Genomic DNA, 54858 nt, shown 5'->3' on the forward strand with positions numbered 1-54858 from the left:
GACGCTGAAGTATCCCTTGGCATCGGATGCGTAAGCCGGCCTTAGTTCGTCCGGCAACTGTGCCAAGGTGCGGTTGATTGCCTGTATGCGGTGCATCTGCTCGCCCTGAGGGCGGCTGAAGAACTGCGCCAGCACTGGCTCGCAAGCCGGGGCCTGCAAGCGATGCCATTCGTGGTCGCAGTAAATGCTCCATTCGCTAATGCAGCCAAACAGCGCTTTCAATTGCGGCGGGCTGTAGATGCGTAGTATCTGCGTCATGACGCGCGGTGCATAGCTGCGCAGGTGGAACTTGCCGCCGCCAGGCAGTCGCGCTATCAGCTGCTTTTTCCAGTGTGCCTGCAGGTGCTTTGCGTCGGCGCTGGTCTTGAACAGTGACAGGATGGGCGGCGTTACCTTGTGCGCGCGGGCGTGCTCCAGCTGTTCGCACAGTGCGAAGAATTCTTCATCCGGTAGCGATGCCAATGGCAGCAAGGCAGGAAATTTGGCGGCATCGGCTTCCAGGCCGTCGGGCACTAGCGGCAGCAGCTTCCACGTCGGCGGCAGTTCGTCGCCCAGCATATAGCAGTCGACCATTGCGTAGCCGTGTGCTTCAAGTAATTCTTGTGCAAACATGCGCTTCGATATCAGTTGATTGGAACTAGAGCGCCATCGTTGGCGACAGCGCTCGCCGACTGCATAGCGCACATCTTTTCGTTGCCTTTCGGTGGCTCTGCTATGTCTGCCGACTTGCTGGCTGCGCCGGTCATAGCGTACTTCGCGGCCTTGAGCAGCATGTTTTGCGGGCTTCCTGCCTCGAGATCCTTGCCGATCCGGATATAAGATCCCCCCGCCATCAGCAGGATTTCCTCCGGCGCCTGGATCACCACGCGGCCATCGACGCTGGTGATGGTGAGGTCCTTTTGCGCCGTAGCATTGATTTCTCCGTCCTGGGCCTGCAACTTCACGTTCCCTTTGGCGGCGATGATCTTGAAGGTATCCTTCAGCTTCGCCTTTGTGCCGGATACGAACAGGCTGATCGACTCTGCAGCGTTATGAATCCAGCGCCGGCCGGTCGTCTGGTTCATATCGCGTTGCGCGACCTGGTCAAGGTTGGTGTTGGCGGCCACGGTGATGCTTTGCTGGCTGGTCAATGCGGTACCGGCAGTTGAGCCAAGCATGAGGATGCCTTGCTTGCCGTGTTGGTCCCCTTCACCGCTTTTGCCGTCGGGGTCGGTGTTGAAGCCGCGCTCCAGGTTGTCGACTGCCTCTTTTAGCTGGGTTTGGTGCCCAGCGTGTGCCTGTGCGCCAGGCTTGCTGTCATCGTCGACCTGCTTGTTGTCATGTCCCGTTTCCGGCAGGTTGGCCTCGACCTCCGCCGCGTATTCTCCCTGGCGCTGAACTTGCTCGAGGGCGGCACTCAGCACCTGAATGATGGCGTCGCGCATCAACTGCGTGCCGCCGGCACTCTTCTGCTGTTCCGTGGTCAGCAGCAATGAGCACGCGCGCAGGGCGCCAGCTGCTTCGCTAGCCAGTTCATAGCCTTCACCGCGCGGCTCACCTTTGCCATCGCTCCGCGGTTGCGTCAAATAGCCAAGGTTTACTTCGCTGTGCCAATGTTCGCTTGCCAGTTGGGCGCTGATCTGGCCCCGCGTATCGTCCAGGCGCAACTGGTTGTAGCGGCTCCCGCCGAATTCCTTGCTTTTGATGCCGGACAGGGCGAAGTTGCCGGGCAGGCTGCCTACATGGCTGAAGGTTGGTGGTGGGGCGTTGCCGTTGTGGGCGCGATTGGTAATGACGGGCCGGTCGCAGTTCCCGTCCAGGAATTGGAGTATGACTTCATCGCCGGCGCGGCATAAGGCGATCATGCCGTAGCCATTGCTGGCCCAGCCGCTAAGGTTGCGTATCCAGGCTGAGTCGCGCGCTGTGCCGGACGCGCCTGCGCCGTGTTCATGGTCTTCGATTGTGCAGCCGAGAATCCTGACCTTGGTGCAGCCCAGTTCATTGCAGCTGATTTCCTCGCCCTCATCGGCGACCACGATGGCGCTCATCGGATGGGTCGGCGGCAGGTCTACCCTTGGATCGTAGGCCGGTACGATCGGAATGCCGCGACGAACGCAGGTGAAGCGGTTGCTGTAGCGGGCGACCCGTTCGTCGCTGGCTTGTGCCAAGGTGGATGGGTCAAAGCTGGCGGACGTCGATGCGTGCCAGCCGTTGACCGCAAACAAGCGTTGCACCTTGTCGCCGAGGGTCTTGGGCAGGTTGTTTTCTGCAACGACGTGCAGTTCGGTGATGACGAATTCACGTTCTTCCGGGGCGTGGCTGTCGATCTCGGAATGCCCACTCATGCTGAACGTGACGCCGACGCAGGCGCTGCGCTGGTCCGATTCGGCGTAAAAGCGTTTGCTTTTGTACTCGTGGTGCTGGGTGCGCAGTCGGGTCAGGAAGGCGAAGTCCTCGCCGTCCTTGCCCATATGCGGCGGGTCAATCCAGCTGTCGGTGACCGCTTCCGCGAATTGGTTGCCCAGCGTGCCTTGGTCAAGCAGGGTGTCGGCTTGGTGGCTTGCCATACGCGCGGCCTTGTAATCCCAGCTATGCCGGGTGCTGGCACCGGGGGCGAGCGTGCGTTCCGCACTCCAGGCGTTGATGGCGTCGGCCTTTTCTGTGCCGTCTGCCCGGTGATAGCGCCATGGTATGGTACCTGGTTCTGGCAGCTGCCATACATTGTCGAACAAGACGAGGGTATGGTTTGGCATGTCGTCGCTGCCGGTTTCGCTGGATTGACCGGGGCGAATGAACCAGGCGATTCCGCGTCGTTTCATCAGCCTTTTCAGGAATTGCGAGTCTGATTCCTGGAACTGCATGGTGAAGGCGCGCGAAGGGTGGTTGCCAAGCACACCGGACAGGTCGATGTCGAAAGAGCGTGCCAGCACAGGGTTGCGGTGGCGCCACTCGCTGACCAGTCTCTGGATGATGTCGGTTTCACTCATGTCGAGGAAGACGCGCGTATTGGTGCGCAGCTCCATCATGGCGAGCGCATCGCGTACCACCAGTTGGTAGGTCGCGAAGCCGCCATCGCTTTGCCCTTCGGAAGCGCTTTGCACCAGGCCGCATACCGAGCGCAGCGTGCCGTCGGCGGTGACGAACTGTACTTCGACGGGTAATGCGATGAATTGCTTGATGGGCAGTCCAGCTTGGGTCGAAACGCAAAGGAGGCGGTACTCGATGCCGTCGCCGCACATCGTTTCAACACCGGTTACGCGCTGGACCATGAGGGCGTCGTCCAGGACTTCATTCTCTGATCCCAGGCGCAGGCGGATCGGGCGGTTGGCTTCACTGAAAGCGGCGGATAAGCCGGCGAGGTCGAGCAGATTCATAAAAAAAAGCCCGCAATGGGCCGCTATTTAGTTGTCATTGGGCAATAATTTATTGGCGAAAGGATGCTAGCACAAAGTAGTAAAAAGCTAACTTTTGGAATTCCAATCGTGCGGAGATTCTTGCTTGTTGCAAGTTGCTGGTGATTGGTTGAGCGGCAGGCGGGTGGTGGCCTGCCGCCCGGGGGCAGGCTTTAGCGCTGTTCGGCGAGGACGGCGTGGAATAGCTGGTTCAGTTCTGCATTGACGTCGCTGCTTCGGAAGCGGACGACATCCGGTCGTTCAAGGCGGACGAGTTCCGCTTCGATGAACCGGTTAAGGCACGGCACCGGCTCGGACAGTCCCATTTCCGGCGCACCCTTCTTTTTCTCCAGTAGCGCCGCGATTGCCTCCAGAAGTTCCGTCTCGCCTTCCAGCAAATGCAGCAGCTTGTCGAATTCAATAGGCGCTGGAGTGCCATAACGTTCGAGCCAACGCACGGACAGCAAGGGACGCAGCACGTAGAAATACTTCTTCAAAGGAACCATATCGGCACGCAGATAGCCGCGATAGTTGGTCTTTGCCATGCTCTGGTAGTGGTAAATGCCGTTCTCGCCGGAATACACGCTCGGCAGCAACGCACGAGCACCGTCCGCGAAACCGCCGTGGGAACGGTACAGGATTGGCGATTGGATCCATTCCACAAATGCTGGATTCGAACGGCGGAACAGGCGTAAAGCCTTGCGAATATCCCAGCCATTGATATCGATCTCATCGACGATCTTGTATTCAATGACATCGCGTTTCTCTTCCAAGTCGACTGCGACATACCAGTCGCGCGGGTGCGCGTAAATAAAGCGCACGTCGTAATCGCTATTCGGTGAGGCAAAGCCCCAGGCACGGCTGCCGGACTCTACTGCCAGCAGGATACGCACATCATGTTCGGCTTCGGCAGCCGCAAGCCGGCGCATAATCTCTGCGCGTACATCTTCAGGAATCAATTCTCTCTCTCCATTGCCGCCTGAAAGCAGCGGCCGCCGGGCATTATGGCTCAATCGGGGTATGATTGCGCTATGAAAGAATCAATCCGCACCAGACTTGAATCCATGCGCGCGGCAATGCGCCGCCATCAGGTTGATGCTTGCATGGTCCCATCCTCCGATCCCCATTTGTCCGAGTATTTGCCGGCGCGCTGGCAAGGGCGGGAATGGCTGTCGGGATTTACCGGCTCGGTCGGCACCTTCATCGTCACCCAGGATTTCGCGGGCGTCTGGACAGATGGCCGTTATTGGACGCAGGCGGAAGCGGAGCTGGCCGGAACTGGTGTCAAACTGATGAAAATTTCATCGGGCGCCAGCGTGCAGTACGTTGACTGGTTGGCCGAGACCTTGAAGCCCGGCCAAGTGCTGGCGGTCGATGGCGCAGTTCTTGGCCTCTCGATCGCTCGCCTGCTGCAGGCGCGCGGCATTGCCTTCCGCACCGACCTCGATTTGCTGGATGAAGTGTGGACCGATCGTCCCGGCTTGCCTGACGCTCCGGTCTACGAGCACCAGCGGCCATTTGCCGACAAGACGCGCGCGGCCAAGCTGGCGGCGTTGCGGGCGGAGATGACGCGCCAGGGCGCGGCCCATCACATCATCTCGACGCTGGACGATATCGCCTACCTGTTCAACCTACGCGGCTCGGACGTCAATTACAACCCGATCTTCCTGTCGCACGCGCTGGTCGACCAGGATCGCGCCATGCTCTTCGTCGGCGCCGGCAAGATTGAGCCGGGCCTGGCGGGCCTGCTGGCGGCCGACAACGTCTTCGTAGAGCCATACGAGGAGGCAGCTCAGGCTCTGGCTACGCTGCCAGCTGGCAGCACGCTGCTGCTGGACCCGCGCCGCATCACGTTCGGCACTCGCCAGGCGGTACCGGACAGTGTGAGAATTATTGAAGCGGTCAATCCAACCACCTTCGCAAAATCCCGCAAGACCGAACATGAAGCGGAACATGTGCGCGCGACGATGGAGCAGGATGGCGCTGCCTTGTGCGAATTCTTCAGCTGGCTCGAACAAACCCTGGCCGATCCGAAGCGCGAACCGCTGACCGAGTACGCCATCGGCCAGCACTTGCTGGAAGCTCGCCGCCGCCGTCCTGGATTCGTCAGCCCAAGCTTCGGCACCATCGGAGGCTTCAATGCCAACGGCGCGATCATGCATTACCGCGCGCCGGCACAAGGCAGTGCCGTGGTTGAAGGCAATGGCTTGCTGCTGCTCGATTCCGGCGGCCAGTACACTGGTGGCACCACTGACATTACCCGCGTGGTGCCGGTCGGCGTCATCACGCAGCAGCACAGGCGCGACTTCACCCTGGTCCTGAAAGGCATGATGGCGTTGTCCGTTGCCCGGTTCCCGCGCGGCGTGAAATCGCCGATGCTGGATGCGATTGCTCGTGCGCCGCTGTGGGCTGCCGGCATCGATTTCGGCCACGGTACCGGCCATGGTGTCGGCTATTTCCTCAATGTCCACGAAGGCCCGCAGTCGATTTCGCCCTCGACGCCGCCGGATGCGCATACGGCCATGGAGCCAGGCATGATCACCTCCAACGAGCCGGGCATCTACCGTCCTGGCAAGTGGGGTATCCGCATTGAAAACCTGGTGCTGAACGTACCGGCGGCAGAATCGGAATTTGGCGAATTCCTGGGATTTGAGACCCTGACCCTGTGCCCGATCGACACGCGCTGCATCGACAAATCCCTGCTGCGCGAGGATGAAGTGCGCTGGCTGAACGAATACCACGCCACCGTGCGCCAACGACTGTCCCGGCATGTCAGCGGCGATTCGTTGCGCTGGCTGAATGAAAGGACGGAGGCAATATGAGCCGATCCACCAAGGCATCCAACGCGCTGGCGCGCCTGAAAGAGCGCTCCGGCAACCAGTCCTATTCGCTGACCATGACCGGCAGCGGCCATTTCTTCCTGACGGAAGGGCCGGGCCAGCCGCCGCTTTGCGCTCCGATGGAGCTGGATGATTTTGTGGCCTTCGTCAATGCGCAGGGCCCGCAAAAAGTAAAACGCGTCAGCAAACTCGATGTAGCATTCGAAAAGCAGCTCGCAGCCAAGAAAACACCAAAACCATAAGTGAGGCAGCTATGCCCAGCATAGATTTCCTGCGTGCTTACTGGTCGTCCGGCGAACTGGCGACCAATCTCGTGATCCTGATGAACCTGATCGGCGCGTTGCTGCTTGGCCTGCTGGTCGGCTATGAGCGCTCCTACCACGGGCGAGCGGCGGGCATGCGCACCTATGGGCTGGTATGCATGGCGTCGGCGGCGCTGACCGTGGTGTGCGGCTACCCCTCGCTGTGGTTTGGCGGCCATATGTCCGAGCTGGTCGGCACTGACCCGACCCGTGTGGTGCAGGGCATCGTGACTGGCATCGGCTTCCTTGGCGCGGGTGTCATCATGCGCGAAGGCTTCAATATTTCCGGCCTGACGACGGCGGCGTCGATCTGGGCCTCGTCGGTGATAGGCGTGGCAGTCGGACTGGGGTTCTACCTGGGAGCCATGGGCCTGGCCTTCCTGTGCGCGATGTCCATGATCTTCCTGTCCAAGGTTGAAGCGTGGCTGCCGTCGCGCCATGCAATCGCGATCACCATGCGCTTCAAGCCAGGCTTCGAGCCGAAGGAAGACCAGCTGCGCGCCATGGCGCTGGAACGCGGCTACCAGATCGCCGGCGGTTCTCTGACCATCGGCATGGACCAGGGCAAGCTGGAATGGCGCTTCGTCGCGCTGGCACTGAGCAAGCGCAGCGGATCGCCGCTGTCGCGCATCGCGGAAGAGATGACCCATTACGAAGGCATCGACAGCTTCCAGGTTACCCACGCACGCAACTAGGAGGCAGGTTTGGTCATCCATTCACAAGACGTTCTCGATTTCTGGTTCCTCCCCATCGGCGCCAGGGGCCACAATATGCAGCGCCCCGAGTGGTGGCGCAAGGACGATGCATTCGACCGCGCGATCTTCCAGCAGTTCGGCGACGTGATAGAGCAGGGGCTGCTGGGCGGCCTGCGGCAGTGGGACGACGAGGGCACGCAAGGTACCCTGGCGCGCATCATCGTGCTGGACCAGTTCACGCGCAACGTCTATCGCGGCACGCCGAAGGCCTTTGCCGGTGATGAGCTGGCGCTGGAGGCGGCCAAGGTGCTGGACGATTCGGGCGCCAACCAAACCTTGCCGCCGGCGCAGCGCGCGTTCTCGTATATGCCGCTCGAGCATTCGGAGAACCTGTCGATGCAAATGCGCTGCGTGGACCTGTTTGAAATGCTGGCTGCGGATGCGCCGGGCTACGCAGGCATGCTGGATTACGCCAAGAAGCACTACGAGGTGATACGCCGCTTCGGACGCTTCCCGCATCGCAACGCCATCCTGGGCCGCGAATCGACGCCGGAAGAAGTGGAGTTCCTCAAGCAGCCAGGGTCGAGTTTCTGATGCGTGGATTGACCGTCATTGGCGGCGGCCACGTCGGCAGCGTCCTGGGTCGCCTGTTTTCGGCGGCCGGCGCGTTCACGGTGCAGGATGTGCTGTCCCGCTCGGCCGATAGCGCGGCGCGGGCGGCCGCTTTCATCGGCAGCGGACATGGCGGGGCCTCATATGCCGGGCTGCGGCCGGCCGACGTGTTCATGCTGTCCGTGACTGACGACCAGATCGTTCCTGCCTGCGAAGCATTGGCGGCTGCCGTGCCGCTGCAGGGAGCCGTGGTATTTCATTGCAGCGGTGCGCTGGCATCCGACCGCCTGCACGCGGCGCGCGCAGCAGGCGCCTATGTCGCCAGCGTGCATCCGATCCGCAGCTTTGCCGATGCCGATGCGGTGGCAGCGGGTTTCGCTGGCACCTTCTGCGGCGTCGAAGGCGACCAGCAGGCGCTTGATGTTTTGCTGCCTGCACTGGCCGCGATCGGCGCCAGGGCGGTGCAAATCGATCCGGCAGCGAAGACCGTGTACCACGCAGCTGCCGTTTTTGCGAGCAATTACCTGGTCACTGTGATTGACGCGGCCCTGCGCGCCTACCAGGCGGCTGGCATTCCGGAGTCCGTGGCGCGCGAACTGGCGCGGCCGCTGGCGCTGGAGTCGATGGAGAATGCTTTCCGCCTCGGCGCAGCGCCGGCGCTCACCGGACCGGTAGCGCGCGGCGACATGGCGACCGTACTGCGCCAGCAGGATGCCGTGATGGCATGGGACGCAGAGACGGGCCAGCTATACCGTGCGCTGGTGCCCCCAACCAGCGCACTGGCCGAGCGCAAACGGGCCGGCAAGCCCTGAGCTGGCGAAGCGTTCCGGCGCGCCGGCGGCGGACCGGGGCCGCGCCTGACCCGTCTACCCGGCTCGCGCGCAGCCGTTGGCATCGCAGGCCGCGCCGTCGCCGTGCTGCGCACCATCTTTCGCCAAACTCCCTGGCTGTTCGGCCAGCAGGCGTCCGATCACCCCTCCCAGCACCATGTCGTCGATCCTGCCGAAATGGTTCAGCCGCAAGCGTCCTTCGCGGTCGAACAGCAGCAGGCTGGGCGTGCCGCGCAGCGCGTAGTGCTGCATGGTGGCCGGCACGGGCGAGCCGGGAACCGGCTTGTCGACCGCCACCGGAAACGGCAAGCGGTATTCATGGATGAACACTTCCAGCGCCTGCGGGGTCATCACGTCGTGATGTTCGAAGACGCTGTGCAGGCCAATCACCACCAGTTCAGGGAACACCTGCTGCATCTTCATGGCTTGTGGAACGCCGTGCGCCACGCAGCCCGGGCACAGCATCTGGAAGGCATGCACCGCGACCACCTTGCCGTCGGTGGCAGGCGCAGCCCCGTTGAGCCACGCCGAGGCATCTAGCCGCATCATTTTGCGCGCAGCTTCACGCCGGGGAAATCGACCGGCACCTTGAACGCGACGTTCACATAATTGGTGAACAGGTTCAGCGCCACATGGGCCATGATCTCCACGATTTCCTCATCGCTGAAGCCGACCGCCCGCAGCTCTTCCACCTGTTCATCATCGACCCTGGCCCGGTTGCTGACCACTGCTATCGCGAAGCGCAATGCGGCGCCAGTCTTTGGATCGCTCGACTGGCCAGCTTGTGCCGCGCTCATTTCGTCGGCGGAGGCTCCGGCTTTGCGGCCCAGTGCCGTATGCGCCGCCAGGCAGTATTCGCAATCGTTGCGGTCGGCGATCGCCACGGCAATCTGCTCGCCCAGTTTGGCGTCGAGCTTGCCGCTGCCAAGGGCACCGAAGCTACCCCACATACTCTTCAGGGCAGCCGGTGAGTTGGACACCGCCTTGAACATATTGGGCGTGGCGCCAAAAGCCTGGTGGATCTGGGCCAGCAGGCCGGTGGAGTCATTGGTGTTCAGTGGAATGCGCGACATGGTGAAGCTCCTTTCATTAAAATAGGAGTCCTAATTAAATAGGACAAAAAAAAAGGCCGGCCTCAAGCCAGGGCCTGCCAATTCTTCAGCTGCTGCGCCGGATCGGCCGGTTGGTGGTCCGGGCAATCAATGCGCAGCATCGCCACCGACAATGGAGCGTCGACCAGCCCGCAATGGTGCGGGGCGGCGTCATCCTGGTGCCGGTCAGGCTGGAAATATTTACAAGAGAGGCAAGCGCGCAGTTCCGGAAAGCGTTCCGTCTTCTGCAACTGTCCAATCAGCTGCAGCAAGCCGCCCAGCAATTGTTCTTGCGCCTGCGGCGACAACTTGCCGACTGCCTCGTCGGCAAATGCGGTGGCACCCGCAATGCGTTGCGCCATTTGCCGGCCATCCTCGGTAAGATGCAGGTCGGTGGCACGGCCATCGTCCTGCGCGCGGGCTTTGCGGACCAGCCCTTTCGCCACCAGGGCCGCAACCGAATCGCTGGCGCTGGCTGCCGAAATCGAGAGTTGCCGCGCAACCCAGGACAAGCGCACGCCCTGTGTCCGGCTATGCAGCAATTGCAGGATCTCAGCCTGCGCCGGGTTCAGGTTTTCGCTGGTCGCAAATTCCCACATGCCCGAGCGCAGCACGCTGCCGATGCGGGAAATGGCGGAAATGATGCGGGTCGAAGTCGTGTCCATGCGCCAAGTATATGGGCAAAACGCAATATGTCAAGGACTCCTAACTAATCTTCCGGCTTGTAAATCAGCAGTGCAAAAGTATAGTTGAAGAGCAGGTAATGCTTTTTGCTCCAGCTTCTGTTGTGGTCGAGCAAAAAGATAGTTCCAGCGAGTGACAAAATTGGTCGTTAGCAATAAGCTTGTCCACCTAAGCCACACACAGTTCTAGGGGAACGCTATGTTATTTTTGAAATCCACGTCTGTCACCAAGGCGCCTGGCATTTACGAAGTCGATATTGCCGCCAAACCGCCTGGCAAGACCTTCGGCGTGTACATGGCAACCGACCCGGATAACCCGCCGACTTCCGTGCTCGAGGCACTGGCTGCAGGCGGCTTCAAGCAGGTGCACAGCTCGGGCTACACCCACAAGGACCGCGGCAAGGTGCTGGACCTGCACTTCCAGAAAGATGGCACCGACCTGTTCAACGGCTGGAAGGCGGAAGAAGCCGAAGCCAATATGGCCATCATCAACAAGATTTTTGGCGATATCGGGGTGGCGATCACCCCGCGCGTGATGTCGCTGGCCGAAGCTTACGCCTGAACCTCGATGTGATACAGAGCCCAGGGGCAGGTAGTAAAGCGTTCGCCCACGGGCCTGCTCGCCATTTCCGGCACCCGGTCCGCATCGTAAATCGCCCATAGCGGGCCGAGGCCGCCCAGCGCCATCGGGGCGCTATCCAGATGGGTGGCAACGATGAAGCGCTGCGTCCGGGCGCGCGCCACGGACACCGCCACCGCATAGCCATCGACCGCACGCAGGATCAGCGTGCTGTTGTCGCTGGCTTGCGCACCGGCAGCTTTCAACACATCGACCAGCAGCGGGCCGGACAGGGTATGCGGCTTGTTGTCGTATTCCAGCGTCGGCTTGATCGCGACGGCGGGCAGCGCATCCAGTGCGGCAAAATCGAAAGCGAAGGCTTTGTCGAATGCCAGGTGCTGGCGGTGCATCATCTGGTCGGCGACACGGTCGAAGCTGCCGCGATTCGGCTTGGCAATTGCACCGGTTACGGTCAGCAGCGCCGGGCCGCGCTCAGCTTTGGGAGCAGCGGCGCCTAATGAGGGGAGGGCGCCGGCCGCTGCCACGGCACCGAGGAATTGACGTTTGTTCATCGTTATATGATAACGCCTATGGACCTGTTTTCTGCTGAAGCCGAATTATTGCCCATCCCGATCGAGGACGGCGAGCTGTATTTCATGCGGCAGCTTCCGCTTGCTGTGGATAACGCAGAAGTGATGCAAAGGCTGCTCGATGAAACGGCATGGAAGGCAGAAACCATTTTCCTGTTCGGTCGCGAAGTGGCGCAGCCCAGGCTCAGCGCCTGGTATGGCGAGCAGCGCTATACCTATTCTGGCCGCACCTTTGAGCCGCTGCCCTTCACGCCCCTGCAGCTTGAAATCAAGCGCGCCATTGAAGCCGCCAGCGGCAAGCGCTTCAACAGCGTTCTGCTCAACTATTACCGAAACGAGCAGGACAGCATGGGCTTTCACAGTGACGATGAGCCGGAACTTGGCCCCCAGCCTGCGATCGCCTCGGTCAGCTTCGGCGCCACCCGCACCTTTATCCTGAAGCACAAGAAGCAGCCCAAAACCGTCAAGATCGACCTGACCGACGGCAGCCTGTTGCTCATGGCGGGAAAACTCCAGCATTGCTGGCGGCATGGCATCAATAAGGCGCGAACACCCTGTGGCCCGCGTATCAATCTGACATTTCGGCTTATCTGAAGCCAAGTTCGCTCATTTTGAGCTGAACATTGGTATTTCAAGGCTGCTTACAAAATCACACAATTCTTACCAGTTCGTCTCCCCCTTGAACTTTTGGCAGTGTTATCGTGCTTTCCATCGCACTTCCACAGACGAAGCGCGATCCCAAGCAAGTCCGACTTACTTTTGCTGAAAGATCACGAACATGAAAAAAATCGCATTCGCACTCATCACTTCCGCCGTTGCCCTCGGCGCGGCCTCCGTCCAGGCGCAAGAGCTGAAGCCGTACATCGGTGCAGGCGTCGTGGCCAACTCGAACAAGTACACCTTGCCGAATGACACCAGTGACGGCGATAAGAAATCCACGGAGTACGGTGGCAAGATCTTTGGCGGCGTGCAGATCGACAAGACCTGGGGCGTGGAAGCCGGCTATGTAGACTTCGGCAAGCAGTCGTACAACTACACCACCGGCGCAGGCACCGGCAGCATCGAAGGCAAGGCCAAGTCCTTCTACCTGGCTGGCAAGGGCACTTTCCCGATCAACCAGCAGGTGGCGCTGACCGGCAAGCTGGGTATCGCCCACAACAAGAATGACGTAAATGCCACCGGCCTGGCTTCCGCGTACAACGGCGATAGCAGCCGTAACGCGCTGTACGCTTCGGTTGGCGCTGAATACGCCTTCACCGAGAAAGTCTCGGGCGTGCTGGAGTACGAGCACTTCGGCAAGAACGATATCGACCAGGGCCGCCGCAAAGGCGCGGTCAACCTGGGCGTGAAGGCTAGCTTCTGAGTCGAGGGGGAGGGCAGTTCAGCTGCTTCCCCCCGCAAAGTCCCGATCGAGGCCGGGTGCGACAACGGCAGCCTTGCGCTGCCAATGTCCTTGTGCCCGCCTCACCCTCCATTCGGACACTGCGTCCGCTGCATAGGGTAATCAAAGGCTTTTTCCTTGCCTTTCGAGACACCTTCGATGCGCGCCTTGATGCCATCGGCGCCATCGCGCTTGTAAATGATCCGCTGCGGGAAGTCATGCTGCGGGTTTTCAAAGATCACCTCGCCATCGCCGATCGACTTGATCGGGAAGGCCGCTTCGAGTTGACGGCTTGGCTTGGCCACATAGGCCCAGATGCCCGGCTCGGTTTCGCGGATCATGGTGTGTTCCCACTCGACTGTCTTGCCGTTTTTTACCGTGCGGGCCACGCCCAGCATGGTGCCGCCAGCTGGCAGGGTCCACATTTCAACGGAGCCTTTTTCGGCGCCGGTGTGCGACCAGCAGCCGGCTAGCCAGGACAGCTTGTCGATGGGGGCCTCGTGCGCAATGGCGCCGGCACTGGCCAGGACCAGTCCACAAAGGAATTGTTTGCGCATCGTCGACTCCTCTAAAACCGGTAAACCGGGGTCTGACCCGCTGGGTCAGACCCCTGAATGATCTTGCGGCTAATGGGGTTGGTTCGAGGTCTTTGATGTTCGACGAAGATCAAAGGCGCACAACCCAATCCGTGGCGTCGGAATTGACTGGGTCTGACCCTGTGGGTCAGACCCAGGTTTACCGGTTTTAGCCGTGCAGCGGCTTATAACGAATACGCTTCGGCTTCGCGCCTTCCTCGCCCAAACGCTTCTTCTTGTCGGCTTCGTATTCCTGGTAGTTACCCGCAAAGAAGGTCACCTGGGAATCGCCTTCAAAGGCCAGGATGTGGGTCGCAATACGGTCCAGGAACCAGCGATCGTGCGAAATCACCATCACGGAACCGGCGAACTCCAGCAGCGCATCTTCCAGCGCACGCAGGGTTTCCACGTCCAGGTCGTTGGACGGTTCGTCCAGCAGCAGCACGTTGCCGCCCATCAGCAGGGTCTTGGCCAGGTGCAGACGGCCGCGCTCACCGCCGGACAGGTTGCCGACGATCTTCTGCTGGTCCGAGCCCTTGAAGTTGAAGCGGCCCACATACGCGCGCGACGGCATTTCGAAACGGCCCACGCTGAGGATGTCGGCGCCGCCGGACACTGCCTCGAACACGGTCTTGTCGTTGTCCAGCTTGTCGCGGCTCTGGTCCACCAGCGAAATCTTGGCGGTCTTGCCGATCGCCACTTCGCCGCTGTCCGGTTGCTCGATGCCAGCGATCATCTTGAACAGGGTCGACTTACCGGCGCCGTTCGGGCCGATGATGCCGACGATCGCGCCCGGTGGGATGATGAAGGACAGGTTGTCGATCAGCAGGCGGTCGCCAAACGATTTGCTGACATTCTTGAATTCGATCACATCGTTGCCCAGGCGTTCGGCCACAGGAATGAAGATCTCCTGGGTCTCATTACGCTTCTGGTACTCGAATTCGCTCAGTTCATTGAAGCGCGCCATGCGGGCCTTGGACTTGGCCTGGCGTGCCTTCGGGTTCTGGCGCGACCATTCCAGTTCTTTCTGCAGCGCCTTCTGGCGCGCGGATTCGGTGGCTTCTTCCTGCTTCAGGCGGGCCTGTTTCTGGTCCAGCCAGGAAGAGTAGTTGCCCTTCCAAGGGATGCCGTGGCCACGGTCCAGTTCCAGGATCCATTCGGCAGCATTGTCCAGGAAGTAGCGATCGTGGGTGATGCCAACCACGGTGCCAGGGAAGCGCACCAGGAATTGCTCCAGCCATTCCACGGATTCGGCATCCAGGTGGTTGGTCGGTTCGTCGAGCAGCAGCATGTCCGGCTTGGACAGCAGCAGCTTGCACAGCGCCACGCGGCGCTTTTCACCGCCGGACAGCACGCCGATCTTCTGGTCCCATGGCGGCAGGCGCAGCGCGTCGGCGGCCATTTCCAGTTGCAGGTTCAGGTTGCCGCCGTCGGCAGCAGCGATGATCGATTCCAGGCGTTCCTGTTCCTTGGCCAGCGCGTCGAAGTCCGCATCCGGTTCGGCATAGGCGGCGTACACGGCTTCCAGCAAGGCTTGCGCGTTGAAGGCCTCACCCAGGCCGGATTCCACTTCCTGGCGCACGGTTTTTTCAGGATCGAGTTGCGGTTCCTGTGGCAGGTAGCCGATGTTCAGGCCAGGCATCGGGCGCGCTTCGCCCTGGATGTCGGTGTCGATGCCTGCCATGATTTTCAGCAGGGACGATTTGCCGGAGCCGTTCAGGCCCAGCACGCCAATCTTGGCGCCTGGGAAGAAGGACAGCGAAATGTCCTTCAGAATCTGACGTTTCGGTGGGACGATTTTGCCCACGCGGTTCATGGTATAGACGTAATTGGCCACGGTATGAGTTCTTGTCGGTTCGTAAAGGCGCTAGTTTAGCGCATTGTGATGGCGCATAAAAAAAGACCCGGCAAGTGCCGGGTCCTTTTAGGGCAGCTGCTTGCTTATGCTTTGCGCCGGCGTACCGTTGCCAGCGCGGCCAGGCCCAGGCCGGTCAGCAGAAGGCTGGTTGGCACGGGCACTTGCGCAGGCGGCGCAGCGTCCTGCGCTACGAAGTCCAGGCGCACGTCGGTCAGGTTGAATTGTCCCAGCATGGAATTCACGGAAAAGTTGAGGATGCCGTCTGCCGCCAGGTCGTTCAAGGCCAGGGAGTCTAGGCTCAGTTGCACCACCAGGTCGCCGCCCAGCGAATCGTAATGACTGATGAACTGGTTGTACCAGCGGTTGTAGCCGCCATTTTCGCTGCCCGTCTGCTTTTTGATGTCTTCGATCTTGCCGCTGTCGGTGTCGAATGCATTTTCATCGTTGGCCGAGCCGGTCGCGGAGGCGCCACCGGCTGTGACCTTCATCTCGTCAGCGATGGAGTCGCTATAGTTGGTGTTGAATTGCTTGATGTGGAAGTTGTCGGTGACGACCTTGCATTTGCCCTTGTTGCAGTCCGTCGTTTCGCGATTCTCAGAGTAATTCAGGTTCGTCACGGACGAACCGACGATATCGAAGTCGGCGGAGGAGAAACCGGACACGGTCAGCACGCCGGAGCTGATCGAAGCGCTGGACAGGCCCTTGCCGGCCAACAGGCTATTTACGTCGATCTGCAGGTTCTGGCTCTGGCCAGTCGTCAGGTACTGATCAAGCGAAAATGCGGACGACAACGGCATTGTTGCAGCTTGCACAGATGCTACACAGAACAGGGCGGAGATGCCCACCAGAAACTTTCTACTAACCATTATTGCTCTCCCGAAGTGTTACTGGGAATTAAGCAATTGTCGTGCCTGAATGCAAGCGACTTTCCTTAGATCATTGATTCAATTACGGAAAAGTCAATTGAGTCATAGTAATTGTGGTTTCACGGCACCAATGCTGTAAAATTTTCCGACACTCAACTCGCCTTTCTGTTGACCAACCAGCTCTCCAGCATATATATCGCCAGCGCACTCCAGATGAACAGGAAACCGACCAGCTTGGTCGAGGAAAAAGCTTCGTGGAAGACCCAGACGCCCAGCAGCATTTGCAGCGATGGCGACATGTATTGAAGCATGCCGAGCACCGACATCGGAATGCGCCGCGCACCGGCGGCGAACAGCAGCAGCGGGATCGCCGTGGTCGGGCCTGCGGCTGCCAGCAGCCAGCGTGTGCTGTCCGACTCGGCATTCAGGAAGACGCTCTGGCCGTGGTACACCAGCCAACCGAGGTAAGCCACCGCCAGCGGGAACAGGATCAGGGTTTCGAAAGACAGTCCTTCCAGCGCCGCCAGCGCCGCAGTCTTGCGCAGCAACCCATAAGCGCCAAAGCTCAGGGCCAGCACCAGCGCGATATATGGCACCTGGCCAGCCTGCCAGGTCAGCCAGGCCACCCCGGTGGCGGCAACACCGATGGCAATCCACTGGCCACGACGCAGTTTTTCCTTCAGCACCAGCATGCCCAGCAGCACATTTACCAGCGGGTTGATGAAGTAGCCCAGGCTGGCATCGACCACATGGCCATTGTTCACTGCCCAGATATACACGAACCAGTTTGCGCTCAGCAGGAAAGCGCTGGCCAGGAAACTGCCCACGACTTTGGGCTGGCGCAACACTTGCGGCAGCCATTTCCATTGCCGCCGTACCGCCAGTACCAGCATCAGGAACAGCAGCGACCAAGCCATGCGGTGCGCCAGGATTTCGGACGCCGGCACATCTTTAATTGCGTGAAAATACAGCGGGAACAGGCCCCAGGACAGGAAAGCGCCTGCGGCGTACAGCATGCCGGTATTCATGAGAGCGATGATTTTCTTGGAGTAAAGGTGGAAAATAGCACATCCGCCAAGATTTCACCGGCGGTCTGAAAAACTTGCAAAAGGCCTTTAGTTGGCCTATTGTGCGATGCACCAAAACCAATTTTGGGTGAAATCTTGTCACAACATAAGAAAAGCAGCGTAGCTGCACTGACGCTGGCCGCGATTGGCATCGTCTACGGCGATATCGGTACCAGCCCCCTCTATACCCTCAAAACAGTCTTCGACCCCACCCACGGATTGGCACTCAACCAGGCCAACTTGCTGGGCATTATTTCCCTGATCTTCTGGAGCCTGACGCTGATCGTGTCGCTGAAGTACGTCAGCCTGGTGCTGCGTGCCGACAACCGCGGTGAGGGCGGGATCATGGCCCTGATGGCGCTGGCGCTGAATTCCGTGCACAAGGCTGCGCCGAAGGCGCACTTCCCGCTGCTGCTGATTGGTACCTTTGGCGCCACCATGTTCTATGGCGACTCCGTCATCACGCCGGCCATTTCGGTGCTGGGCGCAATCGAGGGCCTGGAAGTTGCCGCACCGGGCCTCGCGCAATATGTGGTGCCGCTGACGATTGTCGTGCTGGTGACCCTGTATTCGGTGCAGCGCCATGGCACGGCTGGTATTGGCCGTTTCTTTGGGCCGATCATGACGATCTGGTTCGGCGTGCTGGCCGCCATGGGCGTCGTGAATATCGTCGAAACCCCGGCCATCCTCTCCGCGCTGAATCCTTACCATGCCGCGATTTTCATGCGCGACAATGGCTTCATCGCCTTCGTGGCGCTGGGAGCGGTGGTGCTGGCGATTACTGGCGCTGAAGCGCTGTACGCCGACATGGGCCACTTCGGCAAGAAGCCGATTCGCATGGCCTGGTTCTGGGTCTGCTTCCCTTCGCTGATCTTGAACTACCTTGGGCAGGGCGCGCTGCTGATCCGTAATCCGGACGCTATTGCCAACCCGTTCTTCAACCAGCTCGGCGCATGGAGCGTGTACCCGCTGGTGGTGCTGTCGACGGCTGCCGCCGTGATTGCTTCGCAGGCCACGATTTCCGGATCGTTCTCGATGACCAAGCAGGCGATTGCGCTCGGCATGCTGCCGCGCATGCGCGTGCAGCATACTTCGGCCAGCGAAATCGGCCAGATCTATATCCCGGTCGTGAACTGGCTGCAGCTGATCGTCGTGCTGATTGCAGTGATCAGCTTCAAGAGCTCGGACAACCTGGCAAGCGCCTATGGTATCGCGGTGACGGCGACCATGTTCGCCACCACCATCCTGACCTTCTTCGTGATCCGCTACCGCTGGCACCTGCCGCTGGTGCTGTGCTTCGTCGCGACCGGCTTCTTTATCGTGATGGATGTGATGCTGTTCTCGTCCTCCGCGCTGAAGCTGTTCCACGGCGGCTGGTTCCCGCTGCTGCTCGGTACCGCGCTGTTCACCACCATGCTGACCTGGCGCACCGGCCGCGAGCTGGTGTTCAAGAACCTGGAAAAGCACGCGATCCCGCTGGAAGACTTCCTGAACTCCCTGTTCATGGCGCCGCCGACCCGCGTGCCGGGTACCGCGGTGTTCCTGCGCGGCGAGAGTGATGGCGTGCCGCATGCGCTGCTGCACAACCTGTCGCACAACAAGGTGCTGCACGAGCGCGTGGTGTTCTTCACCGTGCATATTGTGGAGGAGCCTTATGTGCCGCCTTCGGAGCAGGTCCGCGTGACAGCCTTGGGCCATGAGTGCTACCAGCTGAATATCAATTACGGCTTCAAGGACGAGCCGGACGTGCCGGCCATCATGGCCCTGTGCGAAGAGAAAGGCCTGAAGTTCGAAATGATGGAGACTTCCTTCTTCATCGCGCGCCAGACCGTGATTTCTTCGCCGGGCGACGGCATGGCGCCATGGCGCGAGCACCTGTTCGTGGCGATGTCGCGCAACGCGCGCGCTGCGGCGGACTATTACCAGATCCCGCCGAACCGCGTCATCGAACTTGGCACACAAGTGGAGATTTAATTTGTAACGGATCTTGCCTCTTGTAGAGGGGGGGATTAACGGTCTGCTAAACTGCTGCTCCGTTACCCTCCTTTAACGAATAGGCAAGATTGAAATGAAGAACTCGATGTTCAAGGCAATCGCCACCCTGGCTTGCGCTGCGGCCCTGACAGCATGCGGTGGTGGTGCCAAAAATAACGACACCACTCCGCTGCCGCCGCAGCCTGCTTATGCGGTAGTTGTGGACAACGAGCCAGGTGGCAGTGCTCCGGTAGTGGCCTCTGGCGACCTGGTCACCTTCAGCTACACCGGCTGGCTTTACAACGAAGCCAAGACCGACAAAAAAGGGGATCAGTTCGAGAGTTCCGTTACCAACAGTGTCGATAAGCCGATGACCATGACGGTCGGCGTCGGCGCCCGCATTGCGGGCTTGGACAAGGCCTTGATTGGAATGCAAGCGGGCGGCTCGCGGCTTGTGATCATCCCGTCGAATATGGCGTTTGGCCCGGTGGATGTCAAAGACTCGACTGGCAAGGTGATCGTCCCTGCCAATACCTCGGTCGTGTATCAACTGAACGTGCACAGCTTCAGCACGCTGCCATCGCCGATTCCGCCGCAGCCGGTATTTACAAAGCAAGAGCTTCAAGTCGGCTCGGGCGCAGCGGCCGCTGCCAAGAACCTGGTGACCATCCAGTACCGCGGCTGGCTGTACGACAACACCAAGCCAGACAACAAGGGTACGGAATTCTTGGACAAATACAGTGGCCAGCCTTTCAGCTTCCTGCTGGGCGTGGACAGCCGCATTGCAGGCTGGGACCAGGGCATCGTGGGCATGCAAGTGGGGGGCAAGCGCAGGCTGCTGATCCCGGCCAGCATGGCATGGGCCCAGTATGGCCGCAAGGACGATGCCGGTAACTACATCGTGCCGCCAGGCACCGCCGTCGTGTACGAAATCGAGATGACCGCCCTCAACGCGACGCCTCCGGCGCAAACCGCGCAGCCTGCTTTCGACAAGATCATCATCGCAGAAGGCGCAGGAGATGCATCAGTCACAGGCAACACGCTGACCGTAAGCTACTCCGGCTACTTGTACGACGACAGTGTCACCGACAAACGCGGCCTGCGTTTCGACACTTCCCTGACCAAAGGGGTTCCAATGACCGTCAAGTTGGGCGCCAACGCAGTCATCAAAGGCTGGGAAGATGGCCTGCTCGGCATGAAGGCTGGGGGCAAGCGTACCCTGATCATCCCGGCAAGCATGGGCTACGGCACGACCGGCCAGGGCAGCATTCCTGCGAACGCGCCGCTGATCTTCGATGTTGAAGTGACTTCCGTTACCAAGTAATTGGCGAAAGTCCAGAAAGAAACGGCCTTCGGGCCGTTTTTTTTGCCTAACGCAGCATCTCCAGGTGTGGAATGCCATCCTCGTCATATGGCTCGCCGACAGCCTTGAAGCCGAAGCCGCCATAGAATTTTTCCAGGTGGGCCTGGGCGCCGATGCGGATGCGGTGGCCTGGATGCAGCGCCTCCGCGTTGCAGATGCCCTCCGCGATCAACTGCCGGCCAGCACCGCTGCCACGTGCCGCCTGCGTCGTCAGCACGCGGCCCAGCGACATTTCAGGATACTTGATGCCCGGCGCGATGCAGCGCAGGTAAGCGGCCAGGGTTCGCTTGCCCTCTATCGTTTGCCAGCCGAGCAGGTGGTGGGCGGCTTCATCGTAGCCGTCCATATCGGAGTAAAAACACTGCTGTTCGATTACGAAGACCTCTTGCCGCTGCCGCAGCATTTCATACAGGTCTGCGTTGGGAATGCTGTTGAAGTCCAGCCACTGCCATTCAATCATTGGTCGCCCCGCTTGATAGGAGGCGACCATTTTATGCCAGCTTAATAGTCGACGCGAAGCTCGCCGTTACGGATCGCAGAGGCCAGTTCTGCCTTCACTTCGGCGCGGGTCTTGCCGCGGGTGGGGGAGGCAAAGTCCAGCGGATACAGTTCGCCGTTCAGGATTTCGCCACGGCGCAGGGCGGCGATGGTCTCAGCCTTTACTTCCGCGCGCGTTTTGGTCGATACGAACGAGTTGTCGGCCTGGTAGCCTTCGCCGCTGTTGGTGTCGGGCGGCGCTGCCTGGGCGGCAGTGGAGAGGGCCAGGGCGGCGGAAGCGATGATGGTTGCAAATGCTTTCATGATATTTCTCCTCTTGGGTGGGCTCGGCCGCCTTTGCTGCCGGGCCCTTGCTTGCTTATACGATGGTCAGGGTGACGTCGATGTTGCCGCGAGTCGCGTTCGAGTACGGGCAGACGATGTGCGCGGCGTTCACCAGTTTTTCTGCGGTGGCGCGATCCACGCCTGGCAGGGAGATCTTCAACTCCACTTCGATGCCGAAGCCGGTTTCGATCGGGCCGATGCCGACAGTGGCGTTGATGGAAGCGTCAGCCGGTACGGCGATCTTGTCGCGGCCCCCAACGAACTTCAGGGCGCCAATGAAGCAGGCCGAGTAGCCGGCTGCGAACAGTTGCTCCGGATTGGTGCCGAACGCGCCATTGCCGCCCAGTTCTTTTGGAGTGGTCAGCTTGACGTCCAATGCGCCGTCGCTGGAGGCGGATTTGCCTTCGCGGCCGCCGGTGGAAGTTGCGTTTGCGCGGTACAGGATGTTGGAGATCTTTGCCATGGTATGTTTTCCTTTTCGTGAGTAGTGAGCGATTAGCTAGCGTGCTATTTGTTTCCAGTTTCCGGGGCCTTGTTTGCTGCCCATGTGCACACTATAGATAGTGTGCGATTTAATTGCAAGCTATTTTTGAAGAATTTTTCGCTCATCATGAACTCACTCGGTTTGAGCCAGCAGTTGCTGGATCCGCGCTTCGGTTTGCTCGTACTGGCCTTCACCGAAGTGGGTGTACACCACCTGGCCTTTTTTGTTGACTAAATAGAAAGCTGGCCAATAGCGGTTGTTGTACGCGTTCCAGGTGGCGTAGCGGTTGTCCTGCGCGACTGGATAACGTATGTCGAAGCGCTTTAAGGCGGTGCGCACGTTCTCGGTCTTGCGCTCGAAAGCGTACTCCGGCGTATGCACGCCGATCACGACCAAGCCCTTGTCTTTGTACTTGTCGTGCCACTGCACGACGTGCGACAGGGTGTTGATACAGTTTATGCAGTCATAGGTCCAGAAATCAACCAGTATCACCTTGCCACGCAGTTGTTTCATCGTCAGCGGTTCGCTGTTCAGCCATTGGGTAATGCCGCTGAATTCGGGCGCTTCGAACGGGGCCGTTGCTGCACTGGCGCCGGCGCTGGCGCTGGCGCCCACCAGGGTTGCGGCGGCAGCCAGGAATTTCAGGGTGGTCTTCATATTCACAGTCCTTTCAGGGTTGGGAGGTGTTGCGCGGCCCAGGAGTAGGCCAGGGTGTCGTATTGCAGGTAGATCGCGATGGCGGTGGCGACCACCAGCACGCCGAACACTTGCTGCAGGCGCTCGGCGTGGCGGGCCACAGAACGCACGCGCTGGGTGGCGTACTGGCCGCCGTAAATAATCCCGAGCATGGGAAAGGCCGCGCCGACGGCGTACAGGGTCAGCAGCAGGGCCGACCAGGCCGGATCTTGCGCCTTCACCACCAGCACCAGGATCGAAGCCAGAACCGGGCCGGCGCAAGGCGTCCAGACCGCACCCAGCGATATGCCGAGCAGGAAGGCGCCGCCATTGCTGCCGTCGTCTTCGCGCGGCGCGGCGTCGGCGCTGCGGCCCGGCAGGCGCGCGACCAGCCATTCATAAGGGGCCGGCCACAGGCGGAACAGGCCGGACAGGGCCAGCAGGGCAAGGGCGGTATTGCGCAGCACGTCCTGGGCCACTTCGATCGTGGCGGAGACCACGCCCAGCAGCATGGCGAAGCTTGCAAAGCTCAGGATGAAGCCGGCCACGATGAACAGCGGACGGCGGCGGTTGCGCTGGTTGACGCCGGAGCCCAGCAGGATGGGCAGCATCGGCAGCACGCAGGGTGAAGCGATGGTGAGCAGGCCGGCCAGGAAGGCCAGTGGAGTGTCGAGCGGGTTGGTCATGGTCAGCTCCGTGTCTTGGAATGACTCCATTGAACCGCCCCCAGGTATCCGGCATATTTCGCCGCACCCCCTTGCGTGCAATGTTTTGTGTACCTGGGCAGGCTGTACACACTGGGATACAAATCCCTGTCCCGCATTGGGTATCATGGCTTCATGGAAAACCCAGACCACATCCTGATCGTTGACGATGACCGTGATATCCGCGAGTTGATCGGCGCTTATCTGCAGAAAAACGGCTTGCGCACATCGCTGGCAGCCAACGGCCGCCAGATGCGCGCCGTGATCGAGGAAGACACGCCCGACCTCATCGTGCTGGACCTGATGCTGCCCGGCGAAGACGGCCTGGCCTTGTGCCGCGACCTGCGCGCCGGCAAGCACAAGGCCATCCCGGTGCTGATGCTGACCGCGCGCAACGACGAAACCGACCGCATCATCGGCCTGGAAATGGGCGCCGACGATTACCTGCCCAAGCCTTTCGCCGTGCGCGAACTGCTGGCGCGCATCAACGCCGTGTTGCGCCGCACGCGCATGCTGCCGCCGAACATGCAGGTCAACGAATCGGTGCCGATGCTGGCCTTCGGCGACTGGCGTCTCGACACGGTGGCGCGCCACCTGCTTGACGCCGACGGCACGCAGGTGGCGTTGAGCGGCGCTGAATACCGTCTCCTGCGCGTCTTCCTCGACCACCCGCAGCGCGTGCTGACGCGCGACCAGCTGCTGAACCTGACCCAGGGCCGCAACGCCGACCAGTTCGACCGTTCGATTGACTTGCTGGTGAGCCGGGTGCGCCAGCGCCTGCGCGACACGGCGCGTGAGCCGCGCTACATCAAGACACTGCGCAGTGAAGGCTATGTGTTTTCGGCCGCCGTCACGCTGGCGGCAGGCGAGCCATGATGCGCTTGCATTGGCCGCGCTCCCTGTTCGCCCGCCTGGCCCTGCTGCTGTGCCTTGGCGTGGCGGTGGCGCAGGGCTTGTCGTTCTGGCTCACCATGCGCGAGCGGAATGAGGCGACTACCAATATGATGATGGGCTACATCGAGCGCGAGGTCACCACCTCGGTGGCCCTGCTCGACGCCTTGCCTGCGGCGCAACGCGCGAACTGGTTGCCGCGGCTGGCGCGCCGCAGCTACGAATTCAGGCTGGAGGAATGCGACGAATCGCTGCCGCACCTGGACGTCCTGGAGGCTAATGCCGTGCGCTCGTTCGAGGAAGGCGTCGGCAAGCAATACAAGCTGACCGTGCACCAGATTATCGGCGAACACGAACGCTATCAGGTGCATCTGCGCTTGAGCGATGGCATTCCGCTGACGATCGACTTCCGTCCCATGCGCAGCGTGCCGATGTCGCCCTGGTTTGGCGCCCTGATGGTAGCGCAGCTTGCGGTATTTGCCCTGTGCTGCTGGCTGGCCGTGCGCCTGGCGACGCGGCCGCTGGAGCAGCTTGCGCTGGCGGCCGACGCGCTTGGCCCCGACATGCAGGGCGCTCACCTGCCGGAGAGTGGGCCGTCGGAAGTGGCGCGTGCCGCGCGCGCCTTCAACGCCATGCAGCAGCGTATTGCCGGCTACATGGCCGAGCGCATCCAGATCCTGGCCTCGATCTCGCATGACTTGCAGACGCCGATTACCCGCATGCGCTTGCGCGTCGACATGATGGACGACGAGGCGCAGCAGTCCAAACTGCGGCAGGACTTGCAGGCGATGGAGCAGCTGGTAAAGGAGGGCGTAGCCTACGCGCGCACCCTGCACGGCACCTCGGAAGCGGCGATGCGCATCGATCCGGACGCGCTGCTCGACAGCATGGTGCATGACTACACCGACGCAGGGCAGGACGTCACGCTTCATGGCGCAGTTGGCCACGCGATGGAGCTGCGCCCGCAAGCACTGCGGCGCGTGCTGGGCAACCTGATCGACAATGCGCTGAAGTTTGGCGGAAGCGCAGAAGTATGCGTGAAGCCGGACGCGTCACATGCTGGCGGCATCGTGATCCAGGTGATGGACCGCGGCCCGGGCATCCCGGCGGAATCGCTGCAAGCGGTCTTCGAGCCGTTCGTGCGGCTGGAGTCCTCACGCAGCCGCGAGACCGGCGGCACCGGCCTTGGCCTGGCGATTGCGCGCCAGCTGGCCACTGCGATGGGCGGTGCTCTGACACTGCACCAGCGCGACGGGGGCGGACTGGAAGCGCGGCTGGCGCTGCCAGGCTAAGCTCAGACCATGGCGCAGTCGAAGCCTTCCAGCACGTTGACGATATTGATGCCCAGCTCGCGCCGGATCGTCCCGCCCTCCAGCTGGAAGCTGGTGGGAAAGCCAAGCCAGGCCAGGCGCTCGCCAAGGCGCAGGAAATCGGCAGACGTGAGCCCGAAGCCGCCGTGCTCTTCGCCTTGGAAGATGTTTCCGCCCAGGGCCACGATCAGCGCCTCCGGCCGGTACATCGACAGGCGCACGCAAGCCGTTTCCAGCGCAGCGAACCAGGCCTGCGAATTGGAGCCCGGGGCCAGCGGGATGTTGACGTTGTAGCCAAGCCCGGCGCCCGCGCCTGTTTCGTCGGCATGGCCGCAAAAGTAGGGAAAGGCATGGCGCGGGTCGGCGTGGATCGACAGGCAAAGCACGTCGGAACGCTCGTAGAAGATGCCTTGTGCCCCATTGCCGTGCTGGTAATCGAGGTCGAGGATGGCAACCTTGGCCATCTCGTCATCCAGCAAGTGCTGGGCGGCCAAGGCCGCATTATTCAGGTAGCTGTAGCCGCCGCAGAAATCGGCGCCTGCGTGGTGGCCTTGCGGCTGCGTCAGCACAAAGGTACCGCGCTCACCGACGCGCAGGGCATGCGCCGCATTGACCGCGCAGTCGGCGCCACCTTTGGCCGCGCTCCAGGTGCCGGCGCCGATCCCGGTGAAGGTATCCATCGAATACAGGCCGAGACGGGCCCGGAAATCTTCCGGCTCGATATCGGTGCGCATGGTGCGTATTGCATGCTGGTTGGCTGTGACAACCGGCCAGCCCGCAAAACTTGGATGCGATAGGGATTCGCTCCACGCGTTGCGCAGAAAAGAGAGGTAGCGCGGGCTGTGGGTGCGTTCAAGCGCGGTCAGCGGCACGCTTTGCGGGGTCACGATCTGGCCCAGCCCGCGCCGCTCCAGTTCTGCCTGTACGGACCTGACCAGATGGTCCGTGCCGCCGAACTGTTGCGCGTGCTGTTCGTTAAAGAAGGTGAGCAAGGGTCAGGTGCAGTGGTTCGGGCACAGGTTGCTGGCCCGGTAGGCCTTGACGTAATCGTCGAAACTGCCGGTCTGGGTACGTTCCAGTTGTTCCTGCTCCGCGATGGAGACGCGCGCCATTTCGCTGAAGCGCGCCACGTCCTCCGCGCTTGGCGGATGGCTGCGGAAGTAAGCCGCATGCTTTTCGCTCTGGTGCAGGCCGAAGGCCGTGAACGACTTGCCGTTCGCGCGCAGCGACTGCAGCACGCGCGCCGAAGGGGTGAGTTCGGGATCGTGCAGCTTGGCCGCCTGTGCTTCCAGCGCCGCCATGTGTTCGCGGCCGCCGTGCTCGCGGTCCAGCAACTCCGCCACGGGCTTGAAGCGCTCCAGCATGTCCAGGCCCCACTGCTTGAGCGTAACCTCTTCGCCATCGCGGGTCAGGGTCAGGCCCGGACGGCGGCCTTCCTTCACCGTGCGCGCGAAATTACGCGCCAGCAGTTCGCCATGCTCCGGCGTGATCAGCGGGCTTTCTTCCAGCGCGGCGAACAGCAGGAACACGTCGAGGAAACGGCCCGTCTGCACGTTGATGCCGACCGGTTCAAAGGGGTCAACATCCATGCAGCGCACTTCGATGTACTGCACGCCGCGGTTGCACAGCGCCTGGATCGGACGCTCGCCGGTGTTGATCACGCGCTTCGGACGGATGGTCGAGTAGTACTCGTTCTCGATCTGGATCACGTTGGTCGACAGCTGGACCCATTCGCCGTCCACCTTGGTGCCGATCTTCGCATACGGCTCGTAAGGCTGGTTGACCGCCTTGGTCAGCGTGGCTACATAGGAATCGAGGCTGTTCTCGTGAGGGTGCAGGCCCGATTGCGCCTCGTTCTGGTAACCCAGGTCGCTCATGCGCAGGCTGGTCGCATACGGCAGGTACAGCGTGTCGCCGGACAGCTTTTCCAGCTTGTGCGGGCGGCCGCGCAGGAAGCCCTCGGCCAACGCCGGCGAAGCGCCGAACAGGTACATCAGCAGCCAGCTGTAGCGGCGGAAGTTGCGAATGGTCGCCAGGTAGGCTTCCGACTGGTAAGCCTTGGGCGTCACGTTGGTCGCGCCCTCGTTCTCGGCCAGGATGCGCCACAGGCGCTCGTCCAGCGAGTAGTTGTAGTGGATGCCGGCGATGCACTGCATTGCCTTGCCATAGCGCAGGGCCAGGCCACGCCGGTACACGTGCTTCAGCATGCCCAGGTTGGATTTGCCGTACCAGGCAATCTCGATGTCTTCCTCGGCCGGCAGCTCGCAGGGCATCGACTGGCTCCAGATCAGTTCATCGCCCAACTTGGTGTAGCTGAAACGGTGGATCGCATCCAGTCTTTCCAGCGTGGTCGCGATGTCATGCTCCGCCGGGGTGATGAACTCCAGCAGTGTCTCCGCGTAGTCGGTGGTGATGTGCGGGTGCGTCAGGGCCGAGCCCAGGGGCAGGGGATGGGGCGTACGCGCCAGGTGGCCGTCCGGTTGGACCCGCAAGGTTTCTCGCTCAATGCCGCGCAGGCCGCCGCCCAGCACTGCACGGTGCTGATCGTCGGCCAACAAGGCCAGGCGGCGAGTCAATAGATTGGACAATTTGCTTCCTTTCCGATGCAGCAAATCAAATTGGTGCGAGATTAACCGAAAACCGAAAAGCGCGTACGATGGCCCCCAAAAACGGCCCGGAAGCCGCATGTTGCCGTATTTTACCCGGGGCGGCGGCCGCCGCTGACCCGTTCGATGCCGGCCAGGTCTTGCCAGCTTTGCACATCAGTGTAACCGGATGACAACAGAAGCGCGCGCACGGCGGCGGCCTGGTCGTAGCCATGTTCCATCAGCAGCCAGCTGCCCGGCGCCAGCCTGGCCGGAGCGCCGGAAATGATGGTGCGCAGTGCGCTCAGGCCATCGGCAAAGTCGGTCAGCGCGCCGCTGGGTTCGAAACGCAGGTCGCCTTCGGACAGGTGGCGGTCGCCATCCGCGATATAGGGCGGATTGGAGACGATCAGGTCGAACTGTTCGCCCTGCACCGCGTCATACCAGTCGCTGTGCAGGAAACGCACCGCAGCGTTATTGCGCTGGGCATTGCGCGCAGCCACGGCCAAGGCCTCCTGGCTGACGTCCAGTGCTGTAACGCTGGCATCCGGCCGGCTATGGGCGACAGCGACGGCGATGGCGCCGCTGCCGGTGCCCATGTCCAGCACCTTGCCGCGCGGCGGCAGGCGCACCAGCGCCAGTTCCACCAGCAATTCCGTGTCGGGACGCGGGATCAATACCGCCGGCGTGGTCTCGAAATCAAGGCCGAAGAACTCACGCTGGCCGATGATATAGGCCACGGGCTCGCCATCATGGCGGCGCTGCAGCAGGGTGGCCACGCGCCCCGCCTCCTCCACGTTCAGCACGCGATCGGATTGCGTAATCAGTGCCGTGCGGCTGATGCCCAGCGCATGGCAAACGAGGATGCGCTGGTCGACCGGATCGAGCAAAGGCTTGCGCTGCAAGGCGCCAAGCGTGATACCGGCCGTGACCTGGTCTTTCATGCGCGCTTGCGCAGCAGCAGCCACGCAGTGACGACGGCCAGGATGCCGAACCAGATGCAAGACCACATCGGGATCACCAGGCCAAAGAATTTCTCGTTCGCGTCCTGGCACAGTCCTTCAGCGTAAAACAGCCAAGGCAGGTATTCCGAGGTAGGGATTTTGTTCAGCATCGTTTCCATAGGATCGATGCCGCAGGACAGGCCAGGATGGGCCAGGATCCACAGCTGCTTGATCGCCACGCCCATGCCGCCCAAAGCGCCCAGCAGGCCAACACCCGCCGCAATTTTCGGCTTGGAAGTAAAGGCCCCGATCAAAGCCGCGAAGCCGATCGCGATGAACAGGTAGCGCTGGATCACGCACAGCGGGCAAGGCATCAGGTACATCACATGCTGCAGATACATTGCCGCGCCAATCATGCCAAAGCTCACAAAGGCGATCGCCAGCAGAACGTTACGGTTGCTCATCGTCATCAAGTTATCAGGGTTGAAAGTCCGCCCAATTCTCGCACAAAGCGCTGAAGCCTTCCTTAAACTAAGTCGGGGTCAGGTCTGGCACAGCTTAATGAGAAGCCAGACCTGACCCCGACTTTCAAATCAGTCGCCGAGGGCGGCCAGTTGCTCGGCCTGGTGCTCGGTGGTCAGGGCTGTCGTCAGTTCGTTCAAGTCGCCGTCCATGATCATGTCCAGCTTGTACAGCGTGAGGTTGATGCGGTGGTCGGTCATGCGGCCTTGCGGGAAGTTGTAGGTGCGGATGCGCTCGCTGCGGTCGCCCGAGCCGATCAGGCTCTTGCGGGTGGCGGCTTCCTTCGATTGCTGTTCGCGCAGCTGCACGTCCTTGATGCGCGCTGCCAGCACCTTCATCGCGGAGGCTTTGTTCTTGTGCTGCGAGCGGTCGTCCTGGCATTCCACCACGATGCCCGATGGGAGGTGGGTGATGCGCACCGCGGAATCGGTCTTGTTGATGTGCTGCCCGCCGGCGCCGGAGGCGCGGAAGGTGTCGATGCGCAGGTCGGCCGGGTTGATGTGGACGTCTTCTACTTCATCCGCTTCCGGCATCACGGCTACGGTGCAGGCGGAAGTGTGGATGCGGCCCTGGGTCTCGGTGGCCGGCACGCGCTGCACGCGGTGGCCGCCAGACTCGAACTTCAGCTTCGAATAGGCGCCATTGCCGATGATGCGCGCGATGACCTCGCGGTAGCCGCCCAGGTCGCTTTCGGATGCGGACACAATCTCCACCTGCCAGCGTGAGCGCTCGGCAAAGCGGGTGTACATGCGCAGCAGGTCGCCGGCAAACAATGCCGACTCGTCGCCTCCGGTGCCGGCGCGGATCTCAAGGAAGATATTGCGCTCGTCGTTTTCATCCTTCGGCAGCAGCATCTTCTGCAGGTCCAGCTCCAGCCCGCCCAGGCGCGCCTTGCCGGCTTCGATTTCTTCCTGCGCGAATTCCTTCATGTCCGGATCGGACAACATCGCTTGCGCATCGTCGATATCGCCCAGCACCTGCAGGTAATCCTTGTACAGCGCCACCAGCGGTTGCAGCTCGCTGTGCTCGCGCGTCATCTTGCGGTAGCTGTCCATATTCGACGTTGCGCCTTCGGACATCAGCAGTTCGTCCAGTTCGACCAGGCGGTTTGCCAGTTGGTCCAGCTTGGCCAGCATTGATGGTTTCATTCGGGTCCTATGCGGAAGGAAGCGCCAGGCGGCGCGGAAAAACGGGAGGTGTGCCGCTTGTGCGGCAGGCTGCGGGGAGGCGCCGCTAACGGCGGCCGCGGAACAATTGTGGCAGCAGTTCGGCCAGTTGGGCGCGCTCGTCGCCCTGGGCCCGGTGCAGCGCCTGCTGCGGGCCGTGCATGAATTTGGCGGTCAGGCCCTTGGACAGCGCTTCCAGCACTGCATCGACCGGTTCACCCTTGGCCAGCAGCTTGCGTGCGCGTTCCAGTTCCAGCAGGCGAATCACTTCGCCATTTTCCTGCAGTCCCTGGATCACCGGCACCACGGCGCGGTCGTCGATCCAGTGCATGAACGATTGCACGCGGGTTTCGATAATTGCCTCGGCCTGCGCAACCGCGGCCTGGCGGTTCTCCATGCCGGTCTGCACCACCTTGCCCAGGTCGTCCACGGTGTACAGGAAGACGTCGTTCAGGCGGCCCACTTCGGGCTCGATATCGCGCGGCACGGCCAGGTCGACCATGAACATCGGCTTGTGGCGGCGGGCCTTGATGGCGCGTTCCACCATGCCCAGCCCGATTAGCGGCAGCGAAGACGCGGTGCAGGAAATGACGATATCGTACTGGTGCAGCTGGTTGCCCAATTCGGCCAGGCGCATGGCCTTGCCGTTGAAGCGATGCGCCAGTGCTTCGCCGCGCTCCATCGTGCGGTTGGCAACAGTGATCGACTTCGGATTCTGCGCCGCGAAGTGCGTGGCGCACAGCTCGATCATTTCACCGGCGCCGATGAACAGCACGTTCTGCTCGGAGATCTTGTCGAAGATGCGCTGCGACAGGCGCACCGCCGCCGCCGCCATCGACACGCTGTGCGCGCCGATCTCGGTGGTGCTGCGCACTTCCTTGGCCACCGAGAAGCTGCGCTGGAACAGTTGGTGCAGGTAGGTGCCCAGTCCGCCCGCTTCATCGGCGGTACGGATCGCATCCTTGATCTGGCCCAGGATCTGGGTTTCGCCGAGCACCATCGAGTCCAGGCCGGATGCGACGCGGAAGGTATGGCGCACGGCATCGTGCTGCGGCAGCATGTACAGGTGCGGGCGCAGCTCGGAGTAATTCAGCTTGTGGAAATCGGCCAGGAACTGGGCGCCGGCGTCGAGCGGGTTGGCGGCATTGCTGGCAGCGTACAGCTCAGTGCGATTACAGGTGGACAGGATGGCTGCTTCGTCGCCGCCTTTCGAATCCGCGCAGGCAAACCAGTTGCGCGCGGCCGCCACAGCCGTCCCCAGCTGCTCAGGCGCGAACGCCAGCCGTTCGCGCAGCGCGACAGGTGCAGTGGTGTGGTTGAGGCCGACGGCGAGCAGTTGCATCTTGGTCCAGACGGAAGATTCCAGTCGCCATTATACCTTGAGCGAGTTTCCCTCTCAGGAACCCAGCTTTTCCAGCCGGTAGCCGTAGCTGTACACCGGCACCAGGCGGAAGCCGTTTTCAGGCTTCAACTGCAATTTATTGCGGACGCGGGAAACGTGGGTATCCATCGTGCGCGACGGGACTTCGGTTTCGCGGATCCAGACCGCTTCGTGGATATAGGCGCGCGACAGCGGACGGCCAATGTTGCGGAAAAACAGCAAAGCCAGGTAGAACTCTTTGTGGGTCACGTCCAGTACTTGCCCGTCCATCAACAAGCGGCCAGGACGCGTCTCGAAGACATATTGGCCGAACTGCAACTGTTCAGCGCCGTTCTGGCTCGGGTAGGCCAAGCGCAGTTGAGCCTGAACGCGCGCCACCAATTCGGCACGGCGCAGCGGTTTGACCAGGAAGTCTTCGGCCCCGGCCGACAGGCCGGCAACAATATCGTCTTCGCCGGAACTGGTGGTCAGGAACATCACAGGGCCGTTTTCAGGCAATTTTTCGCGGGCCTTGTGAATGACCTCGGCAGGATCCATATCGGACACCTGCCAGTCGAGAATCAGCATGTCGACGCTGTCCTTGCGCATATTGGCCAGCAAGTCCTTCCCGGTCTGGTACCCATGGCAGGCATGACCAGCAGAAGTCAGGACCTGGCAGATCAGGTCCGCCTGGCTTCGGTCAGCATCAAGGACAACGATTCTCATGTTCTTTACAGCAATAATGTTAAGAAGCAGTCACACGAATATAACAGAGATTTACAAGAAATAGTTACCAATTTGATCAAAGATTGCTATAAAGCACTATTCTATTGAGTGCCGTGTGAGGCAGTTCTTCATCACACGGTACACTGCTTGGGCTGCCAGCACAATGGAGAGGGTGCGCTTTTGCAAGTCGATTGGAGGTGAAACATGAAAAATGACTGGACTGTGTTGCCTTCCAGCGAAGCGGATATCGATGCGGTGCGCGAGCGTTGCAGGCGCCTAGTGCGGCGCCGCGCAGCAGTTTCGGCCGGCGTGGCGGCAGTACCAATCCCGGGGATTGACGTGGTGTCGGATCTGCGCCTGTTCACCCAGTTGATCGACGATGTGAACCACGAATTTGGCCTGTCGCCGGCCCAGATCGACCGCATGCAGCCGAAATTGAAGCTGATCGCTTACGAGGCTGTCATCAGCCTGGGCGGGATGCTGGTGGGGAAAGTTGTCACGCGCGAGCTGGTTGCGACGGTGTTGAAGCGCAGCGCGGGCAAGATTGCGGCCAAACAGGCGGGCAAACTGGTGCCTATTGCTGGTCAAATTGCGTCAGCTACTATTGGTTTCTTTGCCTTCCGGCAGATTGGCTACCAGCATGTGGATGCTTGCGCCAGGGTGGCCAGGCAGGTGCTGGCAGGGGCGGAAAACCGATAAACCGGCCGTCGCGGGCAAGTGTCAGACCCTGCGGGTCTGACACTGGGTTACCGGTTTAGGCGTCCGGCAGCACCACATTCACATCAAGCACTTCCAGGTTGCCCTGGCGATCCAGCGAGATCTTGATATCGTCCGCCGACACTTTGGTGTACTTCGAAATCACATCAACCAGCTCTTTGTGCAGTGCCGGCATGAAATCCGGCCCGGCGCGGCCATTACGCTCGCGAGCAATAATGATCTGCAAGCGCTCCTTTGCCGCAACCGCCGTCTTGGGCTTGTTCTGGAACAGGAAAGAAAGCAGGGCCATTATTTAGCTCCAAAGATACGCTTCAGGAAACCAGGCTTTTCATAGTCGGTAAACTTCAGCTCAACTTCTTCGCCCAGGAAGCGCGACACCACGTCGGTGTAGGCTTCGGCCACATCGGTTCCCTTGAAGTGGATTGCCGGGTTACCCTGGTTGGAAGCATGCAGCACTTGCTCCGACTCAGGGATGATGCCGATCAAAGGAATGCGCAGGATCTCTTGCACGTCTTCAAACGACAGCATCTCGCCCGCTTCTACGCGCTTCGGCGAGTAACGGGTGATCAGCAGGTGTTCCTTGACCGGTTCGCCGCCGGACAGCGCGCGGCGCGACTTGGCCTGGATGATGCCCAGGATGCGGTCGGAGTCACGCACCGACGACACTTCCGGGTTGGTCACGATCAGGGCCTCGTCGGCGAAGGTCAGCGCCATCAGCGCGCCATGTTCGATACCGGCCGGCGAGTCGCAGACGATGAACTCGAAGTCCATCTTGATCAGCTCGGCCAGCACGGCTTCCACGCCGTCTTCGGTCAGGGCATCCTTGTCGCGGGTCTGGGACGCCGGCAGGATGTACAGGTTTTCGCAGTGCTTGTCCTTGATCAGGGCCTGGTTCAGGGTGGCTTCCTTGTGCACCACGTTGATCAGGTCATACACAACGCGTCGTTCGCAACCCATGATCAGGTCCAGGTTGCGCAGGCCGACGTCAAAGTCGATGACGACGGTTTTGTGGCCGCGCATGGCGAGGCCGGTGGAGAAGCTGGCGCTGGAAGTCGTTTTGCCGACACCGCCCTTGCCGGACGTAACTACAATAATTCGTGCCACAAAGAATCCTTTACTGTTCTGTTATTTTGCGGAATTGACAGATTGTATATCCAGACTCTCGCCCTTTAGCCGGATTTGTACCGGTTTGCGTGCGCTTTCGGTCGGGAAGCCATCCTCAAAAGTACGGTAAACACCTGCGATCGAGACCAGTTCCGGGCTCATCGACATAGCGAAAATACGGGCCGAGGCGTCGCCGGAAGCGCCAGCCAGGGCACGGCCGTTCAAAGTGTTGTAAACGTGAATACTGCCATCCGCGATGATCTCGGCGCCGTTGTTGACGACGGCCATCACGATCAGGTCGCCGCCGCGCGCATAAATGCGCTGGCCGGCCCGGACCGGGGTGTCGATGATCATGGTACCGCTGAATGCTGGTGCCGCCGGCGTGGGAGCCGGGGCCGGCGCAGGGGCCGGAGCTGGCGCTGGCTTCGGAGCAGGGACCGGCGCCTCTTCGCGCTTGCCGCTGTCCAGTTGCAGGCCGTGTTGCTGGATTTCTTCCACCATGTCCGGCTTGGCGTTGCGTACGGCAACCGGGTTCAGGCGGTATTTTTTCAGGAGGGCGATCGTTGCCGCCCAGTCAATGCGTTCGCAGCCAGGCGCCAGGTCACCGACGTCGATGACCGCCAGGTCCCCTTCGAAGAAATCGGAAACGCCGCCAGTCATCTCATGCATGGCGGCGTCGAGGGCGACGAGGTCGCTCGTGTACATAATGGCGGACACGGCGACAACGGTGGAAATCTTGATTTCGATAGGCTTTTGAAGCTTGCTTTTCGGCATAACAATCGCAGAGTAACGGGCATGGCCCAGGCTGGGTGCATTGTACTTTGCTTAAGCTTGCTTGGGGAGGGGAGCCCAGTGTTTATGCGGGCTGCAGGCCTAGATGAACGACGAACGGGTCGAAATCCCTGTCACTGTAGAGCAGTGCATGGCGCGATTCGATGCAACGCGTCGCGATCAAGGTGTCCACAGTTTTCCGGATGGTGACTCCAAGGGATTGCAATTGCCTGAAGTTCCTGGCTGCCTGGATTGCAATCTCGACACCACCGATGTCGATCGTCTCTAGTGTCAAAAGCAACTTTCTGGCCTGATTGAAGTCGCGCTGGCGACGGAAGCCCTGCAGCACTTCCGTCAAGATCAAGTCGCCGATAGCAATGGGCTCGTTGCCCAGCAATCGATCAAGCCGTTCGACTTGAGGCGTCGCATTGCCGCGGAAATAGTCGATCCAGACGCTGGAATCGACCAGGATCATTTATCGACCCTCATTGCGTCCAGATCGCCTTCCCACTGCAATTTACCCTTGAAGCGCCGGATTTCCTCCTGTTGCTTTAGCCGCAACAACGTCCGAAGTCCCATTTCGACCGCTTCACGCTTGGTAGCGGCCCCGGTTAGTCGCAACGCGTCGTCCATCAATTTGTCGTCTATCTCGATATTGGTGCGCATGATGTGTACTCGCGGAGGTTCTTATACACATACTATGACGGCCTTGGCTTCGGCGCAAACGAGAAATTTGCGTGTGCAAAGTTATGAAAGCTGGATTTCCGCGCGGAGTTGCTGGGCAGCGACAACCATATTTTGCAGGGCGGCGGACGTCTCTGGCCAGGCGCGGGTCTTGAGGCCGCAGTCCGGGTTGACCCAGAGCTGGGCTGGCGGGACGACTTTCGCAGCCTTGCGCAACAGCTCGGCCATTTCTTCACTGCCGGGAACGCGCGGCGAATGGATGTCGTACACGCCGGGGCCGATCTCGTTTGGATAGCGGAAGCTGGCAAAGCCGCCCAGCAGTTCCATCGCGGAACGGCTCGACTCGATCGTGATCACGTCCGCATCCAGCGCGGCAATCGCTGGCAGGATGTCGTTGAACTCGGCGTAGCACATATGGGTGTGGATTTGCGTCGCGTCGGCAGCCACCGCGGCGCTGATGCGGAAAGCTTTCGTGGCCCAGGCGAGGTAAGCATCCCAGCGGTTGCGGCGCAGCGGCAGGCCTTCGCGCAAGGCTGGCTCGTCGATCTGGATGATGGCGATGCCGGCGTTTTCCAGGTCGCGTACTTCGTCCCGGATGGCGGCCGCAATCTGCTGCGCGGTGTCTTCGCGCGGCTGGTCGTCGCGCACGAAAGACCACTGCAGGATTGTCACCGGCCCGGTCAGCATGCCTTTCATCGGCTTGCGGGTCAGGCTTTGCGCGTATTCCGTCCAGCCAACCGTCATCGCTTGCGGGCGCTGCACGTCGCCGTAAATGACTGGCGGCTTCACGCAGCGCGAGCCGTAGGATTGCACCCAGCCGTTCACGGTGAACGCAAATCCGTCGAGCTGTTCGCCGAAGTATTCGACCATGTCGTTGCGCTCGGCTTCACCATGCACCAGCACGTCGAGGCCAAGTTCTTCCTGCGTGCGGACGGCATGCGCGATCTCGGCGCGCATCGCCTGCTGGTAGTCCGGCGCGGACAATTCGCCGCGCTTGAAGGCTGCGCGGGCAATACGGATTTCCGGTGTCTGCGGGAAGGAACCGATGGTCGTGGTCGGGAATGCCGGCAACTGCAGGCGCTCGCGTTGCAAATGCTGGCGCTGCGCGAATGGCGAGTTGCGGCGCGCAGCGGCATCGTCCGACGCCAGGCCTGCCATGCGTGCTGACACATCGGTGTTGTGCACACGGGTGCTGGCGCGGCGGCATTCCAATGCTGCACGCGCTTCGGCAAATCCTCGAGCAACCTGCCCCGACACTCGCTCATCGGCAGACAATGCCGCTTTAAGCAGCGCAAGCTCCGCCAGCTTTTCTTCGGCGAAGGCCAGCCACGAGCGCAACTCGTCGTCCAGCGCAGGTTCCGCCGCCAGGCTGTACGGCACATGCAGCAGCGAGCACGAGGTCGACAGCCACACCGGGCCACTGCGCTTGGATAGGACAGGCATCAGCGTGGCCATGGTTGCATCGAGATCGGTGCGCCAGATGTTGCGGCCATCGATCACGCCGATCGACAGCACCTTGTGCGCCGGCAGCCAGTCGGCCACGCTGGTCAGCTCGCTGGCGGCGCGTACCGCATCCACATGCAGGCCTGCGACGGGCAGGCGGCAGGCCAGGCTGACGTTTTCCTCCAGCGGCGAGAAATAGGTAGCGACAATCAGTTCGGCGCCCGCCTGGTTGAGCAGCCAGTACGCTGGTTCGAAGGCATTACGCCAAGCGTTGGGCAGGTCGAGACCGAGGATCGGCTCATCGAGTTGCACCCAGTCGGCGCCGGCAACGCGCAACTGCATCAGCAAGCGGCTGTATTGTGGCAGCAGGCGATCGAGCAGGTCGAGGCGGCTGAAGCCTGGCGCTGCATCGCGTTCCTTGCCAAGCCAGAGGAAGGTCAGTGGGCCGAGCAGGACGGCCTTGACGCGATGCCCGGCGACGCGGGCTTCGCTGACTTCGTCCAGCAGGCGCTTGCTGTACAGGTCGAAGGAAGTGGATTCGCTGAATTCCGGCACCAGATAGTGGTAGTTGGTGTCGAACCATTTGGTCATTTCCAGCGCTGCACCATTGTGGCCACAGCCGCACGATGCGTGTGCACTGTCGCCACGCGCCATGGCGAAATAGCGCGCCAGCGGCGTCTCGTCGCCGCTGAAACCGAAGCGCGACGGCTCGCAGCCGAACAGTTGGATATGGTTGGCCACATGGTCGTAGAAAGCAAAGTCGCCTACCGTCACGAAGTCCAGGCCATGCTGGCGCTGGGTTTCCCAGTGCCGGGCACGGAGATTGCTCGCAGTTTGCTGCAGCGCGGCCTCGGACGATTCACCGCGCCAGAAGCGCTCCAGCGCAAATTTCAGTTCGCGCGCTGCGCCGATGCGTGGAAAGCCAGGAATATGTGTTTGAACGAGTTTCATTTTTGTCATGCTTAAGAAATATTGGTGAAGTACAGTTTGCGGCATGACGGCATATAATAAAAACGAAACTTTTTATGCATCCACTTGAAAACTTTTCATACATGCTTGAGATTCGTCACCTGCGCACGCTGTCTGCGCTCCGTTCCTCCGGTAGCCTGGTCAAGGCGGCACAACTGCTCAACCTGACGCAGTCGGCTTTGTCGCACCAGATCAAGTTGCTGGAGGATCGCTACGGTACGCCGCTATTTGAGCGTAAATCGATACCGATCGGCTTCACCGCGACCGGCGAACGTCTGCTGAAACTGGCCGATACCCTGCTGCCGGAAGTCGAGCGCGCCGAGCGCGACGTGCTGCGCCTGTCGCAGGGCGACACCGGCCAGTTGCGGGTCGCACTTGAATGCCATACCTGTTTCGACTGGCTGATGCCGGTGATGGATGCTTTCCGCACCCGCTGGCCAGAGGTGGAAATCGACCTGGTGTCCGGCTTCCACAGCGAACCGGCCGACCTGCTGCGCAGCGGTACAGCTGACCTCGTGATCGGTTCGGACTACAGCGCCGAGTACTCAACCTTCCCGCTGTTCCGCTTCGAAATCCTGGCCGTGATGGCGCAAAAGCACCGCCTCGCCACGCAACGCCGCCTGTCGGCGCCAGACTTTGCAGGCGAAACCCTGATCACCTACCCGGTGCCCGAAACGCGCATCGACCTGATCCGCGAAGTGCTGCGTCCAGCCGGCATTGAGTTCCAGCGCCGCACCGCCGAACTCACGGTCATGATTCTGCAACTGGTTGCAAGCCGGCGCGGCGTGGCCGCATTGCCGAACTGGGCGATCAAGAATTACGTCGACTACGACTACGTCATCGCCCGTCCGATCGGCGAGACCGGCTTGTGGAGCGACCTGTTCGTCTCGGTGCCTCCGGCCTTGCAGCACAAGGCTTACGTGGCCGACTTCGTCAATGTGATACGCGAGCAATGCGCGGCCACCTTGGACGGTATCAAGTTATTGTCGTGACATCGCGTAGGGTTTTATGCAAAATGAAAGCGGCCTTGATGTTTATCAAACAATTGTCTGGAATCGCGTACTAACATGAGAAGTCTTGCGGTATCTCAGCCACCGAACAACTGAAGGAGCATGGGCATGTACGCGTTCAATGATGAATTTTCCCGCGCCGCACAAGCGGCTTTTGACGCGCAACTCGCCAGCTTCGCCAGCATCTGTGACTGGCATCGTGATACCACATTGGCTTCTCTTGCTGCCATGACCGCAGCCTCCAACGAATTCCTGGCCATCCAGCATCCACAAGACCTGCTGCAAATGGCAACCGACCAGGGCAAGCACGCCATCGACCGTGCGCAGGCTTATGGACGCGAGGCAACAGAAGTGGCTTTGAATAAGCCCCTGTTCCGGTAGGCCATAGCTGGCCGCACGCATGGCACTTAGCTAGAATGCATTGAATGATTTTCATACCACTCCCGGAGAAGCAGAATGGATGATGTAGTAATTGTTGCAGCAGGCCGTACCGCCGTTGGCAAGTTCGGCGGTTCCCTGGCCAAGACCCCGGCAGCAGAGCTGGGCGCTCATGTCATCAAGGGCCTGTTGGCCCAGACTGGCATCGACCCTAACCTGGTCAGCGAAGTGATCATGGGCCAGGTGCTGACCGCTGGCGTTGGCCAGAATCCCGCACGCCAGGCTGTGATCAAGTCCGGCCTGCCAAGCGCCATTCCGGGCTATACCATCAACAAGGTGTGCGGCAGCGGCCTCAAGGCCACCCACCTGGCGGCGCAAGCTATCAAGTGCGGCGACGCCAACATCATCATCGCCGGCGGCCAGGAAAACATGAGCGCCTCGCCGCACGTGCTGAACGGCTCGCGCGACGGCTTCCGCATGGGCGACGCCAAGATGGTCGACACCATGATCGTCGATGGCCTGTGGGACGTGTACAACCAGTACCACATGGGCATCACCGCCGAGAACGTCGCCAAGAAATACGATATCTCGCGCAGCCAGCAAGATGAATTCGCGCTGCAGTCGCAGCTGAAAGCGGAAGCCGCGCAAAAGGCCGGCAAGTTCAAGGATGAGATCCTGCCGCTGGAAATCGTGCAGAAGAAAGGCAGCATCTTCTTCGACCAGGACGAATACGTGAAGCCGGGCTCGACCCTGGAAGCGCTGTCCGGCCTGCGCCCAGCCTTCGACAAGGCAGGCTCCGTCACCGCCGGCAATGCTTCCGGCATCAACGACGGCGCCGCAGCGGTGATGATGATGTCCGCCAGGCAGGCCAAGGAACTGGGCCTGACTCCGCTGGCCCGCATCAAGGCTTACGCCTCGTCCGGCCTCGACCCGGCTTATATGGGCATGGGCCCGGTCCCCGCTTCGCAACTGTGCCTGAAGAAGGCCGGCTGGTCGCCACAGGACCTGGACCTGATGGAGATCAACGAAGCGTTCGCCGCGCAAGCCTGCGCCGTGAACAAGGAAATGGGCTGGGACACCAGCAAGATCAACGTCAACGGCGGCGCGATTGCGATCGGCCACCCGATCGGCGCATCCGGCGCCCGCATCCTGGTGACCCTGCTGCATGAAATGGTTCGCCGTGACGCCAAGAAGGGCCTGGCCTCGCTGTGCATCGGCGGCGGCATGGGCGTAGCACTGGCAGTTGAGAGGGAATGAGCTTTCGTTTAAATAAATAGGGGAACATTAAATGGCACGAGTTGCATTGGTAACAGGCGGCATGGGTGGTCTGGGCGAAGCGATCTGCATCAAGATGGTCGCACTGGGCTACAAAGTGGTAACCACGTATTCCCCGAGCAATAAGACGCACGAGTCGTGGCTGGCCACGATGAAGGACCAGGGCTATAACTTCACGGCCTATCCTTGCGATGTGTCGGACTACGATTCGGCGCAAACCTGCATCGCAGCAGTCGAGCGCGACATCGGCCCGGTTGACGTGCTGGTGAATAACGCCGGTATCACCCGCGACATGACCTTCAAGAAGATGGACAAGGTCAATTGGGACGCCGTGATGAAGACCAACCTGGACTCCGTGTTCAACATGACCAAGCCGGTAGCGGATGGCATGGTGGACCGTGGCTGGGGCCGCATCATCAACATCTCCTCGGTGAACGGCCAGAAGGGTGCATTCGGCCAGACCAACTACTCGGCGGCTAAGGCTGGCGTGCATGGCTTCACCAAGGCGCTGGCGCTGGAAGTGGCACGCAAGGGCGTGACCGTCAACACCATCTCGCCAGGCTATATCGGCACCAAGATGGTGATGGAGATCCCGAAAGACGTGCTGGATTCGAAGATCATCCCGCAGATCCCGATGGCGCGCCTGGGCAAGCCGGAAGAAGTAGCCGGCCTGGTGGCCTACTTGGCATCGGAAGAAGCGGCCTTCGTCACCGGCGCTAATATCGCGATCAACGGCGGCCAGCACATGTCCTGATCGAAGCAAAGAGCAACGCAACACCCAAACGCCGTCCGGCCTCCGCGCCGGTCGGCGTTTGTTCTTTTGGAGGCGCCATGAAAAAAATGCTGCCCGTGCTGCTGCTTGTAGCCTGCAGCCGCGACATCCCGCAAGACAAGCTGCTCGACATCCTGAACCAGCGCGCGCCGCTGGTAGCGCACATCGGTCCCGTCATCAAGGTCGACGTGCTGAGCACCGCCAAGGCCGCTGCCACCGGCCGCAGTTGTGAAGTCCGCCTGATGCACGTCACCGGCAAGAAAGGCTCCACCTACGTCAGCTTCCTGCGCCGCGAAGAACCCGGCGGCACCGAATCCGCCCTGACCTGGGCCGATGACCGCCAGGCCGCCAGCGGCAAGATGGGAGAAATGCTTTCGGCGCATTGCAACAACAAGTGATTGACGCACGCTGCCCGGCTCACATATCGTTCATTCTCAACAATAATTTGCTGGGGGACAACGATGCATACGATGGGCATGAATATTTTCGCCGCGCTGCTGGCCGCGGTATCGAGTTTCATGTTGGGCGGCCTGTGGTATTCGCCGGCCGTGTTCGGCAAGATGTGGAATGACGAGAACGGCGGCGTCAAACCGGACGGCCATCCGGTACGCGTATTCGGCGTGGCATTTGTCTTTTCCCTTCTCGCGGCGTTCGCGTTTGCACGCTGGGTCGGCCCGGCGCCAACGCTCGACTATGCCATCAAGCACGCCTTGCTGGCTGGCTTCGGCATGGTGGCAGCCAGCTTCGGCATCAACTACCAGTTCGCCAACCGCAGCGTCAAGCTGCTACTGATCGACGGTGGTTACCACACTGCGCAGTTCCTCGTTTTCGGACTGATCCTCGGTTTATGGCATTGAGCATTGTCGTGATGTGGACAGTTGCCGCGATTATCGCGTTGAATTGGCTGTCCCTCATTGCATATATCGTCACAAGGCACGAAGGTAACTTCTCCTTTGCCCCGCCATTTCTGTGTGGCATTGCCGGCGCTATCGCAAGTGCCATGTCGAATGAGCCGTATGGCTTCGCGATCTCTGCAGCATTCTTGCTGCTTGACCCCAGCATAGGACTGGCGCTGGGGACTATCGCCTTTAAGAAATGTCGGGGGGCTCAACGCAATGAGAATACTGAAAAAGCTGATTGAAGTCTTCGATCGCAGAAAGAGCCGGGAAGGCCCTGTGGCCTCGGCTGCGGCGCCGTTTGAAACGCCAAGTTCGTCAGGGAATACGAAAGTTAGGCCGACCGCTAGAAGTATCATTGAAGCACTTCGCAGCGATGAGATGATTATAGCCAAGCGTCAGCTACGGGAGTGGTGGATCGGCTTGCATAAAGAGTGGCTTCCTTCCGGCGAATGCTGGGTCATTGGAGGATACTTCTTCTTCTTTGATTTCCAATGGCCACTAGTCGAGGCTATTGGCAATGCTTTCGAAAGCGCATCAAGCCCGAGAATTTTCGTCGGCCGAGCCGCATACTGGCGAGTCGCATCCATCGAACTGTGGGAGGCCGGAAAAATCGAAGTACTTCGCAGGAGACTTCCGGGAGCACTAAGGATCTACGATCCCCAGGTCTACTTGATCTGGGCGAGGGTATTGGTTCTCGATGGTAAGTCGCTGGAAGCTGGAAAGTATTTCCTCTTCTCTGGTCTGTATGATGATTCCGAGAGTGAGTTTGTATCGCACTTCAAACGGACTCTCGCTCGGGCACATCCGAACGAAATCACTGGAAGAATGCCTGGGCCTTGCACAACAAGAAGGGCAAGGCGAGGATTCCCACCTAAGGTTTATGAGGACTTGGCAACCGTGCCCAGTCCGGAATGGTTGAGGCGACGTCCCGCTCAGTTGATGTGGGCGACATATTAGCCTCATGACCACAACATTGCGCATAGAATGGGTTATGCATTGAGCAGGGTGAACGTTGCGCGTATTGAGAAAAAGCTTTTCGTTGTTAGCGACGTGGTGGGCGTATCCGCATACGACTTCAACTTCGACTTGCACTTTGCATGCGATCATCCATATCGGGTCGAGGGCGAGTCGCTGTGCATCCTGAGGATCGGCCCTATCGACGATTACGCAGCCGAATTCAGGGAGAAGCTGGACATGGGGCTACGCCTCGTGAACTCCCCGGACGAGCACTCCCGCGCCAGTGAACTTGAACACTGGTATCCCTACCTGGAAGGGCTCACGCCGCGAACCCAGGTCTTTGATGCATTGCCGCACGTGGAAGAAATCGAACAAGATTTCCAGTGGCCAGTCTTCATGAAGGGCTCCAGGCAAACGAGCAAGCATAATCCTGATCTGTCTGTCATTCAAAGCCGTGAGCACTATGCATTGGTTTCGGAGAAGTATCGTAACGATCCGATCCTGCACTGGCAGAAGCCGGTAATTCGAGAGTTTGTCCCACTTATGCCGGTGGAGGGCAGTGTCCCAGGTAAGGTTAAGCCGTCGATGGAGTATCGATCATTCTGGTGGCATGGCAAGTGTGTCGGTTGGGGGCGGTACTGGTACCAGGTCGCTCCGTATCATTGCGCCGATGTTGATGCCGGGCTAGAGGTCGCCAGGCAAGCCGCCGCGCGCCTTGATGTGCCATTCCTCGTAGTAGATTTCGCAAAAACCGCAAATGGGCGTTGGATCGTGATCGAGTGTAATGATGCGCAGGAGTCCGGCTATGCAGGCATTCCTCCGCAGGTGCTCTGGCAAAACGTTCTCGCGCAATTTCTCAGCCCTTGTCAAAGATGACAAGGCCGTACGAATGGAGACCGATCCCGCACCATCTGGATATTGTTTGTCCAGCGTGCAAGCAGCGCGCAGAATTCGAGTTTGCCGAAGTTGTTTGCATCAAGCTGAAATCGGATGTGGAATTTTTTCAGAAGAGCAGCTTGTTCGAGTACCAGCAGTTCCAGGACTCATGCGGCCATAAGTGGCATGCGGCACTCTATTACCAGGGACTTCATGGTCGTCCCGAGAAGGCACTTCACGAACTCCCTGATGGCTATTCCGCGGACGACTGGGAGCATTCGCGGTTTCTCAAAAATCGTAGCGGCTGGCCGGTTGGCTCGATTCGATGTGGTTCCTGCCATCTGCGGCGCAAGCATGTGTTGAGCTGGCCCACAGACGCCTATTTTTCGATCACCTACCGCAACCATGTGCTCTGGGCGTTTCACCGCGAATCCGCCAGCGAAGTGTTGCAGTACTTGCTGTCCAAGGACAGGAATCGGTCGCGGTATCGTTGGGGTTGCTTCATGCTGTACATTCCAACCATATTCAAAACAGGTAAGGCCAGGGAGTCCGTTGCAAAGCAACTGAAAAACCTGCTCCTCCTGCCATAACTGGAAAGCCCCGAATGTATTTGTTATACCCTTCTGATCCATTCAATAAATCAGCCGTGGACGAAGAGTACGCGGAAGAGTTTGCTGCCGTCATTAAGGCGGGCCTTGCTTACTCCCTGTTCTCGTTTGAAGACTTTGAGAGCGATCGGTTCCGCGCCAGGCCGGTGCTCCCGGCTGGCGTGAAGGTCGTTTATCGAGGATGGATGATGACGCCCGAGTCGTATGCTCGACTGGCTGAAGGCGTTGCCGCGAGTGGGGCGCAAATGAAGACCAGTGCCGAGGAATACCGCCGGTGTCATTATTTGCCAGAGTGGTATCCCGTTTGTGAAGCGTGGACGCCCGAAACCATCGTGGCGGAAAGAAGCGCCGACTTTGTGAGTCTTGTCAGTGGCAAGAATTGGCCAGCTTATTTCGTCAAGGATTACGTCAAGTCACTCACCACGCAGCGTGGGTCGGTCGCACAAACGCCTGAAGGGATCGCGGAAGTGGTTTCCCTGATTGCGCAATACAGGGGCTCGGTGGAGGGCGGGATATGTATTCGCAAGTTTGAGGAGCTCCGTCCCGAAACCGAAGAACGATACTTCGTACTCAACCGGAAAGCGTTCTCAAGGGACGGAAATGTTCCTGCACTCGTTGCGGAAGTGGCCGAACGTGTTTCGAGCCCCTTCTTTTCCGTTGATACTGTCCTTGATGCGTCTGGCCAATTGAGGTTGATAGAACTGGGTGACGGACAGGTATCAGATAGGAAAAAGTGGACGCCTGCCCAGTTTGCTGCAATGCTTCAGAACCAGCCGTAAGATCAACGGCTTATGTCGATTTCACCGCTGGTGATTCGTCGTCATTCCTGAAAGGGCATTTTCGCCTCGATTACCAGGAGACTCCGATGAACAAAACCATTACTGCATTCGAACGTTCGCCCGATGGCGGCATGGGCCTGGCACGCGATACGCGCGTCCGCTGGGCGCTCGAAGAAACAGGCCAGGCTTACGAGGTACGGCCGGTTTCCTTCGCCGCGATGAAGGAGCCTAAGCACCTTGCCCTGCATCCGTTCGGCCAGATTCCGACCTATGAGGAAGGCGACCTGACGTTGTTCGAGTCGGGCGCGATCATTTTCCATATCGCTTCGCACTATCCGGGCCTGTTGCCGGAGGATGCCAATGCCCGGGCGCGTGCGATCACATGGATGTTTGCGGCACTCAACACGGTTGAGCCGCCGATCCTGGAAATCGTTATCGCCAAATTCCAGGAGGGTGACAAGCCGTGGAGCAAAGAGCGCCTGCCCCTGATCATGGATCGTATCCGCGTTCGGCTTGGCCAGCTCTCCGCGCGCCTGGGTGATGCACAATGGCTGGATGGCGATTTCAGCGCGGGCGACCTGGTCATGGTGTCGGTGCTGCTCAGGCTCAAGCCATCGGGTATCCTCAGTGAATTCCCCCGACTGGCCGCATATGTGGCCCGTGGCGAAGCGCGCCCCGCCTACAAGCGAGCCTTTGCCGCACAGTTGGCGTTTAATACTGCCGAGCCAGCGGCCGGCTGACGATGATTGGATGACTTATGTACGCGCTGCCCGAACTCGATGAACAAATCCTGCAGCCTGGCGTGAAAGGCCTGCCTATCGTGGAGCCGCTGCGTCAGCACATGATCGGCGCCCAGCATTGGAACGTGCTGGCGGCGGACACGAGCCTGCCGGTGGCGGTACTGAAGGCTTCTGCACTGCAGCACAACCTGGCCTGGATGCGCGGCTTCTGCGAGCGCCATGGGGTGCTGTTGGCGCCGCACGGCAAGACCACCATGAGCCCGCATCTGTTCGCGGCGCAAATCGAGAACGGCGCCTGGGGAATCACGCTGGCCACTATCCCGCAGGTGCAGATCGCGGCGCGTTTTGGCGTGCGGCGCGTGATCCTCGCCAATGAACTGGTGGCGCCGGCCGATATCCGCGCGGTACTGCACCTGATGCAGGAGGACCATTCCTTCGAGTTCTTCGCACTGGTCGATTCGCAGCAAGGCGTCGAGCGCCTGGCGCGTGCCGTGCAGGCCTTAGGGCTCGCGCGGCCCTTGCCGTTGCTGGTTGAACTGGGCATGAAGGGCAGGCGCGCCGGATGCCGCGATCCGGAGGAAGTGATGGCGGTAGCGCGTGCCATCGCCGCTGCACCCGGACTGCAACTGGCCGGCATCGAGGGCTATGAAGGCCTGGTCGTGACCGACAACCGCGATGCCGATGTGGAGCTGGTCAACGGCTTCCTGCAGCGCATGGCGGAAATGCTGAGGGCCGCGGCGGCGGAAGGCCTGTTCGGCGGCGAGCAGGTGATTATCTCTGCCGGCGGCTCGGCCTATTTCGACCGCGTGGCGCGCGAGTTTGCCGGGCTGGCCGTGCAAGGCAAGAAAGTCCTGCCGATCCTGCGCAGCGGATGCTACCTGACCAATGACCACGGCTACTACGGTGGTTTGACCAGTGAACTGGCCAGCCGCGAGGGCAAGGCGGCAGGGGAGGGCCTGCGGCCGGCGCTGGAAGTCTGGACCACGGTACTGTCGCTCCCCGAGCCGAACCTGGCCATCCTGTCCATGGGCAAGCGCGATGCCTCGCACGACCTGGGCCTGCCGCGGCCAATCGCCGCGCATCGGCCGGGCGCGGGCGCGCTGGCGCTGCCGGAGGGCGCCGTGATCGACAAGATGAACGACCAGCACGCCTACCTGCGCTGGCCGGAGGGCGTCGAAGGGGGCCTGCAGGTGGGCGACCTGGTGGGCTGCGGCATCTCCCACCCCTGCACCACCTTCGACAAATGGCCGCTGATGCTGCTTGTGGATGACACGTACAACGTTCTTCAAGCCATCAATACCTTCTTCTGAGCGGTTACAATCTTGGCTTCACGCACAGAGGATAGACATGCCCGACGCCTTGCCACACCTGTTCCCGCCAATCCAGCCCCGCAATAGCGGCATGCTGGCTGTCGATGACATCCATACAATTTATTGGGAAGAGGTGGGCAACCCGAACGGCATTCCGGTCGTCTTCTTCCACGGCGGCCCTGGCGCAGGCATGTCGCCGCAGCACCGCCGCTTCTTCAACCCGGACCACTACCGGGTCATCCTGTTTGACCAGCGCGGCGCCGGCAAATCGACCCCGTTGGGCGAGGTGCGCAACAACACCACCCAGCTCCTGATTGAGGACATCGAGCGCCTGCGCGCCCTGTTCGGCATCGATAAATGGCTGGTATTCGGCGGCTCCTGGGGCTCGACGCTGGCGCTGGCTTACGGCCAAGCCCACCCGGAGCGTTGCCTGGGCTTCGTCCTGCGCGGCATCTTCCTCTGCACCCAGAAGGAAATCGACTGGTTCCTGCAAGGCTCGGAATGGTTCCATCCGGAGGTGTACGACGAATTCGTCGCCACCATCCCGGCCGGTGAGCGCGGCAACCTGCTGCAAGCCTACGTCAAGCGCATCATGGACCCGAACCCGGACGTGCACTGGCCCGCCGTGCGCGCCTGGAGCAAGTTCGAAGGCCGCCGCGTCTTCCTGCTGCCGCAGCCGGAGGAACCGCCATCGGACACCCTCGACCTGGGCGTCGGCCGCATGGAATCGCACTACATGGCCAACCTGGGCTTCTTCTCCGACGGCCAGTTGCTGGCCAATGTGCCGCTTATCGCCCACCTGCCGGCGGTGATCGTCCAGGGCCGCTATGACGTGATCTGCCCGCCGGTATCGGCCTTGCGCCTGCAGCAGGCCTGGGGCGCCAATGCCGTGATGAAGATGATTCCGGACGCCGGCCACGGCGCCATGGAGCAGGGCATCAGCCGCGCCCTGGTCAACGCTACCGAACAATTCCGTCAGCAAGGACGCTTCGCATAATGAATCTGCAGCTTGGCGACATCGCCCACATCATCCAGCTTGCGATTGCCCCGGTTTTCATGCTGTCCACAGTCTGCACCAATCTCCTGGTGCTGCTGAACCGCCTGGCGCGCATCATCGACCGCTCGCGCGTGCTGGAAGAGCGCCTCGACGTGGCCTATAACGACACGTATATCAACGAGCTCGATATCCTGTACCGCCGCTCTCACCTGATCAATGTTGCGATTGCGCTGTGCACGGCCTGCGGCCTGTTCGTCTGCCTGGTGGTGGCTCTGCTGTTCGTTGGCGACGCTACCAACGTCGCGCTGGACAAGTACATTGCCGGCCTGTTCATCGCCGCGATGATTTGCCTGATCGGCAACTTCGGCTACCTGCTGCGCGAAATCTTCATCGCCTCGACATTCATGCGTGCCCACCGCCACGTGCGGCACATCGAAAGAAATCCAAACTAAGAGTCATCATGCACGATTACAAACGCCCACCTACGCTGCACCGCTACGGCCCGCGCAGCGAACTCGAACAAGCCCTGAAGGATGGCCAGTTCGTGCTGCGCCCTGTGGGCAGCTTCCTGACCCTGAGCTTTTCGCAAGCCTGGAACCGCGACCTGTTCGACCATTTCGGCGCCGACAGCTGCCTGGTGATCCACAACACCGAGGAATTCGGTGAGCGCATTCATCGCGCCGTGCAGCGCACCTTGCCGAATTGGGCCGGCATCGATGGCGCCATCGAATACGGTGGCCGCGCCGCGCTGGGCGCTGCCTTCACCAAGACGCGTGAAGATGCGGTCGAGAAAGAATGGCAGTTTGCCTGGCGCTCCATGCAGACCGCATCCACCATGAACCCGGTGGTGATCCGCATCGGCAGCCTTGAGAATTTTGCGGAAGTGCGCGACCGCGACCACTACACGGCCTAAGCCGCCGCTTTAAGGAACGCTGGGCACTCCGCCCAGGCCGCGTGCCAGTTCGGACTGTTTCGGCAGCGCCGGTTGGCGTTCCAGGTGGGCCAGCACCGCATTCATCATGCGTTCGATATCGCCGCGGATGATGTTGGTGCCCAGCAGGCCCGGCACGTAGAAGTTCGGCATCAGGCGCCCGCTATACACCACGCGGGTGCCGCCGGTTTCCGGAATGGGAATCAGTTCCCAGCGCGCCTCGTAGTGTTTCATGTCCCCCGAAACCAGGGCGATGTCGATCGACGACATCGGCTGCTCCGTTGCACGCACGACAAGATGGATGGAGCGCGACATGAACAGGAAGCGCGCCGTGCCAAATTGCTCAATGATGACTTCGTTACCATTCCGGGAAAGCACCCGGCACGACGCCATGTCGGGCACGAATTCTTCCATGCGGTCGTAGGTCGTGAGGGTGCGCCAGACTGTTGGCAGGGATGCATGAACGGTGCCGCTGGCGTTCACTTCATAGAGCTGTTGCGCGTCTGCCTTCACCCGGTTGACGGACACTTCCAGCTTGGGAATCTCCAACCGGGCCGCCTGGCCCGCGCCGAACGCGGGCGCGGTAAAACCGAGGAACAGTACTAATAACAGTCGCTTCATGCTACCAGCGTAAGGGAACTGGTGGCAGAATACAAGCGCCGCGCGCTTCCATCGTTAGACAGCGCACTGAACTCCCGCCTTACCCCTATGACCACGAATTTCCCGCATCTCCTCTCGCCCCTCGACCTGGGTTTTACCACCTTGCGCAACCGCGTCATCATGGGTTCCATGCACACGGGGCTGGAGGATCGCTTCTTCAATTATGACAAGCTGGCCGCCTTCTACCGCGAGCGCGCCAGGGGCGGGGTAGGGATGATCGTGACCGGCGGCATCTCGCCGAACCGCCAGGGCTGGCTGCTGCCCTTTGGCGGCACCATGAACTTCATCGGCGACGTGTTCAACCACCGCAAGCTGACCCGTGCCGTGCACGAAGAGGGCGGCAAGATCCTGATGCAGATCCTGCACGCAGGGCGCTATGGCTACCAGCCGTTTGCCGTGTCCGCCTCCGACAAGAAATCGCCGATCTCGCCCTTCAAGCCGAAGGCGCTGACCGAAAGCGGCATCGAATCGACCATCAAGGCCTACGTGCGCGCCGCCAGGCTGGCGCAGAAGGCCGGCTATGACGGCGTCGAGGTGATGGGCAGCGAAGGCTACCTGCTGAACCAGTTCCTCTGTGCCCGCACCAACCTGCGCACCGACCGCTGGGGCGGCAGCATCGAGAACCGCATGCGCCTGCCGGTGGAAATCGTGCGCCGCATGCGCGATGCGGTCGGCCGCGACTTCATCATCATGTACCGGCACTCGCTGCTGGACCTGGTGGACGGCGGCAATACCTGGGAAGAGGTGGTGACTGTCGCCAAGGCCTTGCAGCAGGCCGGCGCCACCATCCTCAACACCGGCATCGGCTGGCATGAGGCGCGCGTGCCGACCATCGTCACCTCGGTGCCGCGCGCCGCCTTCGCCGAAGTGGCGGGCCGCCTGCGCAAGGAGGTGACCATTCCCGTGGTCGCCTCGAACCGTATCAACATGCCGGCGGAGGCCGAGGACATCATCCGCCGCGGCGATGCAGACATGGTGTCGATGGCGCGCCCCTTCCTGGCTGATGCTGAGTTCGTTAACAAGGCCGCTGCCGGCCGCGCCGACGAAATCAATACTTGCATTGGATGCAACCAGGCCTGCCTTGACCACACTTTCCAGAACAAGCGCGCCAGCTGCCTGGTGAACCCGCGCGCCTGCCATGAGACGGAGCTGGTGTACAAGCCCGCTGCGGCTCGCCGCAAGGTAGCGGTGGTCGGCGCCGGTCCTGCCGGCTTGTCGGCTGCGACGGTGGCGGCGGAATGCGGCCACGACGTCACCTTGTTCGACTCGGGCGACCGCATTGGCGGCCAGTTCAATATCGCCCGGCAGATCCCGGGCAAGGAAGAATTCAACGAAACCCTGCGCTACTTCGGCCGCAAGATCGAGTTGACCGGCGTCAAGCTGCAGCTCAATCACCGCGTCACGCGCGAAGAACTGCTGGCGGGCGGCTATGACGACGTGATCGTCGCCACCGGCATCCGTGTGCGCAAGCCGAAGATCGACGGCATCGACCATCCGAAAGTGCTGTCCTATCTCGACGTACTGCGCGACAAAAAGCCGGTCGGCAAGCGCGTGGCCATCATTGGAGCGGGCGGCATCGGCTTCGACGTCGGCGAATACCTGTTGCATAACCCTGAGCATGCGCTGCCCCTGGCAAAGGAGCATTGGACTGCCGAATGGGGCGTCGACCTGCACGCCAAGACGGGAGGCGGCCTGGTGCCGGCAAGGGCGGCGGAGCCGGTGCGCCAGCTCTACCTGCTGCAGCGCAAGACCAGCAAGCTCGGCGCCGGCCTTGGCAAGACGTCGGGCTGGGTGCACCGCGCGGTACTGGCGCGCAATGGCGTGGTGATGATCCCCGGCGTGCAGTACAAGCGGATCGACGACCATGGCCTGCACATCCAGGTTGGCGAAGAAGAACGCTTGCTGGCAGTGGATAACGTGGTGATCTGCGCCGGCCAGGAAAGCCTGACTGAACTGATGCCGCCGGAAGGCGAGGCAGCTGCGGCAGGCGCCCCGCGCTTCCACAAGATCGGCGGCGCCGCCCTGGCAGCAGAACTCGACGCCAAGCGCGCCATCAAGGAAGGCGCGGAGTTGGCAGCGCGGCTGTAGGCGCGCTAGGCGTGCGTCCTGCCGATTTCGCCGGCGACGTGCGCCGCCATCGACTTGGCCAGCTCCTGCTCGCCGATGAAGATGACGCCGGCGCGCTCGCTGCGCAGCAGGGCAGCCTCCTCTTCGCTGTGCGTGCGCACCGCGATCTTGATATCCGGATTCAGCGCGCGCGCCGTTTCGATCATGGCGCGCACGTGGAAGGTATCCGGCGTCGCCACCACCAGCATGCGCGCCTTGTGGATATGGGCCTGGATCAATACCGCAGGTTCGCCAGCATTACCCGCCACGGCGGCGATGCCTTGCTGGCGCAGCTGGTCGACCAGCTCGCGATTCTGCTCCGCCACCACGTAATGGATGCCCTGAGCCGCCAGCTCTTCAGCAATATTCCTGCCCACGCGGCCATAACCGACCAGCACCACCTGGCCTTCCAGCTTGGATTGCGCGGTCGTCATCGGCAACTCTGCCAGCGGATCGGCGGTGCGCGCATATTGCGCCGCCAGTACCTTGTTCTTGCCCAGCATGCGCTCCAGCGGGCCAGCGAGCAGGAACATCAGGGGGTTCAAGGCGATCGACAGGATAGCGCCGGCCAAGATCAGGCTTTGGCCTTCATGCGGCAGCAGCCCAAGCGAGATGCCCAGCGCCGCCAGGATGAAGGAAAACTCGCCGATCTGCGCCAGGCTGGCCGACACCATCAGCGCCGTGCTGGCTGGATAGCGCAGCAGCACCACGAGCGCGAAGGCCGCAATCGACTTGCCGAACAGGATAATGCCCACCACAGCAAGAACGCGCAGCGGCTGTTCAACCAGGATCAACGGCTCGAACAGCATGCCGACCGAAACGAAGAACAGCACCGCGAACGCATCGCGCAATGGCAGCGATTCATGCGCGGCGCGATGGCTCAGCTCGGATTCGCGCAGCACCATGCCGGCGAAGAACGCGCCCAGCGCGAAGGAGATGCCGAATAGTACGGTAGCCGCATAAGCGATGCCCACTGCCGCAGCGATCACGCACAGGGTGAACAGCTCGCGCGAATTGGTGCGCGCCACCTGCCACAAGATCCACGGGAACAGCTTGCGGCCCACCAGCAGCATGAAGCCGACGAACAGCGCCACCTGGCCCAGCGTGACAGCCAGCGCCTTGAGCACGCCGCCTTCAGCTGCAGCGTGGCCGTGGGCGCCGGCAGCATCGCCAGCATTGCCGCCAAGTGCGCCAGCAAGGGCAGGCAGCAGCACGAGCACGAGAACGGTTACCAGGTCCTCGACCACCAGCCAGCCGACGGCAATGCGGCCATTGAAGGAATCCAGCGTGCCGCGCTCCTCCAGCGCCCGCAGCAGCACCACCGTGCTGGCCACCGACAGCGCCAGGCCGAACACCAGGCCGCCGCCCAGGCTCCAGCCCCAGAAATGCGCCAGCGCCATGCCCATGCCGGTCGCCGCCGCGATCTGCAGGATGGCGCCGGGCAGGGCCACCTTGCGCACTTCCCACAAATCATCCAGCGAAAAATGCAGGCCGACGCCGAACATCATCAGCATCACGCCGATTTCAGCCAGCTGGCCGGCTATCGCGCTGTCAGCGACAAAGCCAGGGGTAGCAGGACCAATCAGGATGCCGGCTGCGAGATAGCCGACCAGGGCGGGAAGTTTGAGGCGGGTGGCGATAAAGCCGAAGACGAGACCGAAGCCAAGGGCCGCGGCAATAGTGGTAATCAGGCTGATGTCATGCGGCATGCAGGGCCTCCTTTCGCAAGGAGTATAACCGCATGAAAGTCGGGGTCAGGTCTGGCAATCCGCCACTTTTTTCGCATCGCGAAAAAAGTGGCGGATTGCCAGACCTGACCCCGACTTTTATCTTAGGCTTTACGTACGACGACGGAGCCGATGGAGTAGCCGGCGCCGAAGCTGCAGATCACGCCGTAGGAGCCGGACGGCAGGTCGTCCTGATGCTTGTGGAAGGCGATGATGGAGCCGGCCGAGGAGGTGTTGGCGTAGGTGTCCAGGATCACCGGCGCTTCCAGCGGCTCGGCGTCGCGGCCGAGGATGGTGCG

62 protein-coding genes (2 of these 62 cut by a window edge) are annotated in these 54858 nt (G+C 61.0%); 30 read left to right on the top strand and 32 right to left on the bottom strand.

The annotated features are described in order from the left end of the window. The 3 genes from ACN9M3_RS02130 to ACN9M3_RS02140 form a co-directional block, all read right to left on the bottom strand. A protein-coding gene (locus ACN9M3_RS02130) for a DUF4123 domain-containing protein (protein ID WP_426320261.1) crosses the window boundary here: on the bottom strand, nucleotides 1-612 show its 5' portion. The gene continues 270 nt to the left of window position 1, outside the view; only the first 612 of its 882 coding nucleotides appear in the window; its start codon is at nucleotides 610-612; its stop codon lies off the left edge, out of view. An 11-nt stretch (nucleotides 613-623) separates the two neighbouring features. Continuing rightward, on the bottom strand, nucleotides 624-3353 hold the full coding sequence (locus ACN9M3_RS02135; protein WP_426320263.1) for a type VI secretion system Vgr family protein: 2730 nt from the start codon (nucleotides 3351-3353) through the stop codon (nucleotides 624-626). Nucleotides 3354-3544: 191 nt separating this feature from the next. Then, nucleotides 3545-4384: a nucleotidyltransferase domain-containing protein gene (locus ACN9M3_RS02140; RefSeq protein ID WP_426320265.1), complete on the bottom strand. Its 840-nt coding sequence runs from the start codon at nucleotides 4382-4384 to the stop codon at nucleotides 3545-3547. An 18-nt stretch (nucleotides 4385-4402) separates the two neighbouring features. On the opposite strand from ACN9M3_RS02140, the gene ACN9M3_RS02145 reads away from it, so the two are divergent. From ACN9M3_RS02145 to ACN9M3_RS02165, 5 genes are read left to right on the top strand one after another with little or no spacing between them, the layout of a single operon-like run. Further along, entirely contained in the window at nucleotides 4403-6193 is a 1791-nt protein-coding gene (locus ACN9M3_RS02145; protein WP_426320267.1) for an aminopeptidase P family protein, read from the top strand. Further along, nucleotides 6190-6453, top strand: a complete 264-nt coding sequence (locus ACN9M3_RS02150; RefSeq protein ID WP_426320269.1) for a hypothetical protein — start codon at nucleotides 6190-6192, stop codon at nucleotides 6451-6453. The genes ACN9M3_RS02145 and ACN9M3_RS02150 overlap by 4 nt, the downstream gene beginning before the upstream one ends. Before the next feature lie 11 nt (nucleotides 6454-6464). Continuing rightward, a complete protein-coding gene (locus tag ACN9M3_RS02155) occupies nucleotides 6465-7208 on the top strand; it encodes an MgtC/SapB family protein (RefSeq protein ID WP_426167116.1) in 744 nt (247 codons plus the stop codon). Nucleotides 7209-7217: 9 nt separating this feature from the next. Continuing rightward, nucleotides 7218-7802, top strand: coding sequence for a DUF924 family protein (locus ACN9M3_RS02160; RefSeq protein ID WP_426320271.1), 585 nt, complete (start codon nucleotides 7218-7220; stop codon nucleotides 7800-7802). Further along, nucleotides 7802-8632, top strand: a complete 831-nt coding sequence (locus ACN9M3_RS02165; protein ID WP_426320273.1) for a Rossmann-like and DUF2520 domain-containing protein — start codon at nucleotides 7802-7804, stop codon at nucleotides 8630-8632. Before ACN9M3_RS02160 ends, ACN9M3_RS02165 begins: the two co-directional genes overlap by 1 nt. A 54-nt stretch (nucleotides 8633-8686) precedes the next feature. Here ACN9M3_RS02165 and ACN9M3_RS02170 read toward each other — a convergent pair whose 3' ends face one another. The 3 genes from ACN9M3_RS02170 to ACN9M3_RS02180 all read right to left on the bottom strand — a co-directional run bounded on the left by ACN9M3_RS02170 (nucleotide 8687) and on the right by ACN9M3_RS02180 (nucleotide 10406). Then, nucleotides 8687-9199 (bottom strand): peroxiredoxin family protein, encoded by a 513-nt coding sequence (locus tag ACN9M3_RS02170; RefSeq protein ID WP_426320275.1) that lies wholly within the window; start codon nucleotides 9197-9199, stop codon nucleotides 8687-8689. Further along, nucleotides 9196-9723 carry a carboxymuconolactone decarboxylase family protein gene (locus ACN9M3_RS02175; RefSeq protein ID WP_426320277.1) on the bottom strand — a complete coding sequence of 176 codons (528 nt, stop codon included), beginning with the start codon at nucleotides 9721-9723 and terminating at the stop codon, nucleotides 9196-9198. Before ACN9M3_RS02175 ends, ACN9M3_RS02170 begins: the two co-directional genes overlap by 4 nt. A 62-nt stretch (nucleotides 9724-9785) precedes the next feature. After that, nucleotides 9786-10406, bottom strand: a complete 621-nt coding sequence (locus ACN9M3_RS02180) for a MarR family winged helix-turn-helix transcriptional regulator (RefSeq protein ID WP_426320279.1) — start codon at nucleotides 10404-10406, stop codon at nucleotides 9786-9788. Nucleotides 10407-10623: 217 nt separating this feature from the next. Between ACN9M3_RS02180 and ACN9M3_RS02185 the strand changes: the two genes are divergently transcribed. Then, nucleotides 10624-10986: a hypothetical protein gene (locus ACN9M3_RS02185; RefSeq protein WP_426167128.1), complete on the top strand. Its 363-nt coding sequence runs from the start codon at nucleotides 10624-10626 to the stop codon at nucleotides 10984-10986. On the opposite strand, the gene ACN9M3_RS02190 is transcribed toward ACN9M3_RS02185, so the two are convergent. Continuing rightward, nucleotides 10977-11555, bottom strand: coding sequence for a molybdopterin-dependent oxidoreductase (locus tag ACN9M3_RS02190; RefSeq protein WP_426320281.1), 579 nt, complete (start codon nucleotides 11553-11555; stop codon nucleotides 10977-10979). The genes ACN9M3_RS02185 and ACN9M3_RS02190 overlap by 10 nt on opposite strands. An 18-nt stretch (nucleotides 11556-11573) precedes the next feature. Between ACN9M3_RS02190 and ACN9M3_RS02195 the strand changes: the two genes are divergently transcribed. Together ACN9M3_RS02195 and ACN9M3_RS02200 are read left to right on the top strand one after the other, a co-directional pair. Beyond that, nucleotides 11574-12167, top strand: a complete 594-nt coding sequence (locus tag ACN9M3_RS02195) for an alpha-ketoglutarate-dependent dioxygenase AlkB family protein (RefSeq protein ID WP_426320283.1) — start codon at nucleotides 11574-11576, stop codon at nucleotides 12165-12167. Nucleotides 12168-12351: 184 nt separating this feature from the next. Beyond that, nucleotides 12352-12936, top strand: a complete 585-nt coding sequence (locus ACN9M3_RS02200) for a porin family protein (protein ID WP_426167134.1) — start codon at nucleotides 12352-12354, stop codon at nucleotides 12934-12936. A gap of 101 nt (nucleotides 12937-13037) precedes the next feature. On the opposite strand, the gene ACN9M3_RS02205 is transcribed toward ACN9M3_RS02200, so the two are convergent. From ACN9M3_RS02205 to rarD, 4 genes are all read right to left on the bottom strand, one after another. After that, a complete protein-coding gene (locus tag ACN9M3_RS02205; protein WP_426167136.1) occupies nucleotides 13038-13511 on the bottom strand; it encodes a DUF6265 family protein in 474 nt (157 codons plus the stop codon). A gap of 187 nt (nucleotides 13512-13698) precedes the next feature. Beyond that, entirely contained in the window at nucleotides 13699-15366 is a 1668-nt protein-coding gene (ettA, locus tag ACN9M3_RS02210; RefSeq protein ID WP_426167138.1) for an energy-dependent translational throttle protein EttA, read from the bottom strand. A gap of 104 nt (nucleotides 15367-15470) precedes the next feature. Next, on the bottom strand, nucleotides 15471-16184 hold the full coding sequence (locus ACN9M3_RS02215; protein ID WP_426320286.1) for a PEP-CTERM sorting domain-containing protein: 714 nt from the start codon (nucleotides 16182-16184) through the stop codon (nucleotides 15471-15473). Between the two features lie 221 nt (nucleotides 16185-16405). Continuing rightward, a complete protein-coding gene (rarD, locus tag ACN9M3_RS02220) occupies nucleotides 16406-17281 on the bottom strand; it encodes an EamA family transporter RarD (RefSeq protein ID WP_426320288.1) in 876 nt (291 codons plus the stop codon). A 132-nt stretch (nucleotides 17282-17413) separates the two neighbouring features. Between rarD and ACN9M3_RS02225 the strand changes: the two genes are divergently transcribed. Further along, complete coding sequence (locus ACN9M3_RS02225) at nucleotides 17414-19294, top strand: potassium transporter Kup (RefSeq protein WP_426323664.1); 1881 nt, start codon at nucleotides 17414-17416, stop codon at nucleotides 19292-19294. Between the two features lie 94 nt (nucleotides 19295-19388). Further along, nucleotides 19389-20618, top strand: a complete 1230-nt coding sequence (locus ACN9M3_RS02230; protein WP_426320290.1) for an FKBP-type peptidyl-prolyl cis-trans isomerase — start codon at nucleotides 19389-19391, stop codon at nucleotides 20616-20618. Between the two features lie 46 nt (nucleotides 20619-20664). On the opposite strand, the gene ACN9M3_RS02235 is transcribed toward ACN9M3_RS02230, so the two are convergent. The 5 genes from ACN9M3_RS02235 to ACN9M3_RS02255 all read right to left on the bottom strand — a co-directional run bounded on the left by ACN9M3_RS02235 (nucleotide 20665) and on the right by ACN9M3_RS02255 (nucleotide 23324). Continuing rightward, nucleotides 20665-21117: a GNAT family N-acetyltransferase gene (locus ACN9M3_RS02235; RefSeq protein WP_426320292.1), complete on the bottom strand. Its 453-nt coding sequence runs from the start codon at nucleotides 21115-21117 to the stop codon at nucleotides 20665-20667. 41 nt (nucleotides 21118-21158) lie between these two features. Further along, a complete protein-coding gene (locus tag ACN9M3_RS02240; RefSeq protein WP_426320294.1) occupies nucleotides 21159-21458 on the bottom strand; it encodes a DUF4148 domain-containing protein in 300 nt (99 codons plus the stop codon). Nucleotides 21459-21513: 55 nt separating this feature from the next. Further along, nucleotides 21514-21942: an organic hydroperoxide resistance protein gene (locus ACN9M3_RS02245; protein WP_057262147.1), complete on the bottom strand. Its 429-nt coding sequence runs from the start codon at nucleotides 21940-21942 to the stop codon at nucleotides 21514-21516. A 153-nt stretch (nucleotides 21943-22095) separates the two neighbouring features. Then, on the bottom strand, nucleotides 22096-22620 hold the full coding sequence (locus ACN9M3_RS02250; protein ID WP_426320296.1) for a thioredoxin family protein: 525 nt from the start codon (nucleotides 22618-22620) through the stop codon (nucleotides 22096-22098). A 2-nt stretch (nucleotides 22621-22622) separates the two neighbouring features. Next, nucleotides 22623-23324, bottom strand: coding sequence for a cytochrome c biogenesis CcdA family protein (locus ACN9M3_RS02255; RefSeq protein WP_426323666.1), 702 nt, complete (start codon nucleotides 23322-23324; stop codon nucleotides 22623-22625). Between the two features lie 153 nt (nucleotides 23325-23477). Between ACN9M3_RS02255 and ACN9M3_RS02260 the strand changes: the two genes are divergently transcribed. Beyond that, a complete protein-coding gene (locus ACN9M3_RS02260; RefSeq protein ID WP_426167152.1) occupies nucleotides 23478-24218 on the top strand; it encodes a response regulator in 741 nt (246 codons plus the stop codon). After that, entirely contained in the window at nucleotides 24215-25525 is a 1311-nt protein-coding gene (locus ACN9M3_RS02265) for an ATP-binding protein (protein WP_426320299.1), read from the top strand. The genes ACN9M3_RS02260 and ACN9M3_RS02265 overlap by 4 nt, the downstream gene beginning before the upstream one ends. A gap of 2 nt (nucleotides 25526-25527) precedes the next feature. Here ACN9M3_RS02265 and ACN9M3_RS02270 read toward each other — a convergent pair whose 3' ends face one another. From ACN9M3_RS02270 to ACN9M3_RS02300, 7 genes are all read right to left on the bottom strand, one after another. Continuing rightward, nucleotides 25528-26535, bottom strand: a complete 1008-nt coding sequence (locus tag ACN9M3_RS02270) for a histone deacetylase family protein (RefSeq protein ID WP_426320301.1) — start codon at nucleotides 26533-26535, stop codon at nucleotides 25528-25530. Nucleotides 26536-26538: 3 nt separating this feature from the next. Beyond that, a complete protein-coding gene (gshA, locus tag ACN9M3_RS02275) occupies nucleotides 26539-28131 on the bottom strand; it encodes a glutamate--cysteine ligase (RefSeq protein WP_426320303.1) in 1593 nt (530 codons plus the stop codon). A gap of 110 nt (nucleotides 28132-28241) precedes the next feature. Continuing rightward, nucleotides 28242-29072, bottom strand: a complete 831-nt coding sequence (gene prmC, locus ACN9M3_RS02280; RefSeq protein WP_426320305.1) for a peptide chain release factor N(5)-glutamine methyltransferase — start codon at nucleotides 29070-29072, stop codon at nucleotides 28242-28244. Beyond that, on the bottom strand, nucleotides 29069-29536 hold the full coding sequence (locus ACN9M3_RS02285; protein WP_426167162.1) for a disulfide bond formation protein B: 468 nt from the start codon (nucleotides 29534-29536) through the stop codon (nucleotides 29069-29071). Before ACN9M3_RS02285 ends, prmC begins: the two co-directional genes overlap by 4 nt. 129 nt (nucleotides 29537-29665) lie before the next feature. Beyond that, the gene (prfA, locus tag ACN9M3_RS02290) at nucleotides 29666-30742 is read right to left on the bottom strand and encodes a peptide chain release factor 1 (RefSeq protein ID WP_342115890.1); all 1077 of its coding nucleotides are present in this window, start codon (nucleotides 30740-30742) and stop codon (nucleotides 29666-29668) included. Nucleotides 30743-30827: 85 nt separating this feature from the next. Further along, complete coding sequence (gene hemA / locus ACN9M3_RS02295) at nucleotides 30828-32102, bottom strand: glutamyl-tRNA reductase (protein WP_426167164.1); 1275 nt, start codon at nucleotides 32100-32102, stop codon at nucleotides 30828-30830. Between the two features lie 54 nt (nucleotides 32103-32156). After that, nucleotides 32157-32846 carry a response regulator transcription factor gene (locus tag ACN9M3_RS02300; protein WP_426320308.1) on the bottom strand — a complete coding sequence of 230 codons (690 nt, stop codon included), beginning with the start codon at nucleotides 32844-32846 and terminating at the stop codon, nucleotides 32157-32159. Between the two features lie 204 nt (nucleotides 32847-33050). Here ACN9M3_RS02300 and ACN9M3_RS02305 point away from each other — a divergent pair, with 204 nt between their 5' ends. Next, the gene (locus tag ACN9M3_RS02305; RefSeq protein ID WP_426320310.1) at nucleotides 33051-33545 is read left to right on the top strand and encodes a hypothetical protein; all 495 of its coding nucleotides are present in this window, start codon (nucleotides 33051-33053) and stop codon (nucleotides 33543-33545) included. A gap of 55 nt (nucleotides 33546-33600) precedes the next feature. Here ACN9M3_RS02305 and minE read toward each other — a convergent pair whose 3' ends face one another. From minE to metE, 6 genes are all read right to left on the bottom strand, one after another. After that, on the bottom strand, nucleotides 33601-33852 hold the full coding sequence (gene minE, locus ACN9M3_RS02310) for a cell division topological specificity factor MinE (protein WP_130316192.1): 252 nt from the start codon (nucleotides 33850-33852) through the stop codon (nucleotides 33601-33603). Further along, nucleotides 33852-34667, bottom strand: a complete 816-nt coding sequence (gene minD, locus ACN9M3_RS02315) for a septum site-determining protein MinD (RefSeq protein WP_130316191.1) — start codon at nucleotides 34665-34667, stop codon at nucleotides 33852-33854. Before minD ends, minE begins: the two co-directional genes overlap by 1 nt. 21 nt (nucleotides 34668-34688) lie before the next feature. Next, entirely contained in the window at nucleotides 34689-35441 is a 753-nt protein-coding gene (minC, locus tag ACN9M3_RS02320) for a septum site-determining protein MinC (protein WP_426320312.1), read from the bottom strand. A gap of 82 nt (nucleotides 35442-35523) precedes the next feature. After that, entirely contained in the window at nucleotides 35524-35913 is a 390-nt protein-coding gene (gene vapC / locus ACN9M3_RS02325) for a type II toxin-antitoxin system VapC family toxin (protein WP_426167173.1), read from the bottom strand. Continuing rightward, nucleotides 35910-36104 (bottom strand): type II toxin-antitoxin system VapB family antitoxin, encoded by a 195-nt coding sequence (locus tag ACN9M3_RS02330; protein WP_426167175.1) that lies wholly within the window; start codon nucleotides 36102-36104, stop codon nucleotides 35910-35912. The genes vapC and ACN9M3_RS02330 overlap by 4 nt, the downstream gene beginning before the upstream one ends. A gap of 81 nt (nucleotides 36105-36185) precedes the next feature. Next, nucleotides 36186-38516 (bottom strand): 5-methyltetrahydropteroyltriglutamate--homocysteine S-methyltransferase, encoded by a 2331-nt coding sequence (metE, locus tag ACN9M3_RS02335; protein WP_426320315.1) that lies wholly within the window; start codon nucleotides 38514-38516, stop codon nucleotides 36186-36188. Nucleotides 38517-38617: 101 nt separating this feature from the next. Here metE and ACN9M3_RS02340 point away from each other — a divergent pair, with 101 nt between their 5' ends. The 16 genes from ACN9M3_RS02340 to ACN9M3_RS02415 all read left to right on the top strand — a co-directional run bounded on the left by ACN9M3_RS02340 (nucleotide 38618) and on the right by ACN9M3_RS02415 (nucleotide 50048). Next, entirely contained in the window at nucleotides 38618-39526 is a 909-nt protein-coding gene (locus tag ACN9M3_RS02340; RefSeq protein ID WP_426320317.1) for a LysR substrate-binding domain-containing protein, read from the top strand. 126 nt (nucleotides 39527-39652) lie between these two features. Next, nucleotides 39653-39925: a hypothetical protein gene (locus tag ACN9M3_RS02345; protein ID WP_426167181.1), complete on the top strand. Its 273-nt coding sequence runs from the start codon at nucleotides 39653-39655 to the stop codon at nucleotides 39923-39925. A 75-nt stretch (nucleotides 39926-40000) separates the two neighbouring features. After that, a complete protein-coding gene (locus tag ACN9M3_RS02350; protein WP_426320319.1) occupies nucleotides 40001-41179 on the top strand; it encodes an acetyl-CoA C-acetyltransferase in 1179 nt (392 codons plus the stop codon). A 31-nt stretch (nucleotides 41180-41210) separates the two neighbouring features. Beyond that, entirely contained in the window at nucleotides 41211-41951 is a 741-nt protein-coding gene (gene phbB, locus ACN9M3_RS02355) for an acetoacetyl-CoA reductase (protein ID WP_426167185.1), read from the top strand. 77 nt (nucleotides 41952-42028) lie between these two features. Further along, nucleotides 42029-42367 carry a hypothetical protein gene (locus ACN9M3_RS02360; protein ID WP_426320321.1) on the top strand — a complete coding sequence of 113 codons (339 nt, stop codon included), beginning with the start codon at nucleotides 42029-42031 and terminating at the stop codon, nucleotides 42365-42367. Nucleotides 42368-42445: 78 nt separating this feature from the next. After that, the gene (locus tag ACN9M3_RS02365; protein ID WP_426167189.1) at nucleotides 42446-42826 is read left to right on the top strand and encodes a DUF1761 domain-containing protein; all 381 of its coding nucleotides are present in this window, start codon (nucleotides 42446-42448) and stop codon (nucleotides 42824-42826) included. Then, a complete protein-coding gene (locus ACN9M3_RS02370) occupies nucleotides 42817-43110 on the top strand; it encodes a hypothetical protein (RefSeq protein WP_426320323.1) in 294 nt (97 codons plus the stop codon). The genes ACN9M3_RS02365 and ACN9M3_RS02370 overlap by 10 nt, the downstream gene beginning before the upstream one ends. Then, a complete protein-coding gene (locus ACN9M3_RS02375; RefSeq protein WP_426167191.1) occupies nucleotides 43085-43825 on the top strand; it encodes a hypothetical protein in 741 nt (246 codons plus the stop codon). The genes ACN9M3_RS02370 and ACN9M3_RS02375 overlap by 26 nt, the downstream gene beginning before the upstream one ends. Nucleotides 43826-43852: 27 nt before the next feature. Then, on the top strand, nucleotides 43853-44701 hold the full coding sequence (locus ACN9M3_RS02380) for an ATP-grasp domain-containing protein (RefSeq protein WP_426167193.1): 849 nt from the start codon (nucleotides 43853-43855) through the stop codon (nucleotides 44699-44701). 140 nt (nucleotides 44702-44841) lie between these two features. Beyond that, nucleotides 44842-45291 (top strand): hypothetical protein, encoded by a 450-nt coding sequence (locus ACN9M3_RS02385; protein ID WP_426167195.1) that lies wholly within the window; start codon nucleotides 44842-44844, stop codon nucleotides 45289-45291. Between the two features lie 14 nt (nucleotides 45292-45305). Further along, nucleotides 45306-46088, top strand: a complete 783-nt coding sequence (locus tag ACN9M3_RS02390; RefSeq protein WP_426167197.1) for an ATP-grasp domain-containing protein — start codon at nucleotides 45306-45308, stop codon at nucleotides 46086-46088. A gap of 86 nt (nucleotides 46089-46174) precedes the next feature. After that, nucleotides 46175-46828 carry a glutathione S-transferase family protein gene (locus tag ACN9M3_RS02395; RefSeq protein ID WP_426167199.1) on the top strand — a complete coding sequence of 218 codons (654 nt, stop codon included), beginning with the start codon at nucleotides 46175-46177 and terminating at the stop codon, nucleotides 46826-46828. Nucleotides 46829-46845: 17 nt separating this feature from the next. Next, a complete protein-coding gene (locus ACN9M3_RS02400) occupies nucleotides 46846-48138 on the top strand; it encodes an amino acid deaminase (RefSeq protein WP_426167201.1) in 1293 nt (430 codons plus the stop codon). Between the two features lie 37 nt (nucleotides 48139-48175). Further along, nucleotides 48176-49135: a prolyl aminopeptidase gene (gene pip / locus ACN9M3_RS02405; RefSeq protein WP_426320327.1), complete on the top strand. Its 960-nt coding sequence runs from the start codon at nucleotides 48176-48178 to the stop codon at nucleotides 49133-49135. Beyond that, the gene (locus ACN9M3_RS02410; protein ID WP_426167205.1) at nucleotides 49135-49587 is read left to right on the top strand and encodes a DUF2721 domain-containing protein; all 453 of its coding nucleotides are present in this window, start codon (nucleotides 49135-49137) and stop codon (nucleotides 49585-49587) included. Before pip ends, ACN9M3_RS02410 begins: the two co-directional genes overlap by 1 nt. An 8-nt stretch (nucleotides 49588-49595) precedes the next feature. Continuing rightward, nucleotides 49596-50048 (top strand): hypothetical protein, encoded by a 453-nt coding sequence (locus tag ACN9M3_RS02415; protein ID WP_426167207.1) that lies wholly within the window; start codon nucleotides 49596-49598, stop codon nucleotides 50046-50048. 9 nt (nucleotides 50049-50057) lie between these two features. On the opposite strand, the gene ACN9M3_RS02420 is transcribed toward ACN9M3_RS02415, so the two are convergent. Further along, nucleotides 50058-50687, bottom strand: a complete 630-nt coding sequence (locus ACN9M3_RS02420) for an SRPBCC family protein (RefSeq protein ID WP_082507173.1) — start codon at nucleotides 50685-50687, stop codon at nucleotides 50058-50060. 87 nt (nucleotides 50688-50774) lie between these two features. Between ACN9M3_RS02420 and ACN9M3_RS02425 the strand changes: the two genes are divergently transcribed. Further along, the gene (locus ACN9M3_RS02425) at nucleotides 50775-52814 is read left to right on the top strand and encodes an FAD-dependent oxidoreductase (RefSeq protein WP_426320330.1); all 2040 of its coding nucleotides are present in this window, start codon (nucleotides 50775-50777) and stop codon (nucleotides 52812-52814) included. A gap of 5 nt (nucleotides 52815-52819) precedes the next feature. Here ACN9M3_RS02425 and ybaL read toward each other — a convergent pair whose 3' ends face one another. Both ybaL and ACN9M3_RS02435 read right to left on the bottom strand, forming a co-directional pair. Next, entirely contained in the window at nucleotides 52820-54541 is a 1722-nt protein-coding gene (gene ybaL, locus ACN9M3_RS02430) for a YbaL family putative K(+) efflux transporter (RefSeq protein ID WP_426320332.1), read from the bottom strand. Nucleotides 54542-54663: 122 nt separating this feature from the next. Then, on the bottom strand, nucleotides 54664-54858 hold the final stretch of the coding sequence (locus tag ACN9M3_RS02435) for a beta-ketoacyl-ACP synthase III (protein WP_426320334.1). The gene runs 927 nt beyond the window's last position; only the last 195 of its 1122 coding nucleotides appear in the window; its start codon lies beyond the right edge, outside the window — the gene reads right to left on this strand; the stop codon is at nucleotides 54664-54666.

This window comes from Pseudoduganella sp. R-43 (assembly GCF_049913255.1).
Taxonomy (GTDB): domain Bacteria; phylum Pseudomonadota; class Gammaproteobacteria; order Burkholderiales; family Burkholderiaceae_D; genus Rugamonas.

Coding starts and splice junctions, on each gene's coding strand:
- ACN9M3_RS02305 (WP_426320310.1), top strand. CDS start 33,051: ATGAAAAATGACTGGACTGTGTTGCCTTCCAGCGAAGCGGATATCGAT.
- rarD (WP_426320288.1), bottom strand. CDS start 17,281: ATGAATACCGGCATGCTGTACGCCGCAGGCGCTTTCCTGTCCTGGGGC.
- ACN9M3_RS02345 (WP_426167181.1), top strand. CDS start 39,653: ATGTACGCGTTCAATGATGAATTTTCCCGCGCCGCACAAGCGGCTTTT.
- ACN9M3_RS02180 (WP_426320279.1), bottom strand. CDS start 10,406: ATGGACACGACTTCGACCCGCATCATTTCCGCCATTTCCCGCATCGGC.
- vapC (WP_426167173.1), bottom strand. CDS start 35,913: ATGATCCTGGTCGATTCCAGCGTCTGGATCGACTATTTCCGCGGCAAT.
- ybaL (WP_426320332.1), bottom strand. CDS start 54,541: ATGCCGCATGACATCAGCCTGATTACCACTATTGCCGCGGCCCTTGGC.
- ACN9M3_RS02230 (WP_426320290.1), top strand. CDS start 19,389: ATGAAGAACTCGATGTTCAAGGCAATCGCCACCCTGGCTTGCGCTGCG.
- ACN9M3_RS02175 (WP_426320277.1), bottom strand. CDS start 9,723: ATGTCGCGCATTCCACTGAACACCAATGACTCCACCGGCCTGCTGGCC.
- ACN9M3_RS02360 (WP_426320321.1), top strand. CDS start 42,029: ATGAAAAAAATGCTGCCCGTGCTGCTGCTTGTAGCCTGCAGCCGCGAC.
- ACN9M3_RS02215 (WP_426320286.1), bottom strand. CDS start 16,184: ATGCCGTTGTCGTCCGCATTTTCGCTTGATCAGTACCTGACGACTGGC.
- ACN9M3_RS02375 (WP_426167191.1), top strand. CDS start 43,085: ATGAGAATACTGAAAAAGCTGATTGAAGTCTTCGATCGCAGAAAGAGC.
- ACN9M3_RS02395 (WP_426167199.1), top strand. CDS start 46,175: ATGAACAAAACCATTACTGCATTCGAACGTTCGCCCGATGGCGGCATG.
- ACN9M3_RS02185 (WP_426167128.1), top strand. CDS start 10,624: ATGTTATTTTTGAAATCCACGTCTGTCACCAAGGCGCCTGGCATTTAC.
- ACN9M3_RS02205 (WP_426167136.1), bottom strand. CDS start 13,511: ATGCGCAAACAATTCCTTTGTGGACTGGTCCTGGCCAGTGCCGGCGCC.
- ACN9M3_RS02235 (WP_426320292.1), bottom strand. CDS start 21,117: ATGATTGAATGGCAGTGGCTGGACTTCAACAGCATTCCCAACGCAGAC.
- prmC (WP_426320305.1), bottom strand. CDS start 29,072: ATGAAAGACCAGGTCACGGCCGGTATCACGCTTGGCGCCTTGCAGCGC.
- ACN9M3_RS02260 (WP_426167152.1), top strand. CDS start 23,478: ATGGAAAACCCAGACCACATCCTGATCGTTGACGATGACCGTGATATC.
- hemA (WP_426167164.1), bottom strand. CDS start 32,102: ATGCAACTGCTCGCCGTCGGCCTCAACCACACCACTGCACCTGTCGCG.
- ACN9M3_RS02165 (WP_426320273.1), top strand. CDS start 7,802: ATGCGTGGATTGACCGTCATTGGCGGCGGCCACGTCGGCAGCGTCCTG.
- ACN9M3_RS02250 (WP_426320296.1), bottom strand. CDS start 22,620: ATGAAGACCACCCTGAAATTCCTGGCTGCCGCCGCAACCCTGGTGGGC.
- ACN9M3_RS02245 (WP_057262147.1), bottom strand. CDS start 21,942: ATGGCAAAGATCTCCAACATCCTGTACCGCGCAAACGCAACTTCCACC.
- ACN9M3_RS02400 (WP_426167201.1), top strand. CDS start 46,846: ATGTACGCGCTGCCCGAACTCGATGAACAAATCCTGCAGCCTGGCGTG.
- prfA (WP_342115890.1), bottom strand. CDS start 30,742: ATGAAACCATCAATGCTGGCCAAGCTGGACCAACTGGCAAACCGCCTG.
- ACN9M3_RS02200 (WP_426167134.1), top strand. CDS start 12,352: ATGAAAAAAATCGCATTCGCACTCATCACTTCCGCCGTTGCCCTCGGC.
- ACN9M3_RS02145 (WP_426320267.1), top strand. CDS start 4,403: ATGAAAGAATCAATCCGCACCAGACTTGAATCCATGCGCGCGGCAATG.
- ACN9M3_RS02380 (WP_426167193.1), top strand. CDS start 43,853: ATGGGTTATGCATTGAGCAGGGTGAACGTTGCGCGTATTGAGAAAAAG.
- ACN9M3_RS02365 (WP_426167189.1), top strand. CDS start 42,446: ATGAATATTTTCGCCGCGCTGCTGGCCGCGGTATCGAGTTTCATGTTG.
- minC (WP_426320312.1), bottom strand. CDS start 35,441: ATGCCGAAAAGCAAGCTTCAAAAGCCTATCGAAATCAAGATTTCCACC.
- ACN9M3_RS02265 (WP_426320299.1), top strand. CDS start 24,215: ATGATGCGCTTGCATTGGCCGCGCTCCCTGTTCGCCCGCCTGGCCCTG.
- minE (WP_130316192.1), bottom strand. CDS start 33,852: ATGGCCCTGCTTTCTTTCCTGTTCCAGAACAAGCCCAAGACGGCGGTT.
- ACN9M3_RS02420 (WP_082507173.1), bottom strand. CDS start 50,687: ATGAAGCGACTGTTATTAGTACTGTTCCTCGGTTTTACCGCGCCCGCG.
- ACN9M3_RS02340 (WP_426320317.1), top strand. CDS start 38,618: ATGCTTGAGATTCGTCACCTGCGCACGCTGTCTGCGCTCCGTTCCTCC.
- phbB (WP_426167185.1), top strand. CDS start 41,211: ATGGCACGAGTTGCATTGGTAACAGGCGGCATGGGTGGTCTGGGCGAA.
- pip (WP_426320327.1), top strand. CDS start 48,176: ATGCCCGACGCCTTGCCACACCTGTTCCCGCCAATCCAGCCCCGCAAT.
- ACN9M3_RS02155 (WP_426167116.1), top strand. CDS start 6,465: ATGCCCAGCATAGATTTCCTGCGTGCTTACTGGTCGTCCGGCGAACTG.
- ACN9M3_RS02415 (WP_426167207.1), top strand. CDS start 49,596: ATGCACGATTACAAACGCCCACCTACGCTGCACCGCTACGGCCCGCGC.
- ACN9M3_RS02370 (WP_426320323.1), top strand. CDS start 42,817: ATGGCATTGAGCATTGTCGTGATGTGGACAGTTGCCGCGATTATCGCG.
- ACN9M3_RS02390 (WP_426167197.1), top strand. CDS start 45,306: ATGTATTTGTTATACCCTTCTGATCCATTCAATAAATCAGCCGTGGAC.
- ACN9M3_RS02330 (WP_426167175.1), bottom strand. CDS start 36,104: ATGCGCACCAATATCGAGATAGACGACAAATTGATGGACGACGCGTTG.
- ACN9M3_RS02150 (WP_426320269.1), top strand. CDS start 6,190: ATGAGCCGATCCACCAAGGCATCCAACGCGCTGGCGCGCCTGAAAGAG.
- ACN9M3_RS02285 (WP_426167162.1), bottom strand. CDS start 29,536: ATGAGCAACCGTAACGTTCTGCTGGCGATCGCCTTTGTGAGCTTTGGC.
- ACN9M3_RS02195 (WP_426320283.1), top strand. CDS start 11,574: ATGGACCTGTTTTCTGCTGAAGCCGAATTATTGCCCATCCCGATCGAG.
- ACN9M3_RS02135 (WP_426320263.1), bottom strand. CDS start 3,353: ATGAATCTGCTCGACCTCGCCGGCTTATCCGCCGCTTTCAGTGAAGCC.
- ACN9M3_RS02300 (WP_426320308.1), bottom strand. CDS start 32,846: ATGAGAATCGTTGTCCTTGATGCTGACCGAAGCCAGGCGGACCTGATC.
- ACN9M3_RS02190 (WP_426320281.1), bottom strand. CDS start 11,555: ATGAACAAACGTCAATTCCTCGGTGCCGTGGCAGCGGCCGGCGCCCTC.
- ACN9M3_RS02350 (WP_426320319.1), top strand. CDS start 40,001: ATGGATGATGTAGTAATTGTTGCAGCAGGCCGTACCGCCGTTGGCAAG.
- ACN9M3_RS02170 (WP_426320275.1), bottom strand. CDS start 9,199: ATGATGCGGCTAGATGCCTCGGCGTGGCTCAACGGGGCTGCGCCTGCC.
- ACN9M3_RS02425 (WP_426320330.1), top strand. CDS start 50,775: ATGACCACGAATTTCCCGCATCTCCTCTCGCCCCTCGACCTGGGTTTT.
- ACN9M3_RS02255 (WP_426323666.1), bottom strand. CDS start 23,324: ATGACCAACCCGCTCGACACTCCACTGGCCTTCCTGGCCGGCCTGCTC.
- ACN9M3_RS02410 (WP_426167205.1), top strand. CDS start 49,135: ATGAATCTGCAGCTTGGCGACATCGCCCACATCATCCAGCTTGCGATT.
- ACN9M3_RS02240 (WP_426320294.1), bottom strand. CDS start 21,458: ATGAAAGCATTTGCAACCATCATCGCTTCCGCCGCCCTGGCCCTCTCC.
- metE (WP_426320315.1), bottom strand. CDS start 38,516: ATGAAACTCGTTCAAACACATATTCCTGGCTTTCCACGCATCGGCGCA.